The sequence below is a fragment of the Microbacterium sp. PI-1 genome (genome assembly GCF_004337555.1).
GTDB classification, from domain to species: domain Bacteria; phylum Actinomycetota; class Actinomycetes; order Actinomycetales; family Microbacteriaceae; genus Microbacterium; species Microbacterium aurugineum.
In genome coordinates this window covers 55,888-110,433 of sequence record NZ_SJYZ01000008.1, presented here as the reverse complement: position 1 = coordinate 110,433, position 54,546 = coordinate 55,888, and the positions used below count along the sequence as shown (strand labels likewise).

The following is a 54,546-nucleotide window of genomic DNA, read 5'->3' as shown; positions in this document are numbered from 1 at the left end:
GCCGGGCTGCCGCACGGTGCGTACTTCGGCATCGGAGCCCTCGTCGCCGCCGATGTCATGGGTCCGGGAAACCGTGCCAAGGGCGTGGCGTTCATCCTCACCGGCCTCACGGTCGCCAATGTCATCGGGGTGCCGCTGGGGACCTTCCTCGGGCAGGAGTGGGGGTGGCGGGCGGCGTTCGCCGTCGTGGCGCTGGTGTTCGCGCTCGCAACGCTGTGCATCGCCCTGTTCGTCCCCGCGCACCCGGGCGATCCGGGGCGGACGATGCGTCAGGAGCTCCGGGTGTTCCGGCGGGCGCAGGTGTGGTTCACACTCGGCATCGGCGCGATCGGCTTCGGCGGGTTCTTCGCGGTGTACAGCTACATCGCGCCGTTGGTGACGGAAGTGGCGGGGTCACCCGAGTGGGCGGTCCCGATCGTGCTCGTGCTGATGGGGCTCGGCATGACCGCCGGAAACCTCGTGGGCGGCCACCTCGCCGACATCGATCTGCGCCGCACCCTGCTGTGGGGACTCGCGGCGATGGCGATCGTGTTCTCCCTGCTCGCCTTCCTGTCGTTCTGGATCGTGAGCCTCGGGCTGACGGTGCTCGTGGTCGGATTCGTCTCCTCGGTGCTGAGCCCGACCATCCAGACGCGTCTCATGGACGTGGCCGGGGACAACCAGTCGATCGCGGCGGCGATGAACCACTCGGCGCTCAACATCGGGAACAGCCTCGGCGCCTTCCTGGGCGGTGTCGTGATCGCCGTCGGATGGGGCTTCACCGCGCCGGCATGGACCGGAGCAGCGCTCGCCGTCGCCGGGCTCCTGATCGCCGTGCTGTCGTACCGCATCGAAGCGCGTCGCCCCGAGGTCTCTGAGCTCGTCGCGTCGTAGAGTGACGGGATGACTGCGCCCGAGGATTCCCTGCCCGTCGCCGGCACCGTCGTCCTGCTGCGGCCCGCGGAACCCGGGTTCGAGGTGCTGCTGCTGCGTCGACCGGACCGCGGATCCTTCCCAGGCGCCTGGGTGTTCCCGGGCGGCAAGGTCGAGCCGGAGGACCGACGCGACGGCGAAGGAGACGTCGAGGACGCGCGCCGCGCCGCGATCCGGGAGACCTTCGAGGAAGTGGGGCTGGTGGTCGACGATCTCGTCGTCCTCTCCGAGTGGCAGCCGCCGATGGAGGCTCCCACCCGCATCCGCACCTGGTTCTTCCTCGCCGCGGCGTCGGACGCGGTGCCGTCACCTGCTGAGGACGAGGTCGCTGAGTTGGCCTGGGCGCGGCCAACGGAAGCACTGGCGCGCCACGGGGCGGGGGAGTGGATGCTGTACCCACCGACGTGGGTCACGCTGCACCGCCTGTCCGCGTTCGCGGATGCCGCTGCGGCACTGTCGTCCGGCGGTGTAGCGGAACTCTTCCAGACGCGTGTTCTCGACACCGAGACCGGTCGTGACTTCTCCTGGGAGCAAGGGCGCCTCGAGGCCGGCGTGCTGCCGTGGAGGTTCGTCGCAGGCTGAGGCGTTCGGGAGGCTCAGCTGTCGAGGAGCCGGCGGAGGTGGGACCCGACGGCTTCGGTCTCGATCAGGAACCCGTCGTGTCCGAAGTCGCTGGTGAGCACCACGGCCTCGTCGTCGATCACGTGCGGAATGCTGCGGGCGATGCGCTGCTGCCCGTCGACGGGGAACAGCCGGTCGCTGTCGATCCCGAGGACCAGCGTGGTCGCCGTGACCGCCCGCAGAGCTTCTTCGACACCCCCGCGCTCCCGCCCGACGTCATGCGAGTTCATGGCTTCGACGAGGGTGATGTAGCTGTTGGCGTCGAAGCGGCGGGTGAACTTGTTGCCGTGGAAGTCCAGGTACGACTCGACCGCGAAGCGCCCGCCGTGCCCGAGCGGCGATACCTCCGACTGCCAGGACCGCTGGAAGCGTTGGTTGAGCTCGATCGGGCTGCGGTAGTTCAGCAGGGCCATGCGCCGCGCCAGGGCGAGACCGCGGTGGGGGCCGTCGCCGTCGGACAGGTCGTAGTACTCGCCGCCCTGGAACCGCGGATCCATGCGGATGGTCTCCAGCTGCACGGTGTTCAGCGCGATCTGGTCGGCCGTCGTCACCGGCGGAGAGGAGAGGACCGCGAGCCGCTGCACGCGCTCGGGGTGGGTGGCGGCCCACTCCAGGGCATGCATGCCCCCCATCGAGCCGCCGATGACCGCCGCCCACGTGTCGATTCCCAGCGCATCAGCGAGCCGCACCTGCGCCGCCACCTGATCGCGGATCGTCAGGTAGGGGAATCGCGATGCCCACTCGTAGCCGTCCGGGGCGACACTCGCCGGGCCCGTGGAGCCCTGGCAGCCGCCCAGCATGTTCGGCGCGATCACGAACCAGCGATCGGTGTCGAGGGGGGCGCCGGGGCCCGTGATGTCCTCCCACCAGCCCGCGGTCGGATGGCCCGCTCCTGCGGGGCCACGCAGATGGCTGTCGCCCGTGAGTGCATGGAGGACGAGGATCGCGTTGTCGCGGGCGGCGTTCAGCTCGCCCCAGGACTCGTAGGCGATCCGGATACCGGGCAGCTCCGCACCGCTCTCCGTGGCGAAGGCTCCGAAGGCGGCGAAGCGCCTGCCGCCGACCGGGTCACCATCACGCCAGGCTCCGGTCGCCGGGGGGCGGGCGCGGAGGAGACGGACGTCGGCCTCCGTCACGGGTGCCGACGGCACCGTGTCCTCGGAGGTCGTCTGCCAGTCCATCCCTCCATTGTCGCGTGACCCGGCACACTTCGGCGGCAGGTTACGCCCCGATCTCTCGCGCCCCCCACTCTCGGTCGACGCCCCCGCACACCGTCGACGCCCCTCCTGAGAGCCGTGATTCAGGAGGGGCGTCGACGGTAGGACGGGGTGCCGACCGGAACAGCGGGGGTCAGGCGCGGGCGGCCTCCGACACGGCGCGTGCCGCGGCGAGAGCCTGATCCAGGTCGGCCTTGAGGTCCTCGATGTTCTCGATGCCGACCGAGAGGCGCACGAGGCCCGGTGTGACACCGGCCGTGAGCTGCTGCTCGGGGGTGAGCTGTGCATGGGTGGTCGAGGCCGGGTGGATGACGAGCGAGCGGACGTCGCCGATGTTGGCGAGGTGGCTGAACAGAGACAGGCTGTTCACGAACTCGCGCCCGGCCTCCACGCCGCCCTTCAGCTCGAACGACAGCACGGCACCGACACCCTTGGGAGCGTACTCGTTCGCCTTGGCGTACCAGGGCGAGGAGGGCAGCCCCGAGTAGTTGACCGTCGCGACATCGTCACGGCCGTCGAGCCACTCGGCGATCTCCTGGGCGTTCTGCACGTGACGCTCGATGCGCAGCGACAGCGTCTCGACGCCCTGGATGAGGTTCCACGCACTCTGCGGCGCGATCGCGGAGCCGAGGTCGCGCAGCAGCTGCACACGGGCCTTGATGATGTACGCGAGGGGGTCGCCGACGGCGGCGGTGTAGCTGGCGCCGTGGTACGAGGGGTCCGGGACCGTGAGGCCGGGGAACTTGTCGACGTTCTTCGACCACTCGAACGTGCCGCCGTCGATGATGACTCCGCCGATGGTCGTGCCGTGGCCACCGAGGAACTTCGTGACCGAGTGCACGACGATGTCGGCACCGAACTCGAACGGACGGATCAGGTACGGGGTGGCGATGGTGTTGTCGACGATCAGCGGCACGCCGTTCTCGTGCGCCACGTCGGCGACGGTACGGATGTCGAGGATGTTGATCTGCGGGTTGCCGATCGTCTCTGCGAAGAACAGCTTCGTGTTCGGACGGACGGCGCGGCGCCATTCCTCGGGGTCGTCCTGGTTCTCGACGAACGTGACCTCGATGCCGAGCTTCGCGAGGGTGTACTTGAAGAGGTTGTAGGTGCCGCCGTAGATCGAGCTCGAGGCGACGAAGTGGTCTCCGGCCTGCGCGATGTTCAGGATGGCGAAGGTCGAGGCCGCCTGTCCGCTGGCGAGCACGAGCGCGCCGGTGCCGCCTTCGAGTGCGGCGAGCCGCTGCTCCAGCACGTCCTGGGTCGGGTTCTGGATGCGGGTGTAGATGTTGCCGAACTCCGCCAGGGCGAAGAGGTTCGCCGCGTGATCCGCGCTGTCGAAGACATACGAGGTGGTCTGATAGATCGGCGTGGCGCGCGCCTTCGTGACCGGGTCGGGGGCGGCGCCGGAGTGGATCTGCTTGGTCTCGAAGCGCCAGGACTCAGGTGCGGACATGTGATTCCCCCAGGAGTGGTCGGAAGGTCGGATGGCGGATGCCGTTGCTGCGAGAGTACGGAATATCGCTCGGTGTCAACAGTGAGGGAGAAATGTGACGTAACAGAGCGGTGCCCGCCGTCGCGCGAGCGAGGGATCCGCGACAGCCCGTGGGGGACTCCGCAATCCGGGGCGAACATCGTACGGTGGAGGCATGGCCAACAGACGTGCAGTGGTGACAGGGGCGAGTTCGGGGATCGGCGCGGCGACGGTGCGCGCACTCCGGTCGCGGGGATGGGATGTGGTCGGGGTCGCCAGGCGCAAGGACCGTCTGTCCGCGCTCGCCGCGGAGACCGGAGCCTCCGTGATCGCCTGCGATCTGACCGACCCGGCTGCCGTCGACGCGCTCGTCTCCACGCTCGCGGAGTCGGGCCCGGTGCACGCGCTCGTGCAGGTGGCCGGCGGTGCGCGCGGGACTGATCGCATCGAAGACGCCTCGGTCGAGGACTGGCAGTGGATGTTCGATGCGAACGTGCTCGCGACGCAGCGGCTCGTGGCGGGACTGCTCCCGCTGCTGCGCCGAGCTGCCGACGCGGACGGGCACGCGGACACGGTCTTCGTCACCTCCACGGCCGCCCAATCGGCGTATGCGGGGGGAGCCGGGTACAACGCGGCGAAGGCCGCCGAGGGCATGCTGGTCAAGGTGCTCCGCCAGGAGTTGAACGGCGAGCCGATCCGGGTGGTCGAGGTCGCGCCCGGCATGGTGCACACCGAGGAGTTCACGCTGAACCGGCTGGGCGGCGACGCCGTGGCCGCAGAGGCCGTGTACGCCGGCGTCGACGCACCGCTCCTCGCGGAGGATGTCGCGGATGTCATCACCTATGCGCTGGAGGCACCGGGGCATGTGAACCTCGACCTCGTCACGATGCGTCCGGTGGCCCAATCCGCTCAGCACCTGCTCGCCCGCGGACCGCTGCGCGTGCGCTCGATCGACTGACGATGGCGCGGACGCTGGCCGAGCTCGCTGCGGACGGCCTCATCGACGCGGGCTGGGCGGAAGCACTCGCCCCGGTCCAGGAGACGATAACCGGACTCGGGGAGAGGCTCCGGGCGGAACAGGATGCCGGGCACGGGTACCTGCCTGCCGGGGAGGACGTCCTTCGGGCGTTCGAGCGGCCCCTCGCGGACGTGCGCGTGCTGATCACGGGGCAGGACCCGTACCCGACGCCCGGTCATCCCATCGGCCTGTCGTTCGCGGTGGACCGTGAGGTACGGCCGCTGCCGCGCAGCCTCACGAACATCTACAAGGAGCGGGAGAGCGACCTCGGCATACCGCCGGCGCCGCACGGTGATCTCACCGCCTGGAGCGATCAGGGCGTGCTCTTGCTCAACCGCGTTCTGACCGTCCGTCCAGGGGCGGCCGCCTCGCACCGAGGCTGGGGGTGGGAGAAGGTCACCGAACTCGCGATCAGAACCCTCGTCGCCCGGGATCAGCCTCTCGTGGCCGTGCTCTGGGGCAAGGACGCGGCGAATCTGCAGCCGATGCTCGGTGACACGCCGGTGATCGTCTCGGCCCATCCCTCCCCGCTGTCGGCGAGCCGCGGGTTCTTCGGATCCCGGCCGTTCTCGCGTGCGAATGCCCTGCTCGCGGAACAGGGGGCCGAAGCCGTGGACTGGAGGGTGGAAGGCGAAGCCGCTCCGTCTCTAAGCTGAGCGCATGCAGTTCGAACCGGGAGACCGTCGCCGCGTCCTCCCGCGCCACCTTCGCCCGCAGGCCGCGCCCGAGATCTTCGCGTACACGATCCGGCCGGTCCGCCCGGCTGATCTGCCTCACGTGCGAGAGATCTACAACCACTTCGTGAGCAATTCCGCGGTCACACTCGATGAGCGACGCAGCAGCATCCCGTACTGGCGCGAGAAGTACGCGCTGCTCACGCGGTTGGAGCTGCCCTTCCTCGTCGCCGTGTCCCCGGGCGGCGTCGTGATGGGATACGCGCTCGCCCAACCGTGGGCGGGGAAGAACGCCTACAAGTACACCGTCGAAGACTCGATCTACCTGGGCCCGGGGGCCGGCGGGAAGGGGCTCGGAGCCGCACTGCTGCGGGCACTGATCGATGCGTGTGAGCAGATCGGGCTGCGAGAGATGGTCGCCGTCATCAGCGATCGCGGCGCAGAGGCGTCGATACGGCTTCACGAGAAGCTCGGTTTCGTTGAGGCCGGGCGCATGGGGCGCGTCGGGTACAAGTTCGGCCGCGAGCTCGGCACCGTGTACATGCGGCGCGTGCTCAAGCCGACGGGACGGCGGCGCGGAAGCCTCTTCGGGGCACGTCGCTGAGCAGGGCGACCGGCGGAGACGATGTGCGCTCAGACGTTTCCGGAGCGCGGGATCACCGGGATCGCCGCCAGCAGGGACTTCGTGTACTCCTGTGCGGGGTGCAGGAGGACCTCCTCCGTCGATCCCCGTTCGACGATGCGGCCGTCCTTCATCACCGCGACGCTGTCGCACAGGTTCTGCACCACACCGATGTCGTGCGACACCAGAAGGAGCGTGAGGTCCGTCGTCCGGCGAAGCTCCATCAGCAGATCCAGGATCTGCGCGCGCACCGTCACGTCGAGGGCGGAGAGGGGCTCATCACCCACGAGGATGCGAGGTCGATGCACGATCGCCCGGGCGAGCGCGATCCGCTGGCGTTGACCACCGGAGAACTCGTGCGGGTAGCGATCGCCCATCTCGGGCTCCAGGCCGACCTGTGCGAGGACCTCGCGGACCCTCGCTCGGTGATCGCCGTCGATGCCGAGCGCCCAGAGGGGTTCGCGGATGATCTGCCCGGCCGTCATGCGCGGATCGAGCGAGGCGAACGGGTCTTGGAACACCATCCCGGTCTCGCGGCGCAGCCAATGCAGAGACTTCGCGGATGCGGCGGCGTCCACGGGGCGTCCGTCGATGGTGACGATGCCGGATGTCGCTCGATCGAGCCCCAGGAGGAGTCGGACCAGGGTCGACTTCCCCGACCCCGATTCGCCGATGATCCCCACGGATGAGCCCTCGGCGACCTCCAGGTCGGTCGGAAACAGCGCGGTCTGCGTTCGGGGGCGCTCGAACAGGGAGCGCTTCGGGAGGCGGTGATCCCGTCCGAGTCCCCGCGCTTCGATCAGGGTCACGAGACACCGCCGTCCGGGCGCCACAGGGTCGCTGTCGCGTCCCGCAGCAGCCCCTGTGTGATCGGGGAGGAGGGGGCCGAGAGGAGAGTCGACACCGCCCCCGACTCCGCGACGCGCCCGCGCTCGAGCACGACGCCCACGGTCGCGACCTGAGCGAGCACGGCGAGATCGTGGGTGATGAAGACGAGGGACATGCCCTCCTCGGCGACGAGGGCGAGCAGGAGCGACAGGATCTCGGCCTGGATCGTGACGTCGAGTGCGGTCGTCGGTTCGTCGGCGATGAGCAGGCGCGGACGGCAGGCGAGTGCCATGGCGATCGCGACGCGCTGCCGCTGACCACCCGAGAGCTGGTGCGGATACCGGTCGACGATCGACTCCGGATCCGGCAGACGCACGCGCGCGGCCTCGGCGATCGCGCGCTCCCGGCCCTCGCGGCGACCGACTCCCTCGTGGATGCGGATCGATTCCGCGATCTGTCGCCCGACGGTGCGGATGGGGTTCAGCGCCGTGCGGGGCTCTTGGAACACGATGCCGATGTCGTCGCCGCGCAACCGGGCCAGCTCGCGATCGGGCATTCCGATCAGTTCCACGCCGTTCCAGCGGATACTGCCGGACGCGCTCGCACCGTCGGGGAGGAGGCCGAGCACGGCGAGAGCGGTGAGCGACTTGCCGGAACCGGACTCGCCGATCAGACCCAGGCGCGCACCGTCCGGAACCTCGAACGAGATGCCATCGACGACGCGGCGCCCGTCGATCTCGATCACGAGGTCTTCCACGGAGAGACTCATGCGACCACCCCCGGGGTATGGACTTCGGCGGAACGGTGCCGCAGGGTCGGGTCGGTCGCCTCGCGCAGGCCGTCACCGAGGAGGTTCAGCGCGAGCACGGTGATCGTGATCGCGAGACCGGGCCAGATCACCGAGAGCGGATGCACCCCGATGTAGCGCTGGAGGTCGGCGAGCAACAGCCCCCAGCTCGGTTCGACCACGGAGGCACCGAAGCCGAGGTACGACAGCCCTGCCTCGGCGAGGACGGCGACGGCCATCGACCACGAGAGCTGCACGATGAAGACCGGTGCGACGTTCGGCAGCAGGTGGCGGACCAGGCTCTGCGACGGAGTCAGCCCCGCGGCTCGACCGGCCAGCACGAAGTCGCTCTGCTGCACGCGGCGCAGTTCCGGTCGCGTCACGCGGGCGATGTTCACGCCGAACCCGATCCCCACGGCCCAGATCACGACCCAGAGCGAGCCGCCCCAGACCGAGGAGATCATCATGGCGATCAGGAGGACGGGGAAGGCGATCAGGATGTCGACGAGCACCGCGACGGTCTCCCGCATCCATCGAGCGGTGAGGGCACCGAGCGCGGCGAGGGAGACTCCCACGACCGTCGCCACGACGCCGGCGCCGACGCTCACGAACACGGTCGTGCGCGCTCCCGCCATCAGCAGGCTCAGGATGTCGCGGCCGGTGTCATCGGTGCCGAGCAAGTGCGGCCATCCCGGGGGGAGCCACCGCTCTCCGATCTCCGACGCCTGAGGGTCGAACGGGGTCCACCACAGGGCGACGAGCGCCGTACCCGCGACCACGGCCACGACGACGAGCCCGAATCGCCCGGTCGGGGTGCTCCAGAGGCGGGCGAGCCATCGGGGAGTCATGCGGCCTCCCGTTGGCGGGGGTCGATCGCGCGGTGCACGAGGTCGACGAGGAAGCCCACGACCAGCACGAAGCCGGTGAGGACGAGGAGTTCACTCTGCACCTTGATGAGGTCGCGCGTTCCGACATCGGCGACCAGCATCCGTCCGATGCCGGGGAGGGTGAAGAGCTGCTCGATCACGACCGATCCGACGATGATCCCGGCGACCTGGAGCCCGAGGACGGTGACGATCGAGAGCCCGACGGCAGGGATACCGTGTTGGATGAGTGCTCGCGTGCGAGTGAGGCCTTTCGCGGCGGCCGTGCGTACGAAGTCCTGTCCGGCCGCTTGGAGCGTGGCGCTGCGCACGAACCGCATCAGCATCGCGCCCTCCACGATGCCGATCGTCAAGGCGGGGAGCAGCAGCGACTCGATCGCCCGCCACGGTGTCGACCATCCGGTGCGTGGGAAGCCCTGTGGAGGCAGCCAGCCCAGCCAGACCGAGAACACGACGATGAGCATCATGCCGGCCCAGACGACGGGGACGGCGGCCAGCGCCTGGGCGCCGACGCTGAGAGCCGTGCCTCCGCGGCGACCGCGCAGGAGTGCGGCGAGGATGCCGAACGGCACGGCGATCAGCACGGCGATCAGGAGCGACATGATGCCGAGGGGCACGGTGACCTGCGCCTTGAGCAGAAGCTCCTCACCGACAGAGGCCCCGGAGAGCAGGGAGGTCCCCAGGTCGCCGCGGAAGATGCCGCCGATCCACTCGGTGTACTGGGCGACCAACGGGCGGTTCAGGCCGAGGGATTCACGCAGCGCGTCGACTTCGGTGGGTGAGGCCTGGGTGCCGGCGATGAGTTGCGCGACGTCTCCCGGGAACACGCGCAGAGTCAGGAAGATGAGCACGCTCGACACGAGGAGCCCTGCGATGAGCAGGGCTCCTCGTGTGAGTGCGTATCGGATCACGGAGGGGTGGCCGCCCGTTACCCGTCGGTGGAGACGGTGACGCCGGCGAGGTCGATGCGCGAGTTGATCGAGTCCTCCGGGAAGCCTGCGACGATCGGACTCACTGCCGTGATGGTCTCGCCGTTGTACAGCCAGTCTGCGGCGTGGTCCTCCGACACGATGCGCGCGGCCTGCGCGAGCAGCTCGGCGGACTTGTCGGGATCGACCTCGGCGAGGGCTTCGGCGTACAGACGCTGCACCTCGGTGTTGTCGTAGCCGAAGTAGTAGTCCGGGTCGGCGAAGTTGCCGAAGTCGCGCGGCTCGACGTGCAGCACGAAGCTGAGGTCGTAGTCGTGGTTGGTGTACACGTCTTCCAGCCAGGTCGGGAACTCCACCGAGTTCACCTCAAGGGAGACGCCAACCTTCTTGAAGTCGGAGATCAGCACCTTCGGCACCGTGGTCCCGTAGAAGGCGGGGATGGTGAGGGTGAGCTCCAGGTCCTCCTGGCCGGCTTCGGCGAGCAGCGACTTCGCTTTCTCCGGGTCGTAGGAGATCACATCGGACAGATCCTCATAGCCCGGGTCGAGTTCGGGGATGGGACCGTACAGGGTCGTTCCCGCGCCGACGGCTTCGACGAGCGCGTCGTGGTCGATCGCGAGTCGCAGCGCCTCGCGCACCCGGACATCGTCCAGAGGGGCCTTCTGGTTGTTGAACGCCAGCGTCGCCTTGTCGGTCGTCCGGCCCTTCGTGAGAGCGAACTCTCCGGAGTCCTCAAGCTGCGGGGCGAGGTTCGGGTCCACGGCGGTGAGCACGTCGACGTCGCCGGCGAGCGCGGCGTTCACACCGGCGGTGAAGTCGGGGATGTACTGGAACTCGACCTGAGCGACGCCTGCCTTCTCGCCCCAATAGTCGTCATTGCGCGCGAAGGTGATGGTGCTGCCCTTGTTCCACCGGGTCAGGGTGAAGGGACCGGTGCCGTTCTCCGCCGACTTCAGGTCGGTCGTGTCCCCGGTCTTGAAGACCAGCCCGGCGGGGCCCGTCAGGGTGAACAGGAAGTTCTGGTCCGGCTCGGTGAGCACGATCTCCACCGTGGTCGCGTCGGGTGCGGTGATCGAGGAGACCTTCGCGAACTCGGCGTTGCCCTGCACGGTGGCATCGGTGCGCACGGTCTCGTAGGAGGAGACGACGTCCGCAGAGGTGAGCGCCGTGCCGTCGTGGAACTGGATGCCCTCGTTGAGGGTGAAAGTGTACGTGAGGCCGTCGTCGGACACGGTGTAGTCCGAGGCGAGACGCCCCTCGATCTCGTTCTCCTGCGTCCGGCTGACCAGTCCCTCGTAGATGTTGTCGATGAGGATCTGCTCGAGCGCGGCGCCACTGGTGTGGCGGATGTCCAGGTTGGTCGGCTCGAGGACCAGGCCGACGTGCAGGGTCGCGTCGGGGTCGGGCGTGCCGGTGCCCGTGGTGACGGTCGGCTCGGGGGAGCCTGCGCAGGCGCTGAGTATGACGGCGGTCGCCGCGAGCGCGGCGATCAGCGAGAGACGTCGGGTACGTCGGAACATGGGCGTTTCCTCTCGGTGCGGCAATTGCTGTGTGCCGTTTGATCGAGCCTAGAGATGCGTGGGATGGTGCGGGTCGGGTATGGAACGAAGCGTCATATTCCGTGGGAGACGGCGGGGGACGCGATGAGGGCGGCGAGGGCAGTGGGGGCGGTCTCCTGGACGTTGTGTGTCGCGTCCAGCGTGACCAGGCGGGCGGTGGGCACGCGACGGTGCAGCTCGGCGGCGTCCGCTTCGCTGACGAAGCCGCGCTGTGCGCGGACCAGGGTGATCGGCGCGCGGACGGCGGAGAGATCCTCCCACCCGGTCTCGTGCAGCACGGACGGCGCGGCCACCGAGCCCGGATCGTGGGCCGCGAGCGCCTGGGCGGCGAGGTGCGCGAAGTGGTGCTTCCACTCGACGCGGCCGTCCTCGCGTACGCGGGTGTTGAGGAAGACGCCGCGCTCGGTCTCGGCGCGACTGCCCCCGAAACCGAGCGACATCGCCTTGTCGACCAGCTCATCTCGGGAGGCGAAATCGGTCGGACCGGCATAGAACTCGCGCAGTGCGGCCGGACCGGCGGTGACGTCGATGCCCGGGGTGATGTCGACGACGACGAGCTCGGACACGAGATCCGGGCGCGCGGCGGCGAGTGCAGCTCCGGTGAGTCCGCCGAGGGACTGGCCGACGACGATCTGAGGCGGGACCGCCCACGCGTCGAAGGCCGCCGCGATGTCTCGGGCGAGCGTGCGCGGGGTGTAGTCGGCATCGTCACGCCAGGAGGAGTCGCCGTGTCCGGCGAGGTCGATCGCGAGCACGGGCTCCTGAAGCGCCAGAACCGTCGTGTCCCACGTGTGCGCGTTCAGACCGGCACCGTGCAGCAGGGTGACCCGAGGCGCGCCGGTCCCGAACCGCAGCGCGCTGAGTGCGCGCCCATCGTCGAGGGGGAGGGCGACACGCTCCACCGGAGGGAGCGGAACGCCGAGCGCATCGGCCTGTGCGGGAAGATAGCTGAACTCGCTGATGTCGATCGCCACCTCCACATTCTGCTCCCTGCGCCCGGAGACGGAGAAATGCGAGAGCAAAAAGCTAAATCTAACCCAGAGTTCACTTGTAGTTATGGCGCCTCTAGTGCAGACAGGATTAGCAGTCTGCATTTCGACCTCTTGGGGCGAGCGGGGGGCCAGCGGACGCGCGACGAATATCATGGAGTTATGAGTGAGACGCGTGTGCACCTGTCCAAGACCGAGCCTGCCGCGTACCAGGCGCTCGATGCGTTCTCGAAGACGGTGGGCCAGATCTGCGCGGCGAACGGCATCGACGATCGTCTCAAGGAGATCGTGATGATCCATTGCTCCCAGCTCAACGGCTGCGCGTACTGCGTACGGATCCATGTCGACCGTGCGGTCGCGGCCGGCGTCGACACCGATGTGCTCACCCAGATCTCCACGTGGCGCGAGAGCGGTGTTTTCAGCGACCGGGAGCGGGCGGCACTCGAACTCGCCGAGGCCTTCACCTTCATCTCCGAGGACGGCGTCTCGGATGACGTGTACGACCGCGTCGGCAGCGTGTTCACCGAGAAGGAATACGCCGCTCTGAGCTGGGCGTGCGTTTCCATCAACGCGTTCAACCGCATCGTGATCGCCGGTCGCTACCCGGTGCCCCCGCGCGCGTCCCAGGCGCAGGCATGACCGTTCTCCGCGTCGATGGGGTGGCGAACATCCGCGACGTCGGCGGCATCCCGGCAGCAGGCGGTCGCATCCGCGCCGGTGTCCTCCTGCGGGCGGGGCAGCTGTCCGGTGCGACCCCCGCCGGGGCGGCCCTCCTCCGTGAGCGCGTGCAGCGCATCGTCGACCTTCGAGACGGCGAGGAGGTCGCGGCGGAGCCGACGGAGATCGACGGGCCGGAGACCACGCACCTTCCCCTGTTCCTGGGGTCGGTGCGGTCGTTCTTCGAAACCGACATCAGCCTCGAGGGGCTGTACCTGCACCTCCTCGAGGAGAGCGGCGATCGACTGGTGGAGGCCCTCCGCATCATCGCCGCGGGCGAGCGCACCCTCGTGCACTGCACCGTCGGCAAGGATCGCACCGGGGTGACCGTGGCTCTGGCGCTCTCCGCCGTCGGTGCCGAGAGGGAGGCCGTGATCGCCGACTACGCGCTCACCGAATCGCAGCTTCCCGCCCAGCGCACGCGGCGCATCGCCGAGTACCTGCGGTCTCAGCACCCGGACGCCGTGCATGCCGTCGCGCTCGCGACGCAGTCGCCTGCGCCGGTGATGCGACGTCTTCTCGAGCAGGTGGATGAGCGCTGGGGTTCCGTCTCCGGGTACCTGCGCGCCAACGGGATGACCGAGGGGGAGCTCGCGGCGCTGACACAGGCGCTCGTCGAGCCGGGCGAGTAGTGCGTGCGCACGCTTTCTCACAGCAGGAGCAAGGTTAGGCAAGCCTTCACTTGGTGTACGATGAAGTCATCATGAACACCTCGCTCGAGACTCGCAGCACGCGCGCGGAACGTCGCGCCGCACGTCAGCGCGCGCACCACCTGGTCACGGCCGACGAGCAGTCGCTCGCCGAGCTCGAGGTGTTCCTGACCACGCTGCCACTGTGTGCTTCCGGGCGGATCTTCATCGAGGTGCCCGAGGCCGCGGACATCGGCGTGATCGACGCCCCGGGCCGTATGACGGTGACCTGGCTCGCGCGCGAGCAGCGCACCGGTGCGCCCGGCAGCGGTCGCTCCTGCGCGCCGGGACAGGCTCTGGCGCGGGCGACCTGCGCGTGGGCCGATGAGATGATGTGCGACGACGAGATCGAGACGCACGTCACGCTTCTGGGTGGCTACCTGGGGACGGCCGACATCGTCGAGCACCTCACCGGCTCCCTGGCGATCTCCCCGGCACAGATCCGCACGCCCGAGCGTTTCGGCCTGCTGCCCGCGCAGCGCTGAGGCGTAGCTCTCAGCGGGTGCGCCGCACGTAGTTCCCATCTTCGAGCCCCGCTTCGATCTCGAAGCGGTTGCGCAACGGGTCGCGCCCGGCGAACAGGTAGAGCACGGGCATCAGGAAGCCGTAGCGGAGCCACTGGGCCTTGTGCACGGCCTCGTGGCGCAGCACGGCTTCGGTCGGACGCGCGTCACCGGTCAGGAAGCAGCCTCCGACACAGACCCCGCCGCGGCGAAAAGTCCATTTCGGCATGCCCCGGAAGACCCAGAGCCCGGAGCGTCTCTCCACCGGGCCGGTGCTCCACAGCGCGCCCCACATCCAGCCCACGGAGGTGCCCCACGCGTAGCCGAGTCGGCTGATCGGGGAGCGCAGCAGGAAGGAGGGGATCCGTCTGTCGAAGCGGCGCCCGCGCGCGAGCACCTCATCGGCCGTTGCGCGCCACTCCGAGTCCGGCGTCATGCCACCGCTCCGATCAGTCGCAGCAGCGCGCCGAGATCATCGACGGCGTCGGCCGGGGACCGCGGAGCGAAGCCGGCGATGGTGGCTCCGGCGAGCGGGATCTCTCCGCGCAGGGTTCGGACGGCGGTGCTGAGTGCTGCGGGGGAGAGGCCGAACGGCACGGACGACGACACACCCGCGAAGTCCGAGGGATCGAGCACATCGACGTCGATGTGAACCCACACGCGTGAGGCGCCCGTCGAACGCACCGCGTCGAGCAGAGCCTCCGGGCGCTCGAGATCGGCGACCGAGAGATTCGTCAGCGGCGCGAGCGGCGCGATCTCCGCGTCATCGAGCGTACGCATGCCGACGGTCACGACGCGGTCGGCAGGGATTGCGGGGGAGAGCGCCAGTTGCTCCTCGCCCTCGCCGAGCAACGCGCGCAGTGCCATGCCGGAGAAGGCGCCCGAAGGGGACGTCTCGGGGGTGTGCAGATCTGCGTGTGCGTCGCACCACACGACGGCGAGATCCTCGGTGCCGCCCGGGAGTGCATCGAGGGCGGCGACGGTGACGCTGCAGTCGCCGCCGATCACCACGGTGTCGGCGTCGATATGACCGTGCACGAGTTCTCGGGTCCGGAGCAGCGCACTCAGACGGCGGACGCCCGTGCCGAGCGCTTCACCGGCCTCGACCGGCACATCCAGCACCGTTGTGGCCGCGCGGGGCAGATCGCCGGCGATCGCGGACGCGCCGTCGACGAGGAGCATCGCCCGTGGCGCGGGTGAGCCCTGCCACTGCGGGATGACCAGGAATCGCACCATGGGTGCCTCCGAGGGAGAACGCGGATGCCCCGAACACGAGGTCCGGGGCATCCGCTGGTCGTGTCAGGAGCCTTCGAGGGCCTGACGGGGGGCGCTGCCACCGGCCTTGAGCTCGGCGAGACGAGCCTCGACCTCGGTGAGCTCGCCGAGGTCTTCCAGGCTCTCGAACTGCGCGTCGAGGCTGGACGCAGCAAGTTCGATCTTGCCCTGCGCGAGAGCCTCCTGACGGCGGACCTTGTCCTCGAACCGGCCCAGCTCGCTGGTGGGGTCGAGCACGTTGATCGAGCCGACCGCGTCCTGCACCTTGGTCTGCGCCTCGGCGACCTTGGCGCGGGCGAGCAATTCGCTGCGCTTGTTCTTGAGCTCGACGAGCTTGTCCTTCATGCCGTTCAGGCCGCTCTTGAGCTTGTCGACGATCTCGGTCTGCGCGGCGATCTGCGGCTCGGCGCCGGTGGCCTCGCGCTCCGCGCTGATCTGACGCTGGAGCGCGATCTTGGCGAGGTTGTCGAACTTGTCGGCGTCGGTGGCATCACCGCTGGCGCGCATCTCGTCGGCCTTGCGGCTGGCGGCCAGAGCCTTGTTGCCCCATTCGGTGGCTGCCTGGACGTCCTCTTCGTGGTCGCGTTCCAGCAGGCGCAGGTTGCCGATGGTCTCCGCGATCGCGGACTCGGCGTCGGCGATGCTGTTCGTGTAGTCGCGGACGAGCTGATCGATCATCTTCTGCGGGTCTTCCGCAGAGTCCAGCAGAGAGTTGATGTTCGCGCGGACGAGGGTCGAGATACGTCCGAAGATGGACTGCTTGGTCATGCGTGGTTCCTTTCAGAGGGCGTCTTCGAGAGCTTGGCGTAAGAATCTGTGTGGCGGATCAGAAGCGTCTACCTCCGGATCGCCCGCTACGGCCGCCGCCGCGGGAACCCCCGCCGCCGCCGAAGCCGGAGCTGCGGAAACCGCCGCCCCCGGAGGAGCGCCAGCCACTGCGGCTGCCGCGGCTCGTGGATCGGCCGCCCCCGCCGGCGATCAGGCCGCCGATGATGCCGCCGAGGATGTCGCCGCCGATGCCCGAGCCGCCGCCCGCCGATCCGGAGCCTCCGAAGAGGCCACCGAAGCCGCCCTGGTCGGAGGAAGGGGCGTATGCCTGGACATCCGACTGTGCGGCCGCCGTCGCCTCTCGGGCGAGGGAGAGGGCACGATTCGCCTCGGCCAGTGCGGCATCCGGCTCGGTGGCCCGCAGACTCAGAGCGTGCGTCAGGCTCGCCTCCGCGTTCGCGAGCCGTGTGCGGGCGGTGGAGCCCACGGTGCCGCGACGGGTCTCGATGAAATCCCGAGTCGCGCGGATCTCGGAGGTCACCTGTGCGAGGGTCTGCTCGAGCATCTGCTGCACGCGGCGCGCGCGTTCGACGCTTTCCCGCCCTTGAGCGATGGCGCCGTCGATCTGGGCGTTCGCGGCGGTGAGCGCTTCCAGCACTCGCTGCGGGTTGCGGGCGGACCCGGCGAGGTCGACCTGTGCGCGCTGCAACTGCTCTGCGGTCGCCGAGGTCGCGGCGGCGATCGCTCCGTCCGCGTCGGGCAGCTGCCGGGCGGCGACGAGGTCCCCCTGCAGCTCGGCCACCAGAGGACGCGACTTCGTCTCGAGTGCGGACAGTTCGGATCCGAGGGCCGTCACCGCCTGGGTGAGCTGCGCCGCCTGCGCCACGGATTGCTCGGCCGTGCGGATCGCGAAGGCTGCTTCACCGGATCTGTTCGCCGCGATCGCCTGTGCGGCGGCGTCGATCGATCGATCCGCCAGCTCGGCGCGCTCCTGCGCCTGGGCCGGGTTGTCGGCGATCGTGCGGAGCGCTTCCGCGTCGTAGGTCTCTGCCAGCGCCGCGAGCGCGGGTGCGGCGGCAGCGAGTGCGGGGGTCAGAGCCGCGCGTTCGCCGCGGACCCTCTCGAGTTCCTGCGGGGCGTTCTGCTCGAGCTTGCGGAGCGCGTCGAACGCTTCGGTGTTGTCATCGAGCACATCGTCGATCTCCTCGGCGATCCGGATGATGCGGATGTGCCAGGCGCGGCGATCGTGGATCGTGTCCTCGATCTCGTCGTCGAGCTTCTGCTTCAGGTCGAATGCCTCGGCGATCTTGGCCTTGGCGGCGTCGACCACCCGGGTGAACTCCTCCGTGGCGCCCTCACCGAACTGCGCGATCGCGAAGCCGAGCTCTTCTCTGCTCGAGGTGATGGCGTCGTCGGCCTGAACGAGGGCGAGCGCGGCCTGCGTCTCGACCTGCTGATCGGTGAGCGTGGAGAACGGGTCGGCGGGATCGGGAGTCTCCGGCATCGCGCCGCGTTCGCGGATCTCGGCCCTGCGGCGCGCACGGCGCACCAGCGCGACGACGAGCCAGACGAGCAGGGCCACCACGACGACGGCGACGACGATCACGCCGATGCGGAGTGCTCCGGCACCTCCGTCTCCCTGTATCTCATCGGCGGCGAGGGCGATCGCCCCCATCCAGTCGCCGTCGGCGGCGAACGGAACCATCTTGTCTTCGATGCTGTCGAGCTGGCCGAAGCTCAGCGGTCCGTCGGCTGCCGCGGAGATGTAGAGGCTGCGGCCGTCGACGGCGATGGCGAGGAGATACTGCTCGGTGCCGAGGTTGTTGGCCTCGGCGACGGTGTCTGCCCACTGCGCATCGTCTGTGGGGTTGGTGAACTCGTCGACGAGCACGACGAACAGGTCGGCGTTCGAGTTCTCACTCAGTTCCTTGAGCCGGGCCTCGACCGTCGCCTCTTCGTCGGCGCTGAGCACGCCGGCCTGGTCCGTGACGAACCCGGCGTCGAGCGTGATCGGATCGGTGGCGGACGCAGCCGACGGGGCGAGTGCCCCTGCGACGATCGCCAGCACGAGTCCGGTCAGCATGAGCCACCGTTTCGTCATCGTGTTCCCTCCGACCGGCAGCCGAGCCCCATGCGTCGAGTCTATGCACTGACTACGACACGCGACAGCACTGGAGAGCGGTTCGCCGTTCGCCGTCAGCGGAGGCACATACGCTGGAAGGCATGGACGACATGTACGGTTCGGATGTGCTGGCGACCGGCTGGCGCGACCGCGGCGCGAAGCAGGTGCCACAGATCGCGGCGGAGGCCGATCTGGTCGTCGAGGTCGCCGATGACGGATTCTGCGGCGCCGTGACACGCGTGCAGGCGGGAAACGTCGAATTGGAGGACCGACGCGGACGACGCAGGCTCTTCCCGCTCGGCGGAGGATTCCTGATCGACGGTGCCCCCGTGCGGCTCATCAGCCCGTCCGCCCCCGCACAGGGCCGCCGTCGGACCGCGTCCGGCTCCTTCGTCGTCGCCGATCAGCGGGCGCGTGTCGCCTTGCCCAGTCGCATTCTCGTCGAAGGCAAGCATGACGCCGAACTGGTCGAGAAGGTCTGGGGCGCAGACCTGCGCGTCGAAGGTGTCGCCGTCGAGTTCCTCCAGGGAATCGACCTCCTCGACGATCTGCTCGCCGCCGAGCCGCCGACGGCGACGCGACGCTATGGCGTGCTGGTCGACCACCTCGTGCCGGGATCGAAGGAGACCAGGGTCGCCGAGGCGATCGCGCGCGGCCCGCACGGGCGGCACCTCCGGATCGTCGGGCATCCCTTCGTCGATGTCTGGCAGTGCGTGACACCGCGTGCCCTCGGCATCGCGAAGTGGCCCGAGATCCCGCACGGCACCGATTGGAAGACGGGGATCTGCCGTGCTCTCGGCTGGCCGTACGAGGCGCCGGGCGACACCGGACGCGCGTGGCAGTACATCCTCTCCAAGGTCACCACGTATCGGGATCTGGAGCCCGCGCTGCTCGGTCGTGTGGAAGAACTCATCGACTTCGTCACCGCCCCCGCAGAGTGACAGAGGTGCGGTCCGCGTGCGCCGGCGGACCCGGGCACGGCGACTACCCTGGAATCATGCCCGAACCCCGTACCTTCCGAGACGAACCGGTGTCGTTCGTACGCCGCAGCGGTCGGATGTCCGAGGCGCAGGAGCGCGCCTTCACCGAGCTCGGACCGCACTACCTGCTCGACGTCCCGCGCGACGTCGCCTGGACCTCGGTGCACCCGGAGGCGCGCCTCGATCCTGCGGCGGAGTACGGTCGCGAGTCCGACCTGTACGTCGAGATCGGCTCAGGGCAAGGGCACGCGATCGTCGCGGCGGCGTCGTCGCGCCCGCAGGATGACTTCCTCGCCGTCGAGGTGTTCCGCGCGGGGCTCGCCCGGACCATGCTCGATGCCGACCGTGAGGGTGCGCGCAATCTCCGTGTCGTCGAGGCGAACGCGCCCGAGGTGCTGTCGTCGTACCTGCCCGAGGGGGCGGCACGAGAGGTGTGGATCTTCTTCCCTGACCCCTGGCACAAGAAGCGGCACACCAAGCGTCGGCTCGTGCGGCCGGGCTTCGGTGACACCGCGGCGAGAGCGCTGCGTGATGGCGGCCTGCTGCGGCTTGCGACCGACTGGGAGGACTACGCGCTGCAGATGCGCGAGGTGCTCGATGCCGAACCCCTGTTCGAGCGCGCGTTCGACGGCGAGTGGGCCGAGCGTTTCGACGGTCGCGTCATGACCGCCTTCGAGCGTAAAGGCATCGCCAAAGGGCGCGATATCCGCGATCTCGTCTACCGGCGCCGGACCCGGCCATGACCGAGGCGCGGACCGCGGCGGCGACGTGGCCCGGTATCGTTCCCGCGGGGCTCGTCTGCGCCGCAGCTCCTGCCTTCTTCGTGGCGGAGATCCCGTGGCTCGGCTGGGTGCTGCTCGCTCTGGGCCTCGGTGCCGCCTGGGTGATCGAACACCGTCGGCCGTCCGAGAGCCGGATCGTCAGCGGGGGAGAGCAACGCCCCCCGTCGCTCGTCCGCGACCTCTCCCTGATCGCCGTCGGTCTGCTGATCGTCAGCATCATCCCGTTGGCCGCCGAGTTGGACAACCTCGCGATGCTGCGGTTCACGCTGGCTCTCGGCGGCGCGGTGGCCGTGCCCTACGTCATCTCGCGTTTCGTGTACCGCGATCGTGCGATCAGTTTCCCGTGGCGGACCCATCGTCGATGGGGGAGGCTCCAATGGGGATGGCTGGTGGCGGTGCTCGTCCTCGGCTGGCTGATCCTCCCCTTCTACTTCATCACGAGCGGCGTCTACCAGAACTGGCCCGTGGTCGACACTCCCGACCTCATCGCGCGGCTCTTCGTCGGAGTGGGTGCCGTCGGCATCTGGGACGAGCTGTTCTTCATCTGCACGGTGTTCGCTCTGCTCCGTCGCCATTTCCCGAACGTGATCGCGAACCTGCTCCAGGCCGTCGTGTTCGTCTCGTTCCTGTGGGAGCTGGGGTACCGGGAGTGGGGTCCGCTGCTCACGATCCCGTTCGCGCTCCTGCAGGGATACATCTTCCTGCGCACCCATTCGCTCGCGTACGTGGTCACCGTGCATCTGCTGTTCGACGCCGTCGTGTTCGCGGTGCTCGTCCACGCGCACAACCCGGGGCTGCTTCCGATCTTCCTGGTCTGAGCACGCGCGGAGACCTCGCGGGCTTGCCGGGTGAGCTCTCGGACGAGAGAATCAGCCCATGCTCATCGTCGGTCTCGTCCTCGCCGCAGCTGCCGCTGCGTTCCATGTGTTCATCTTCGCGCTCGAGTCGCTGAGGTGGACCGAACCCGAGACCAGGAAGATCTTCGGCGTCGCCAGCGAGGCGGACGCCGTCACGATGAAGCAGCTCGCCTTCAACCAGGGGTTCTACAACCTCTTCCTGGCGCTGACGACGTTGCTCGGCATCGGTCTCGTGATCGTGGGAGCCGAGACGGTCGGTCTGACCCTGGTGTTCGCGGGCACGGCCATGATGCTCGCCGCCGCACTCGTCCTGGTGCTCGCGGACCGCACGAAGGCTCGCGCCGCGACGATGCAGGGGACGCTACCTCTGCTCGCCGTGATCGTGACTGCGATCGGCGTCTCGATCTCCTGACGCGCGCCCGGGGTCGCCCGGGAACGGGGTGACAGACGCTCTCTCACCCGGCACACTCGTGTCATGGCCGACTGGGTGCTGCACGTGGACATGGATCAGTTCATCGCCGCGGTCGAGGTGCTGCGGCGGCCCGAGCTCGCCGGACGCCCGGTGATCGTGGGCGGACGGGGGGATCCCACCGAGCGAGCCGTCGTGTCGACCGCGTCGTATGAGGCACGTGCCTTCGGCATCGGCTCGGGGATGCCGCTGAAGATCGCGGCACGCAAGGCCCCAGAGGACGCCGTGTTCCTCCCGGTCGATCACCAGGCGTACGAGATCGCCTCCGCGGACGTGATGGCTGCGCTTCGTGCGCTGCCGGAGGTCGTGGTGGAGGTCGTCGGATGGGACGAGTGCTTCCTCGGTGTGAGTACGGACGACCCCGAGAGCGTGGCGCGGGCTGCACAGGAGGCTGTGCGTGAGGCGACGGAGCTGCACTGCTCGGTCGGCATCGGCGACAACAAGGTGCGGGCCAAGATCGCGACGGAGTTCGGCAAACCCCGCGGGGTCTTCCGGCTCACCGAAGCGAACTGGTTCGACGTCATGGGCGACAGACCGACGCGTGATCTCTGGGGCGTCGGCTCGAAGGTGCAGAAGCGTCTGGCTGCACGTGGCATCTCGACCGTCCGGGAACTCGCGGACGCCGAGGAGGCGATTCTCGTCGAGGAGTTCGGCCCGCGGATGGGGGTCTGGTATCACGGACTCGGATCCGGTCAGGGGCCTGCCGTCGTCGATGACACGCCGTGGGTCGCTCGCAGCCACAGCCGGGAGACGACCTACCAGCAGAACCTCACGACACCGGACCAGATCGAGCGGGCCGTTCGCGAGCTCGCCGTCCAGGCTTTCGATGACTGCACCGCCGAGGGTAGGCCGGTCGTGCGTGTGCATCTGAAGGTTCGTTACGCGCCCTTCGAGACGAAGACGCTCGGTCGGAAGCTGCCGGGTGCGACCGAGGATCGTGAGGAGTTCGTGGCGGCGGCCCTCGCGCTGGCGGCGACCCTCGACGCCGAGCGCGAGGTCCGTCTTCTCGGTGTGCGCGCGGAGATGACGATGCCCGATGCCGCGGACGACACCGGGCGCACGCCGGTCCGCGGAAGGATCTGACTCCTCCTCCGGGCACGGCGGCTCCGATCGAGGATCTCCGGGTCAGTCGCGGATGACTGCGGCGACCGCGCTCACCTCGATGAGAGCCCCGGGGACACCGAGGCCCGCGACGAGGGCCGCGGTGACCAGGGGCGGGGCGCCGTCTCTGGCGAGCCTCGACGCGACGGCGCCGTAGGCCGCGCGGAGATCCGCATCCTGACGGATCAGCACGGTCCAACTGATGACGTCGGCGAGTCCAGCGCCCGCCGACTCGAGGGCGATGCGGGCGTTCTCGACGGCGCGGAGAGACTGCTCCGCGGCATCCGTGGATACGACCGCGCCGGTCGTATCCACACCGTTCTGGCCACCGACGTAGATCGTGGTCGCACCCGGCGGCACGACGGCGACGTGACTGAAGGCGGGGCTGGCGACGAGCCCTTCGGGCTGCATGAGGGTGATCTCCATGGCCACACTCTGCCGCGGGGAACCGACATCACCGGCCCCGCCCTCGGATCGCGGGATCAGAAGCGCAACAGCACCTTGCCGACGCGCCCCGGGGTGTTGCTCGCCTGTACCGCCGCGCGGATGTCTCCCGCGTCGAAGGTTCCCGCCACGGGAAGCGTCAGGCTGCCGTCGCCGACCCGCTGGATCAGCTCACCGAACAGCTCGCCGCGCACGCTCGGGTCGAGCTGCGGGATCACCTTGCTGCCCCAGAAGCCCTTCACCGTCGCCTGCGTGAAGATCACGTCGGAGGAAGCGATCTCCATGGTCGGAGAGTTCATCGCCCCGAAGGCGACGAGAGTGCCTCCCTCGGCGAGGAGCGAGAGGACGTCTCCCGCGGAGGAACCGCCGACCGAGTCCACGCCGGCGACGATGGGTGCTCCACCGGTGATGTGCGCGACCTGCTCGCGCCAGTCGTCCTGATCGGTGGCGACCACATCGTCGATGCCCTGCGCCCGCAGCTCCTCGACTCCTGCTCCACGGCGGACGAGGCCGAGGACGCGGACGCCTCGTGCGGCTCCGAGCTGCGCGAGCATTCGACCGACGGCGCCGTTCGCCGCGTTCTGCACGATCCACTGGCCCGGCTCCACGTCGAGGAACCGCAGCAGGGCGATCGTGCTGAACGGCATCGAGACGAGCTGCGCGGCGCTCTCGTCCGAGAGCGAATCGGGAACCGCGATCAGGCCGGCCGCGTTCGCGAGGAAGTACTCCGACCAGGCGCCGAATGTGCCGCCAGTGGCGACCCGCTGACCGACGACGAGGTTGTCGACGCCGTCCCCGATCGCGTCGACGACGCCGAGCGCCTCGGTGCCGGACGCCGCGGGGAGCTCGGGCGTGAAGCCGTAGGTGCCGCGGACCGTCCACAGATCGTGGTTGTGGATGGGGGAGAGCACCGTCCGGAGGCGGACCTGGCCCGCGCCCGGTTCCGGGAGCGGGCGGTCTTCGATCCGGAGGACCTGCTCGGGATCACCGAACGTCTGGTGGATGAGTGCGCGCATGGGGTTCCGTTCCTGTGTGAATGAATTCAACGAGGGTCGTCCGTGTCGACGGACGTGGCGAGGCCGGCGGTCACCCGCTGGAGTCGGTCGGTGATGTCCCGCAGCTCGGTGATGAGCGCGCGGCGGTGATCGTCGTCGCGGAGACCGGCGGCTTCGGCGACGGCGGCATGAATGGGCGCCACCTCCGCACGAAGCTCGTTCCCTCTCGCGGTGAGCTGCACCGTCACGACACGCTCATCGGTCCGGCTGCGGGATCGCTCCACGAGACCGGCCTGTTCGAGGCGTCGCACGAGTGGCGAGAGCGTGCCCGAGTCGAGGCGCATCACCTCGCCGAGCGATCCGATGGTCTGCTCGCCGTCGAGCCACAGCGCCGCGAGCACGAGGTACTGCGGGTAGGTGAGTCCCCAGGGCGCGAGCAGTGCCCGATACGCCTGAGTGGTGGCGCGGGCAGCGGAGTACAGCGAGAAGCACACCATTTCATCGGTCATGGCCATAAGGTAATGCTTGCACACAAGTCAGTTGTGCACAACTTAATCTCTCGGACCGCCTCGTGAGCCGTACGCCACCCCACCCGCGGCGGGTGAGGATCCTCGCGTCGACCACGGTCGGTCGCAGTACGCTCGGGCCATCGGACCGCCGGAAGCAGGTGAGCGCAGTGAGAAGACCGTCGTGGTTCTTCAGCACGCTCGACGGCTACCGGCACCGCTGGATCGCGCGCGACGTCATCGCTGGACTGTCGGCGGGGGCTGCCGTGATCCCGCAAGCGATGGCCTACGCGACGATCGCCGATCTCCCGGTCCAAGTGGGTCTGTACACGTGCATCCTGCCGATGCTCGTCTATGCGTTCCTCGGCGGCAGCCGGGCGATGAGCGTCTCGACGACGTCGACGATCGCGACTCTCACCGCGACGACTCTCGTCACCGCGGGCGTGGCCGCCGGCGCCGATGACGCGATCGGCGCCCTCATGACGCTGACGCTTCTTGTCGGAGTGACCCTTCTCCTCGCTCGGTTGTGTCGACTCGGGTCGCTCGTGGAGAACATCAGCGGCGCCACGGTGCTGGGGCTCAAGATCGGCGTCGGCGCAACGGTCGCCGTCGGGCAACTGCCCACGCTGCTGGGCCAGAGCGAGGACTTCTCCGGACATGGCTTCTTCCGGTCGCTCGCGGCTGTCGGGCACGCTCTCGACAGCGTGAACTGGCCGACACTGGCCCTGTCGGTCGGCTCGATCGCCGCGCTGCTCGTCCTGAAGCTCGTCGCCCCGAAGATCCCCGGAACACTCGTCGTCGTGGTCGGCGGCATCCTCCTCGTCGGGCTCGGGGGCATCGATGAGCTCGGCGTCCGCCTGATCGCGCCCGTCCCGAGCGGGCTCCCCGTTCCCGGCATCCCCGACCTCGCACGGATCCCCGTGTTGCTCCCGGGTGCGCTCGCCATCGCGGTCATGGCCTTCCTCGAGTCCGCAGCGGTGGCTCGGAGTCTCCGCGCGGCGACCGATCGTCAGGTCGACAGCGACCAGGAGCTTCTCGCGACCGGGGCGGCGAACACGGTCGGCGCGTTCTTCGGCACCATGCCGGCGGCGGGCGGGTTCTCGCAGAGCGCCGTCAATCGGAGTGCGGGCGCCACGTCGCAGCTGGCGACGGTGGTGACGGTCGTGCTCGCCCTCCTCGTGTCGTTGTTCCTCGGCCCCGTGCTGAGTCTGTTGCCGGAGGCGACCCTGGCGGCGATGGTCTTCGTGGCGGTCGCAGGTCTCATCGACATCCCCGAGCTGCTGCGGTGGGCACGGATCAGTCGGGTGGACTTCTGGGTCGCCCTGTCCGTCGCTGTCCTCGGGCTCACGGCAGGGCTCCTCCCGGCCGTCGCGGTCGGAGTCGTCGTCACCCTGATCCTCGTGCTGCGCGAGTTGAACGTGCCGAAGGTGCGCGTGGTGGGCAGGAACGACGGGGTGCTCGGCGTCGACCTCGAACGGGGGCTCTACACCGCCAACGCGCTGGTCAACGAGCGCCGAGTGCTCGAGCTCGTCGATCGCGAGAGCGAGCCCATCCGCGCGCTCGTGCTCGGGCTGCGACAGCAGGAAGTCATGACGATCACGGTGCTCGACGCCCTCGAAGACCTTGATCGCGAGCTGGCGCAGCGCGGTGTCTCCCTGCACCTGGCTGCGCTTCCGGAACCGGCGACGGCGGTCGCGGAGCACACCCCCTGGTTCCTGCGGCTCTCCGCCGCTGGGAGGGTGCATGTCTCCGTACGAGACGGGATCGCGTCGATCGCCGCGACGCATACGGATGCCGCGCTCGACGCCGTGCCTCCTGCCGAACCCGACGAACCACGCTGACCGTCGGTCTCACGTTCGCCTGGTGCGGGACATCGGTCAGAAACTGCCGATGCCCTTTCCGACCATCGACATCCCGATCACCAGGAGGAGCACCGCCATGATGACCGCGTTCTCGGTGGCGAGCCAGCCGCGCAGGGCGTTCAGAGGCGCTCGAAGCCGGTCTGCCGCGATGAGGTAGCCGATCACCGGGACGAGCACCGTCGAGGCCGCGATGAGCGTGTAGACGACCACCACGAGGACCGTCGAGCCGACGGGAAGAGCCGCAGCGCCGATGTCGGTGCCGGAGCCGGCCGCCATGATGAGATTCTTCGGATTGACCGCAGAAAGCAGGAAGCCGAGTCCGAAGGCGACCGGGAAGGTGATCGTGTCGATCGCCTTCATCCACTTCGGCAGGGCCGCCTCTTCGCCCGCTTTCGGACGTTTGCGCCACTGTCCGAACGCGAGCACGAAGAGGAGCACCCCGAGCAGGAGCTGCACGACGCCGCGGATCGGACGGGAAGCGTCCGGGTCCTCCTCCGGGAGGATGGCGAACAGCAGCGTGAAGACCGTCACCGCCACGACGATGCCGATCACCCACCCGAGCAGGAAGCCCACACTCGTGACGCGGGCCTTCGGCGAGAGCAGCATGAGGATCGCCGCGATGATCGGGATCGGGCTGATCGCCACGCCGAGGGCGAGCGGGAGGATCTCTCCGATGACGGTGCCCATCAGTGACCTGCTTTCCTTGAGGACGTGGGCTCCGCCGACGGCGGGGCCAGGTGGCTGATCGCGGCGCGGTTGGTCGAGAAGACCTCTTCCGTGTCGAGCAACCCGAGGCTGGTGAGACGGTGCAGCGTCTTGGGGCGGACTCGGCTGTACGCGAGCGAGATGGATTGCGACGCGAGCCATTCCTTGAGCGCGGTGAAGGACTCCGCTCCGGTGACGTCCACATCGGTCACGGCCTCCATGTCGACGACGAGGTGGTGGACCGAGTCCGTTCCGGCCGAGCGGATCGCCTCCTTCACCGCGGTGGAGAAGACGGCGCCGTTCGCGAAGAACAGGGGGGCCGCGAGACGGATCACGATCACTCCCGGGGCGGTGACGTTCCCCGCGGGGGCGTCTTCGAGCAGGGACTCGCCGGGGTCGCCGCTGGATTCCAGGACATCGATCGCCGGATGCGAGGCGCGCTTGGCGAGGTTGATGAGCGCGAGCACGAAGGCGACCAGGATGCCCGCGATCGAACCGACGAAGAGCGTGGTGAGGAAGCAGGTCGCCCCGATGAGGAACTCGAACCGATCCTTGCGCCACAGATCGATGAAGTCGCGCACGCCGAGAAGCGGGATGATGGCCACGCCCACGATCGCGCCGATCGCGGGGGAGGGGATGTCGGCCAACAGCGCCGTGCCGAACAGGAGGAGCAGCAGGGTTCCCGCCGCGAGGATCAGAGCGGGGAACTGTGTGCGGGATCCGGCCTGATCCATCGCCGCGGTGCGGGAGGTCGAGGAGCCCACCGCGAAGCTGCCCTGCGCCCCCGCGGCGATGTTGGAGATGCCGAACGCGAACAGGTCACGGTTCGCGCGGAACGGATAGCCGTGTTTCTCGGAATAGGAGCGGGAGACGAGCAGACCCTCCGCCGTCGTCACCAGCGTGAGCGCGATCGCGGAGGGCACCAGCGCGAGCCACAGCGACCAGTCGATCATGGGCCAGGTCAGCACCGGCGGCCCCGCGGGAACCTCACCGAGCACATCCACCCCTCGCTGATCGAGGCCGGTCAGGACGACCACGAGCGTGGTCACGACCAGCACGATCAGCGCCCACGGGACCGCGCGCAGGAAGCGGCGCCCCAGCAGCAGGACGGCCACCGAGCAGACGGAGATCAGGACGGCCCAGCCGTTGAGGGTCGTGAAGCCTCCCACGAGATCGGCGATCTTGCCGGTGAACTCCTTCCCGGAGTCGATCTTGACGCCCAGCATCTTCGCCACCTGGCTCACCATGATGTCGAGCGCGAGGCCGCCCACGAAGCCGACGAGGATCGGCTTCGACAGGAAGTTCGCCAGGAAGCCGAGCTTGAACACGGCCAGAAGCACGAACATCACCCCGCAGATGATCGCCTGCGCGAGCGCCAGGGTGGCGTAGTCGGCGCTGCCCGCGGCGGCCAGACCACCGATCGACGAGGCGACGAGCGCGGCGGCCGCGGCATCCGGAGACGCGACGAGCTGGCGTGAGGAGACGACCAGGGCATACACGATCGTCGGCACCACGAGGGCGTAGAGCCCCGCGGTCGGCGGGAGACCGGCGATCTGTGCGTAGCCGATGTTCAGGGGGATGGCGATCGCGAGCAGCGTCACACCCGCGGTCAGCTCGGTCATGAAGTTCCGCCCGGTGAGCCCCGCGAGTGGTCGTTGCACGTCGCCTCCCTCCGTCGCACCCGGTCGGGCGCGTTCGCGTCCACCATCCCAGTCCGGGAAGACGGTGGCCACCAGGGCCTAACCTCCCTCGGGTGATACTCCGACGGAGTGGATCGGGGCACGGGAGGTCAGACGCTGCGTCGAATCCGTCGCCGCAGACGGCCTCGGGGCTGGGGGTCCGGCTCCGGGTCCGGAATCGTGGGCACGGCCGTGCGATCCCCGGACAGCCAGCGCACCCAGGTGGTCCCCGGATCGCCTTCGAGCACGAGTGCGCGTGCCAGCAGGGTGAGCGGGATCGAGAGGATCGCGCCGAGGGGCCCGATGATGAACGTCCAGAAGATCACCGAGAAGAAGCTGAGCGTGAGGCTGAGGTCGACCGCGTCGCTGACGAACTTCGGCTGCACGAGAACCTGGAGCACCACGTTCACGACGCAGTACACGACGACCACACCGAGGAGGAGCGGCCAGCCGCCGACCGCGTACGCGAGGATCGCCGGGGGGACGAGTCCGAGGACGAATCCGATGTTCGGGATGAAGTTCGTCACGAACGCGAGGATCGCCCAGACGACGGGTGCGGGAACGCCCATCCACCACAGCGCCAGGCCATCGATGATCGCGACGATGGCGCCGAAGGTGGCGTTGACGATGTAGTAGCGACGGATTCCGGAACTGAGGTGGGTGATGCGCGCGATCACCGCACCCTTCGAAGCGCCGAAGAGTTCGGGCGCCTGCCGGTATCGTGCCGCGTCGGCCGCCATGAAGATGATGTAGGCGCAGACGAAGAACAGCGCGGTCGCGACGCTGAGCACGGTGCCGCCGATGCTGCGCACGAGGCCCAGCAGAGTGGTGGGATCCAGCACGGAGGCTGCCGCATCCGAGGCCTGCTCGTCCAGGCCCAGGGCCTGCAGCCAGGCGATGAACTCGTCGGCGGTGTTCGCCAGGCCTCCCTCCGAGACGAGATCGCCGACGAGCCGTGCGAACTGTGTACCGGCGAGCCAGAGCAGGGCGCCCATCGCCAGGAGGATCAGGTAGGCGACGACGATGACGGCGGTCGTGCTCGCCCACCGTGGCCATTCGCGGCGGTCGAGCGGGCGACGGAGGGGTTCGCAGATGATCACGATCACGATCGCGAGAGCCAGCGGTCCGAAGATGTCGCGCACGAAGTACACGCCCGCCAGCGTGACCACGCTCGCCGCGAGTACCAGGAGCACTCGAAGACTGGGGGAGAGCATCCGATCGCCGGAGCCCCCGGGCGGTGATGAGGTGGTCACGCGGCCAGCGTAGCCGTCGCTCGCGGGTGATCGCGCTCGCCTCGCGGATGGCACCGCGGACGGATGCCGGCGCTCAGTACGGCTCGGGCGGGACGAGGGGCGGCGTGCTCTGCTCCGGCGCCACCACGCTGCGCAGGCCGGCCGCTTCCAGTGCCTCGGCGACTGCGCGCACGGTGTCGGAGACGACGGTGGCGCCGTGCAGGGGGTGATGCCAGACCTGGAGTTCCAGCATCCATCGGGTCGGGGAGACTGAGCTGATGCGCACACCCGGGCGCTCGCGCGTGTGCACACCGTCGACGGTGGCCGCCGCGTCGGTGATGATCCCGATCACCTCGTCCAGGTCGAGGTCGTCGGACCGCGCGATCCTGACTTCCAGCGCGCTTCGACGCGCCCCGTGTCGGGAGTTGTTCACGAGCACGCCGGTGAGCAGCGCGGCATTGGGCACGTGCACCGTGCGCCCGTCCACCGTGGTGAGGATCACCGCGCGTCCGTTGAGCTCCTGCACCTTGCCGCGGATCTCCCCGTCCGGGCCGTCGATCGCGATCTCCTCGCCGATCTTCACCGACTGGCGGGACTGGATCAGGACGCCCGCCGCGAAGTTGTCCGCGACACCTCGCAGCACCAGGATCAGGACGACGACCGCGATGGCCGTCATCGCCAGCAGCGGCTGCACATTCGCGCCGAGGAAGGCCAGGCCGACCCCGATGCCGACCAGGAGCAGTGCGTACTGGGTGAATCGCGCGGCGAGCTGCGCCACGGAGTCCGAGATGCCGGGTGTCCGGGTCGTGAGCTTCAGAACGCCTTTGCGCGCGAACCGCGACAGCAGCCACCCGACGAGCACCGACAGCACCGCCAGCCCGATCTGCAGGGCGGAGAGGCCGTCGGGGAACAGGTCCTCCAGAGTCACGATCGCGGCTCCTTCGGGCTCGTCCGGGTCATCCGCCTCATGCGACAAGGATGCGCCGACCCGGTCGCAGCGCGTGCGCCGCGGTCACCCCGCGCGGGTGAGCCCGGCGGTGCGGTGGCGTGTGACCGCCGGGACACTGGGCCCATGTCCACGACTCCGCCGACGCCGGATCTGCTGACGGCCGCACGCTCGCGCGGAGCGACGAGAGAGCGTGCGCGGGAGGCCATCGGGCTCCAGATCTCGATCTTCGCCTTCATCCTCGCGGCACTCGTCGCCCTCCCCGTCTTCGGTCTGCGCTCAGCGCCGATCTCCGGCCCCGACTCGCTCGGCCAGTTCGTCGCACTGATGTCGGCAGTCACGGCGATCGTCGTCTTCGTGCTGGGGCGGATCATTGCCGCCGATCCCGCGCGGGAGAAGCGGCTCGGCGTGCTCGACATCATCGACATCGCGGCTTTCGCGTTCGCCCATGCCATGATCGCGCTGCTCGGATGGACGCTCGCGGCGACGATCATGGAGCAGGGGCTCCTCGGAGCCGTGGTGTATCCGATACCCGTGCTGATGCTGGCCGGAGCCGCCGCGGCGCTCACCGCGTACGTGACCTACTACTCCGCGACCCACCTCGATCTGCAGCTGTTGGCGACGGTGCTCGCCGTGTTCCTCGTGCTCGGAGTCCTCGCGAGCATGCTCACCGCGAGCGATCCGCAGTGGTGGAAGGAGAATCTGAGTGCCCTCGGTATGACCGACGATCTTTCGGCGCGCGCCTTCAATCTGACGTTGATCGTCGCCGGCATCCTCGTGACGACGCTGGCCCGCTACGCCACGCGGGGCATCCCAACCACGCATCCACGCGGAGTGGTCGCCGTGCGGACGTGCCTCGTCATCGTGGGAATCTTTCTCGGCCTCGTCGGCGTGTTCCCCGTCGATCAGCACTTCGCGCTGCACACGGGCGTGGCCTCGGGCATGGTCGTCGCGTACGCCGTGCTCGTGGTCGCCATCCGGCGATGGATCCCCGGTGTCTCCCGCACGTTCGTCATCCTCGGCTACGTGTTCATCCTGCTGATCCTGCTGCTCTCGGTGTTCTTCGCCGTCGGCTATTACACGCTCACCGCGGTCGAGCTGGTGGCGGGGACGGTCGTCTTCAGCTGGATCATCCTCTTCATCCGCACGGCCGATGCGCTCAAGCGCGACGCGGAGCGAGAGGCTTCGGACGGCGGAACTCGACGAAAGTCACCTTGAAGGGCTAACCGATACGCCAGTACCTTGGTGCCATGTCGCCCCCCGTACGCTCGACGACGCCGGGACCGACGGTGCGATTCCGACCGCCGGCACCGCAACCAGGCGCCATCCGTCGCGAACGCGTGAGCGACGCGCTTGAGGCGGCAGCGGCGGCGGACTCGCTGGTCGTGGTCAGTGCCCCCAGCGGATTCGGCAAGACCACCGCCGTCGCTGACTGGGCTTCCGGGCTCGAGCAGGTCGCCTGGTTGGGCCTCAGCTCGTTCGACTGCGATCCGTCGCGGCTGACGCAGGGAGTCGTGCACGCCCTGCTGGTCGGGGCCGAGAGAGTAGGGCGGTCGCTGGCCATCTCTCGGGACCTGGACGACCCGAGTCACGCCTACCAGGAGATCTGCAGCGCCTTCGAGGGCGTCGATGACCGCGTGCACCTGATCATCGACGACGCGCAGCGCGCCGGGGAGGACTGGCGTCGGGGTCTCCTCGGCATGCTCGCGGAGCAGGGTCCGGACAACCTGCGGATCGTCCTCGTCGGCACGACGCTGCTCGAGGTCACGCTCTCCCGGCATCGGATCACGCATCCGGACGCCTTCGTGGGCGCGGAGACCCTCAGCTTCACGGCGCCGGAGGTGGAGCGTCTGCAGGCGTCGGCGGCGAACGGTCTCGCCGCCGACACGATCTTCGAGGAGACCAGGGGCTGGCCGATCGCCGTCCGCCTGATGATGATCGGTGGGGCTCGACCGGACTCCGTGGCGCAGAGCGCTTCGGGCTTTCTCGGCGCCTACGTCCGCGAACATGTGCTCGGCGCATTGCCACCGGGCGTGGCCGACTTCGTGCTCGACGCGAGTGTCTGCGGCGAGCTCACCCCGGAGCTGGCCGCTGCGGTCACGGAGCGTCCCGACGCGGCCGAACTCCTCGAGACGTGCGTACGGCTCGGTCTCTTCCTCGACCGGTTCGACGGTTCGCACGGGGTCGTGTACCGCTGGCACGCCTCGTTCGCACGACAGTGCGCGGAGATCGTGCGGCTCGATGCCGTACGCGCCGCCGCCTGCCATCGTCGTGCGGCGAGCGCGCTCGAGGGGACTGATCCCATCGCGTCGATCGCGCATTCGCTCCGCGCAGGGGAGTCCGTGACCGCGAGAGACACGTTGCTGCGCCATTGGCTCGGTCTCGTCGTGGGGACGAGTGCCGCCGAGGTCGAGCGCACGGCGGTGGAGATGCTGCATCGAACCCCCGACGACGCGCAGGTCCTCCTCGTCCGCGCCTGCGCGAGTGACGTGTTGGGCGACCATCGTGTGGCGCGCGAGCTGTTCCGCCGCGCCGAGGCGACGGTGGCCCGGACGTGCGAGGGAGCGGAACCCCCGGTCCTGCTCATCGCCCGGCTGTTCATCGCGGATGAACGCACCGAGGTCGCTGAGGCGAGCGCCAGAGTGCGCCGGATGCTCCTCGAGGGGGATTCGACCGAACTCGGGGATCGCGCGGCGCTCAACTATCTCCTCGGCTGGACCGAGATTCGTCATCGCGGCAACCCGATGATTCCGTTGGAGTACTTCTCGGTCGCCGCCAGGGAGGCGCAGACCTCCGGGGACCGCGAACTGGCGAAGCGCTCGCTCGGGCATCTCGCCTTCGGTCAGACGTGGGCCGGCCGTCTCACCGACGCACGGGTGTCCCTCGCCGCCGCGTACGACGTCGAGGACGCCACCCTTCCCTGGAGCACGTACGCCGGAGGGAGCGCAGCGACGGCCTCGGGCTATGTCGCGTACTGGTCGGGCGAGTTCGCCGAGGCGATCCGGGAGTTCGGCACGGTGATCGCCAACGGGGGTTCCGACCGATCCTTCACGAGCGTCGCGCGCATGATGACCGCCTACGCGGCGGCGGAGACGGGCGACGTCGCTGCGTGCCGTCGCGCGGCGATCGGCATCCAGGACATTCCCCTCGAGGTGATCCACGGCATCTCCTGGCCGGCATTCCGGGAGTCGTCGGTCGCTCTGCTCGAGGAGACGGTCGGGCGTCAGGATCGGGCGATGCGGATCGCCAGGAAGTACATCCAGTGCCCGGATCTCCCCGTCGTCAACGTCGCGCTCGCGGGGTCCTGCGTCGGGCCGGCGAATACTCCGCGGCGCTGGAGATGCTGCGCTCGCTCCGTCAGTTCAGCGAGATCTCCTACGTGAAGTCGGCGACACTGATCACGGCTGCAGTGCTGCGCCGGCAGGGTGGTCATCACGACGAGGCGCACGATCTGTGCGAGGCGGCGGTCGCCGTCGCTTCCGGCGAGAACATCCGGCTTCCCTTCGGGCCTCGCGAGACGGCGGTGCGCAAGCTGCTGGGCGAACACGTCCACTTCGGCACGCAGTTCGAGGATTTCATCGGACGCTGCCTCGCGAACGATGCCGCCGGTTCGCTGGTGGAGACGCTCTCGGAGCGGGAGCGGGATGTCTTCCAACAGCTGCAGACCGCGCGGACGCTGCACGAGATCGCTCGAGAGCTGGCGGTGTCGATCAACACGGTAAAGACGCACCAGAGGGCGATCTATCGCAAGCTCGGGGTGTCCTCGCGGCGTGAGGCCGTGCGCACCACGGTCTGAGCCCCCCGCACCCGGCGACGCGGGACGCTCAGTGGTGCTGCAGGGCCGTGGCGAGAACCGTGTTCGCGATCGCGGCCGGAATCGGTTGCATCGCCAGGATGCTGTCCCCTCGTCGATCGACGTCGCGGGAGAAGCGCTCGCTCCACGTCGGCTCGATGAGCATCAGCGCCGCGACGGTGCCGACGGGAAGGCGCGAGGCGAAGTGCCGCGCATCGTCGTCGCCGATCAGGCCGGGGGTGTCGAGTCCGAGGCCGGCGAGCGCGAACTCGTCGGTGTCGATCTCGATCAGCCGCCAATCGTCTCCATGCAGTCGATGGAGGATGAGGAAGTCCAGAAGGCGGATGGCTCCGCTCTCCACCTGTCGAAGCAGAGCCTCCAGGATGTTCGGGCTGAGGCGGCCGTCCTCGAGGCGCACGACGACGAACTCGACGTCACCGAGCGCCTCCAGGGTCACACCGACCGCCTCAGGCACGATTTCAGCTCAGCGCGCGTGCCTTGATGGCAGCGAACTCGTCGGGGGTGATGGTGCCGGCGGCGAGGAGCTTCGACGCTTTGTCGATCTCATCGCTGGGACTGGAACCGGCGACGCTGCGGATGTAGGAGTCGGCAGCCTGCTGCTGCTCCTTGTACGCCGAAGCGCTGCGTTCGCCCATGCCCCTGCCGCGCGCGATCAGGTAGACGAGGGCGGTCAGGAAGGGGACGAAGATGAGGAAGATGATCCAGACGGCCTTCCACCAGCCGTTCAGGGCGTGGTCCCGGAACAGGTCCGCCACGATGTTGAAGAGCACCATCAGGTAGGAGATGAACACGAAGACCCAGAAGAACCACCAGATGATGTCCCAGAAGCTTGTCCAAATCGACACTTCGGACCCCTTTCGTTGAGTTACTGCGTACCGCGATAGTGACAGCGCGACCGGGAGGGCGGGGAGCTCGCTCACCCCTAGCGGGCGACCCTCGCACGGTCACCAGGAACGGGTGAGGCGGTGGGCGCTCCGTCGGAACCTCGCGCGTAACGTGCACCGTGTGGACGAGACGGAGCCGGTGACGCAGACGGAGCGGGAGAGCGGTCGACCCCTGTCCCGCCTCCAGCTCATGCTTCCGGCGAAGCCGTTGCTGTCGGGGTTCACCGTCGCCGTGGGGGTCCTGCTCGCGATCGCCCTGGCAGCGACGATCGCCGGCATCTCCACCGTTCTCATCTCGATCTTCTTGGGGATGTTCCTCGCGCTTGGACTGGATCCGGCCGTTCGCGCTCTCGAACGCCGGAGGATGAGCCGCGCGGCCGGTGTCGCGGTGGTCGCCGCCGTGTTCCTGGCCGTCGTCGCCGTGATCCTCCTCGTCCTCGTTCCGATGACGATCCGACAGGTCTCCGCCGCGATCGAGGCGGCACCCGAAACCATCGCGGCGATGCAGCAGAGCGAGTGGTACCTGGCACTGGAGGCGAACCTCGGTGTCGACCTCTCGGCCGTCGTCGCCGAGGGCATCCACTCGCTCACCACGCTGTCCTCCTTCCTCGCGATCTCCGGAGGGGTGCTCAAAGCGGGTTTCGGCGTGATCGGAGCGGTGTCGAGCTTCATCATGGTGGTCGTCCTCACGCTGTACTTCGTGTCCTCGTTGCAGAGCATCAAGGGCGCGGTCATCTCCCTGGTCCCGCTGTACCGGCGGGCTCGATTCGCCGACGTGCTGGAGGAGATCACGCAGTCGGTCGGGGGAGTGGTCGCCGGCGGCGTGACGCTCTCGATCATCAACGCGCTGGTCGTGCTCGTGATCCAGTTCGCGGTCGGCTCGTCCATCCCCGCGGTGATGGCGATCGTCGCGTTCTTCGTCACGCTGGTCCCGATGATCGGGTCTCTGGTCTTCCTGGTCATCGGCAGCGTCGCGACGCTGTTCGTCAGCCCGCTGGCCGCGCTGATCTTCGCGATCGCGTACCTCGTCTACATCCAGGTGGAGGCGTACGTCGTCACCCCCCGTGTCATGGGCAAGGCGGCCGCGGTGCCCGGGGTGCTCGTGATCATCGGCGCGATGATCGGCGCCACCCTCCTCGGACTGCTCGGCGCGCTCGTGGCGATCCCGCTGACCGCGTCGATCCTGATCATCGTCCGCAAGGTGTGGATCCCGCGCCAGAACAGTCAGACCGAGCCGCCGGACGGCTGAGCGCTCACCCGGTTGGGGTGAGAATGCGGACCTCCGCCTCGACAGCGATGCGAGCATGAGCGCACGGTCCGGTTCGTCACCGTGAGAAAGGACAATCCATGAATGACTTCCGATTCGGCCCCGCCGAGTTCTACCTCGTCGGGTTCGAGGGAGAGCGTCCCGACCCGGCGACGTTCCGAGCACTGACCGACCTCATCGACAGCGGCGTCGTCCGGTTGCTCGACTTCGTCGTGTTGTCGAAGTCGGCGAGCGGTGAGGTCGAGATCGTCGAGCTCGACGACGATGACGGCGATCTCGGGCTGGACGACTTCCAGCCGATCGCCGCAGGCCTTGCCGGTGAGGAAGACGTGGAGGCGCTCGCTGCAGCCCTCGATCCGGGACAGTCCGCCGCCGTCGTCGTCCTGGAACTCACGTTCGCCCGCGCTCTCGCGCAGAGCCTCGCGGCCGCAGGCGGGCAGGTGCTCCGGAGCGAGCGCGTCCCCGCTCCCGTCGTGAACGCCATGATGGACATCCTCGACCAGGAAGGTTAGTGACATGCCAATGAGAAGATTCGGCCGCCCCGGACTGATCGGGCTGGCAGCAAGGACAGCCGTCGTGGCAGGAACGGCGTCGGCCGTGGGCGGTGCCATGTCTCGGAACCAGCAGCAGCGGGCTCAGGGACAGTACGAGCAGCAGCAGTACGAGGCCGCCCAGCAGCAGGCGCAGATCGATGCGGCCGCGCAGAACGCCGCCGCACAGTACGCCGCTGCACCTGCAGCAGCGGCACCCCCGGCGGCAGCGGCGCCCGACGACATGGTCGCGAAGCTGCAGCAGCTGGCGGCGCTCAAGGACTCGGGCGTCCTCTCGCAGGAGGAGTTCGTCGCGGCGAAGCAGAAGCTGCTGAGCTGACGATCGGGGCGTGCGCCGGACCCGGCGCACGAGGGGGCGACACGGAGGAGGACGCCGCATGAGCGAACTGGAGGATCTGCGTGCCCGCGTTCTCCTGCTCGAGCAGGAGAACGAGGCGCTCAAGAAATCGCCGGCGGAGAAGGAGCGCAGGCGCCCGGTGGCGAGGAGCATCGTCGCGGGGATCGTGCTCGCCGTCGCCGTGTTGATGGCACCGATCGCGGCGATGGGCACGTGGGCGCGCCTCCAGCTCGTCGATGCCGACAGGTTCGTGGCGACGTTCGCGCCTCTGGCCGAGGATCCCGACGTTCAGGATTTCGTCGCCGACCAGGTCAGTGCCGCCATCCACGAGCAGGTCGACCTCGACGCGGTCGTGGGCGAGGTCTTCGACGGCTTGCGGGAGCTGGATCTTCCCCCTCGCGCGTCCTCCGCCCTCAGCCTCCTGGAGGCGCCGGCGGCCAGCGGGCTCACCTCCCTCGTCGACAACGTGATCCATGACGTGGTCGCCTCCGACCAGTTCGCCGACATCTGGGCGCAGTCGCTGCGTTTCAGCCATGAGCGTGCTGTAGCGATCATGCAGAACAGTCCGGACACCGCGCTTCAGCTCGCAGACGACGGCGTGCTGTCGATCGATCTCGGTCTCGTGGTCGAGCGCGTCAAGGCGGTGCTGACGGAACGCGGCGTCGGATTCGCGGACCTGATCCCGCAGATCGATCGCTCGATCCCCATCGCGCAGGCCGATGCTCTGGTGCTGGTGCGGACGGTCTACCAGATCGCGGTCGCCGCGGGCTTCTGGCTGCCGTGGGTCGTGCTCGGCCTGGTGGTCGGGGGGATCCTGATCGCTCGGAACCGCCCGCGCGCGTTGTTCTGGACCAGCGCGGCGCTCGCCGTGGCGTTCCTGCTCCTGTCCGCAGGGATGGGGATCGGCCGAGTGTTCTTCATCGGGGCGGTCAGTCCGTCGATCATGACGGCTGCCGCGGCCGAGTCCCTCTTCGATCAGGTGACGTCCTTGCTCAGTTCGACGATCGCTGCGCTGGCCTTGGTCGGCGTCCTGGTAGCCGTGTGGGCCTGGATCGCCGGGTCGAGCCGCAGTGCCGTCGCGCTTCGGGGCGCATCGGCGAGCGGGTTCGCTGCGGTACGGAACACCTGGGAACGGCGAGGCGTGTCCACGGGACGCTTCGGCCTTGCGATCGACCGATTCCACGGGCCGATCGTCATCGCCGGCATGGCCCTCGCGCTGCTCATCCTCATCATGACGCGACCGGTCTCGTTCGGTTCGGTGGTCGGAGTATCGGTCGGTCTCGTGGTCTTCCTCATCCTGGTCGAGCTCGTGCGCCGTCCCTCCACCGCGACGGACGTTCTCGGGGAAGAGGGCATCGACGAGGAAGCGGCCGCACCGGAAGCGACCGTCTCGACGACCCCCTGAACAACCCCACCGAGCGTTCGGCCCGCAGGCTCAGGATGCCTGCGGGTCGCGCGTCGACGAGGGGAACACGGTCTCCCAGTCGTCCTTCACGCTGACCACGGTGTAGCCCTTGTCCGCAGCGTCTGCGAGCACCTTCTCGGCACCGGCGTCGTAGGGCGTGTCGCCGCGTTCCGGGTCGTCGTGGTGGACCAGGAGCGCGAATCCGGGCCGTGGTCCGCGGCGCGCGAAGTCCATCATCGCGGCGTCGCCGTTGGAGTTGCCGCCGACGAACAGGGGTCGTCGACCGATACGGGTCCAGATCCGGATGGGCTTCTCCGGGCCGTCGTCGAAGAAGGCCAGGGACGGCGAGTAACGAACGGTCGCGTCCGTGTCGTCCCAGGCGAGGCCGAACGCCGACCCGACGACGCGTTCCGGCGGGATGCCGTAGTTCGCCTGGGTCATCGGGCGCATGAAATCGCGCTCACCCCCCGACACGATGTAGCACGTGAAGCCGTGCAGCTCGAGGTAGCGGAGCAGTTCGACCATCGGCTGATAGACCGTCTCGGCGTAGGGACGCTTGAGCGTCGGATGCTGCGCGACCTCGTAGAACTCGGCGACCGAGCGGGCATAGTCCTCGACGCTCATCCCATCGGTGAGGCCGACGAGAGCCTGGATGATGACCTTCAGGTCGGAGTCGTCTCCGCCGTAGTGCTTGTCGATCGCCGTGCCCAGCCAACCGAAGTCGCCGCTCACCGCAGCCAGGTACGGCTGCTTCTCGGCCAGCGCGGGATCGCACTCCGCGGCGGCGCGCCACTGTTCCACCACGTAGTGCAGTTGTGTGATCATCGGCTTCTCGGACCACAGGGTGCCGTCGTTGTCGAACACGGCGACCCGTTCCTCGACCGGCACCGCCCCCGGGCCGTCGGTGACGGAGGCGACGAACTCCTCGATCTCGCGCCGTGTGCGGGTGTCGCGCCACGACGGCAGGGCGGCGTTCTCGGTCATCTCGGATCCTCACGTCTCGATCGATCGGCGGTTCGACGGCTCCATGCTGGCATCCCACGAAAGCGTGGAGAGGCCGCCGGTCACCCCTCTCGGGTGAGACTCGGCGGTGCAGCGGGCGCGGGCGGCTGCTCGTCCCGTGTCAGCGCGGTGTGATGTCGCCGAGCTTCCAGCTCCGGTCGAAGTACGGCTCGGTGGGGCCGTAGAAGCGGAAGTACGAGAACCAATGCCGCCCGGGAACGGTCTGCACCCAGTTCGTCGGTCCCTCCGCGGGCTCCTCCGGACCGAAGTACAGGTCGACCGACCCGTCGTCGTTGAGCGTGAGGTCGGTGTCCCGGGAACCACGGTCACCACGCTGCTGAGGGTTGTCGATCAGACAGCGCGTCGTGACGTCGTACACGGTGGCCGACCAGAAGAGCTTGGCAGGAACATCCGCGGGGACATGCAGTGTGTAGTCGCGGCCTCCATCGAGCCACTCGCCCGCGCCGTCGACGTAGGAACCGAGGTACGCCTGACCGACCCCCGGCGTGGTGCTCTTCATCGCCTGAGAGAAGGACACGGCCTCGTAGAACCAGGACGCCCGCTCGAACAGCTCGTCGTATCCGTCGCCGCGCTGCGCGGGGTTGTCGAGCACGATGGCCAGTTCCCACGCCCGGTCCGGCCAGTACCTGACGTCGTCGAAGCGCTTCGCGAAGGTGTTCGCTTGCGCCATGAGCTCCCCGGTCGCCGCGCCCTGCTCGAGGATGCGCGTGAGCCGTTCGTCGGGCGCGAACGGCTTTCCCTTCTCGATTCCCAACTGCTTGAGCATGGCGAGGTAGAAACGGTCCCGCTCGTCGACGACCTCGCTCTGGTAGATCGCGTGGAGGCGCTTCCAGTACTCGAGGCCGCGGGGCTGGTCGCCGGTCCAGGCGCGGCCGTCGGGGGATACGATCCGCGTCGGCGCGGGGTTCGCACGGTCGGCGTACGGATAGATGCGCACCGCGTTCACGAGTGCATCGGCTCGCGCCGGATCGGGATCGAGGGTGCGGAACCCGAACATGATGTTCACGCCGGAGGAGTGGAGGACGCGGTATCCCGCATCGAGGTCGTCCGGCTCGGCGACAGCGGGTGCGAGGATGACGTACTTCCCGCCCTCGCCCCGGTCCGGGCCCATCTCGCCCATTGCTCCGACCTCGCGCTGCCAGAAATCGGAGACGCCCCCGGCCGTCGGGCCGGCGGGAAGTTCGATGACGAGGGTCCCTGTCTCTGCGAGGTCGAAGAAGTTGAGGATATAGGGGGTCGTCGCGTTGGCGGTGATCAGCCCGAGACGGTCCCGGTAGCTCAGGTAGCGCACGAGATCGCTGCTCGTCGCGCCGAAGACGTCGTAGTGCTGCGTCTTCCACTGCGCATACGAGACCAGGGGTAGAGCCCAGAGGTAGGTCTGGCATGCCAGCTGGTAGTCCAGCTCGTCGAAGACCAGCGGAAGGGACGAGCGCGCGGGGATGTCGATGTCGATCTCGACGTCGGCGAGGCGTCCGGGGATCGGTGATGTCATGCGATGGTCCTCTCGGCCGTGAGCTGCGTCATCGGCGACGGCGGCTCCCACGATGACGCCAGACTATCCACGTTGTCCCCGCACGCGAGCGTTTTCGTCAGAAGTTCACCCGGAGGACTCGCGTGCGCCCTCGCGTAGCGGCCGCACCGTCGTGGGCGGAAGGGATGAGGTCGGACCGCTGAGCGCGCGGAGCGCGTACAGGATGGTCGCGAGGTCGACGAGTTCCTGGACGAGAGCCCCGGCCACCGCCGGAATCACGCCCGTCATCGCGACGACCATGAGCCCGACGCTCAGCCCGATACCGATCCAGATCGCCGTGAGCGCGACGCGCAGGGTGTGGCGGCCGATGGAGAGCGCGTCCACGACCTTCGCCAGGGAATCGACGAGGATCACGACATCGGCGGCGTCGCCGGCGGCCGTCGCTCCTTTCGCTCCCATGGCGATGCCGATGTCGGCGGCGGCGAGCACGGGCGCGTCGTTGACCCCGTCGCCGACCATCATCACCGGCCGCGGGTGGAGTTCGGCGGCCAGACGCACCTTCTCCGGAGGAAGCAGCTCCGCGTGGACCTCGGATATCCCCACCTGATGGGCGACGGATTCCGCCGTCGGACCCACGTCCCCGGTGAGCATCACGATCCGTTCGACGCTGTTCCCGCGCAGCCAGGAGACGACCGATCCCGCCTCCGGTCGCGGATGGTCGGCGAGCACGAGGACGCCGGCGAAGCGACCGTCGACGCACACATACGCGGCGGCCTGGCTCACGTCGAGCGTCGCGCGCACCGTATCGGGCGCGTGGGAGGAGACGTAGGCCGGTTTGCCGACCACCACCACCCGCCCGCCGATGCGGGCGACCACACCGTTCGTCGCCTCCTCGCGCGCTTCCTCGGCGGAATGGAGGGGGAGACCGCGCTGCTCGGCCGCCCGTCGGATGCCCTCGGCGAGGACATGCGTCGAGTACTGCTCCGCCGAGGCGGCGAGCTGCAGGAGTTCGTCCGCATCGAAGCCGTTCGTCGGGCGCACGTCGACGAGCTCCGGTCTGCCCTGCGTGAGCGTGCCCGTCTTGTCGAAAGCGGCCGACCGCACGCGCGCGATCTGTTCGAGGACGGCGCCGCCCTTCATGATGACTCCGGCCTTCGCTGCGCGCGACAGTCCGCCGAGGAAGGCGACGGGAGCCGCGATCAGGAGGGGGCACGGCGTGGCGAGCACGAGCACCTCGGCGAACCGTGCCGATTCGCCGGAGATCGCCCACGCGGCGCCCGCGAGCACGAGCGACACCGCCGTGAACGGGATCGCGAAGCGGTCGGCCAGTCGCACGACCGGAGCATGGGACGCCTCCGCTTCGTGCACGAGTGCCACGATCTGCTGGTATTGGCTGTCCGCACTCGTGCGAACGGCTTGAATGCGCACAGCGCGGGTTCCGTTGATCGCCCCGGAGAGCACCTCTCCGCCAGCCTCGCGGGTCACAGGCATGCTCTCGCCGGTCAGCGAGGACTCATCGAAGGTTCCCGTCGCGGTCAGGAGGGTGCCGTCGACCGGGACGATCTCGGACGGTCGCACCAGGAGGACGTCGTCGACGGAGACCTGATCCACGGGAACATCCCGGACATCATCCGATTCCGTGGTCTCCGGATGCACGAGCACGTGGGCGATGCGCGGGGAGCGATCCAGCAGCGCGGACAGGTCGCGTTTCGCGCGGCGTCCGGCGAAGTCCTCGAGAGCCTCTCCTCCCGAGAGCATCAGCACGATGATGAGGGAGGCGATGTACTCGCCGACCGCGAGCGTGGCGACCATCGCGACCACCGCCAGGATGTCGAGCCCGACGTGACCGCGGAGCACGTCGCGCACCATCCCGACCAGGGTCCAGGCGACGAACACCGCCACGTAGCCCGTCGCGATCCATCGGCCGAGGTCGGCCGTTCCGCTCGCGTGGAGGACCAGCACGCCGACGAACACGAGGACGGTGATCGTGATGGCCGGATAGCGCCACAGCAGGGGGAGAAACCTCATGCCTCAGCTTCCCGCGAATCGCTGCGCGGTGCCAGCAGCACACGGGGGTGCGTTCGTGATCGAGGTGGAAGGTCCCGACCTCGTTTGCTTCCTGTTCGAAATCAGGCGCTACATTCCATGCAGGCGCAGTCCGACGCGCGCCGGTGAGGAAGCCATGGTCATCTCGCGCCCTGATCTGAGCGTGCTCGCTCGGGTACGCGCTTCGTCGTCCCTGCTCGGCCCCAGTGAGTCACGGGTGGCAGCGCTGATAATCGAGCGTCCGACCGAGGTCGTCGTGTGGTCGACGGCGGAACTCGCGGAGGCGGCGGGAACGTCGACGGCGACGGTGATCCGCGCCTGCCAGAGCCTGGGTTTCCGCGGGTTCCAGCATCTCCGGCTCGAACTCGCCCGCTCGACCCCCTTGCGGCCCCGCGAAGAGGAAGCCGGCTCCGACACCTTCGACGATGCGGTCGAGGCCGTACGTCTGGCTCAGGAGTGCGTGAACCCGGCGCTCCTCCGCGAGGCCGCGATGGCGTTGCGTCATGCGCGCCGCGTGGTGCTCGTCAGCAACGGGTTCTCCGGACCACCGCTGCAGGACTTCGCGATGCGGCTCAGCATCCTGGGGCGCCCGGTGGAGGCGCCCGTCGATCCGCTCGCGCAGCAGTTCGCCGTCAACACCCTGGGTGAAGACGATCTGTGCTTCGGGCTGAGCTATTCCGGTGCGAACGTGCAGACGCTCCGTGCGTGCGCGGCCGCTGCGGACCGCGGAGCACGCGTCGCGGTCGTCACCAGCTTCGCTCGCTCGCCGATCGGACGCACTGCCGACATCGTCATCGCGACAGGGCCGGCAGCCGTGACGCACGATGTCGACCCGTTTCTCGCCCGAATCGGGCACACCGTGGTGCTTCACGCGCTGCACTCGGCTCTCGCGTCCGATGTGACTCCGTCGGATGCAGCGGGTATGCGTCACGTCGTCGCGGAAGCGATCACCGAGGAGTAGCGAACCCGACCGTTCACCTCCTGGTCAGCAGTGCGTCATCGCCGGGCCAGCAGACGGTGGGGCGCCCCGACTGTAATGGCGTTTCGTGTGGTTCGAAATACATGTAACGGCGGGGTGGGCTCATGCGGGCGATTGAGGTGGACGGTCTGTTCAACGTCCGGGCGAACGCGACGGGTTCGCCCTGGCTACTCCGCTCCGGTGCGCCGGAGTCGCTGAGCGATGCGGGAGAGTTAGCTCTGAGCGCGCTGCGGGTGAGCGTCATCGTCGACCTGCGCGAGCCTGCGGAGACCGGAGCCGTCTCCCACCGCATCCGTGTCGCGTCGGTCCCCGTCTACGGGGCTGAGCCGCCAGCCACCGGCTCCCTCGAAGCGATCTACGAGGGGTTGCTCCGAACCAGGGGGCGTGCGCTGACCGCGGCGGTCGGAGCGATCGCGGATGCCGAGGGAGCGGCCCTCGTGCACTGCACGGCAGGGAAAGACCGTACCGGGCTCGTCGTCGCGCTGGCACGACTCGCTGCGGGGGTCAGCGAAGAGGATGTGATCGCGGACTACGTGCGATCCGGTCCGGAGGTTCGTCCGGTGCGGGAGGAGCATGCCGAGCGCATCGCGGTTTCCGTCGACGCCCGGGAGCGAGCCGAGGTTCTGCGACTGCACCTGGAGAGCCCGCCGGAGGCCATCGCCCACGCGTTGGCCGTCATCCGAGAACAGGGTGGGGCCGAGGCGTATCTCCGCGAACACGGTCTCGCCCCGGACCGCCTCGCAGCGCTGCGTCGCAAGGAAGGGGCCTCCGCATGAGTCGCGAGACCGGGCGGCTCACGGTGCTGCACCTCAGCGATGTCCACGCCACGAGCAGCGGTCTTCTCTACGACACCGTCGACGGATTCGCTCGGTTGCGCGCCGTCGGTGCCTATCTGCGAGACGCCCGCATCACGCCGGAGGCAATCGTCGTCACCGGTGACCTGGTGCAGCGGGGGAACGCCGCCGCCTACCCGGCGCTGCGCGACGCATTCGACGAGCTCTCGGAGACTGCGGGCGTACCGGTGCTCACGGCACTCGGCAATCACGACGAGCCCGATGCCGCGCGTGTGCTGCGCGGCCATGAGCGGACCCACCACCGGGTGTACCTCATCGACGAGCTCCGCTTCGTCATCCTGGATTCGTCTCGCGGTGAGCTCGGTATCGACCAGCGTGCGTGGCTCCGAGACGTGTTGCGCACGCCGCACGGCAGCGGCACGGTCGTGGCGCTTCATCACGCGCCACTGGGTTCTCCGTTGCCGACGCTGGCGAAGGCGGGCCTGCGGGACGGGGACGACTTCCTCGACGACATGACCGGCTCCGACGTGCGGGCGGTTCTCGCCGGGCACTTCCATCACCCGCTGTCCGCGACCCTGCGCGGCATCCCCGTCTTCGTCGGTCCCTCGCTGGCCTATCACCAGGTGATGGATGCCGGTCCGAACCGCGTGAGCGGACACGACCTCGCGATGTTCTCTCTCGTGCACCTCCTGCCGCGCGGGGTCGCCGTCACCAACGTCGGGCTCGATTCGCCCGCGCCGATCTTCTCCTCCGTCATCTCCACCTGAACCCTGATTGGACACCATGTCATTCCTTCGCAAGACCGCTCCCGTCGCCCTGTTCGGCGTCGCCGCCTTCGCCCTCGCCGGCTGCGCCCCGACGCCGGCATCCACCGCGACATCCGAGGAGTCCGCCGCGGCCCTGGAGCCGACCACCATCACGCTCTACACCTCCGAACCCCAGGAGAAGGCCGACGAGCTCGTCGCCGCCTTCAATGAGATCCACCCCGAGATCACCGTCGAGGTCTTCCGCGCCGGCACCGGCGACCTGACCACTCGTGTCGCAACAGAGCAGGCGTCGGGCGGCATCCAGGCCGATGTGTTCCTCGCCGCCGATGCCGGCACGTTCGAGGGGTACGCGGCGGACGACCTCCTGCTGAAGTACACACCGGCTGACGTGGATGCACTGAATCCCGATGTCGTCGATCCCGAGAGCTTCTACACCGGCACGAGGATCATCCCCACCGTCATCGCCTACAACACCGGCATCGTCACCGAGGCCCCCGAGTCGTGGAAGGACCTCACCGACGCCGAGTACGCCGACAAGATCGTGATGCCGAATCCCGATGTGTCCGGAGCCGCGGCCTACAACGCCGCCGTGTGGCTGGACGACGACCAGCTGGGGGAGAAGTGGATGACGGCTCTGGCCGAGAACCGCCCGGTCATCGCCGACAGCAACGGTCCGGTGTCTCAGGCCGTCGCCACCGGCGCGCAGCCCGTCGGCATCGTCGTCGACTACCTGGTCCGCGAGCTCGCCGCACAGGGGTCGCCGATCGCCGTGTCCTACCCGAGCGAGGGTGTGCCGTACGTGTCCCAGCCCGTCGGGATCTTCGCGGACACCGACGCGGAGGCAGCGTCGAAGGCGTTCGTCGACTTCCTGGTGAGTGCCGCCGGCCAGGAGCTCGCAGTCGAGCAGTCGTACCTGCCGGTGCGCTCCGACGTCGGCACGCCGGACGGTGCACCGTCGATGGACGACATCGAGATCCTCTCCCCGGACCTCGAGACGATCCGCAGCACGCAGGACGCCGCGGTCGAGACCTTCCGCTCGCTGTTCCTCTAGATGGCCGACATCTCCACTCCTGTCGCGGGTCCGGCATCGCGCCGGACCCGCGCTGACGGGTCCCGAAGGTTCGACGGGGTCAGTCTCCTCACGGTCGCCCTGTGGGCGGCCTGCGGAGCGTTCATCCTGCTCCCCATCGGCGCGATCCTGGTGCTGGCAGGCGGAGGACAGCAGGCACAGGTCCTTCTTCAGGGCGACGTCCTGGAAGCCGGTGCGAACAGCCTGCTCTCCGCCGGGGTCTCTGCGGTGCTGGCGGTCGTCGTCGGCACCGCCTTCGCGGTGCTCCTGGAACGCACCGATCTGCCGGGGCGCTCAGCCCTTCGTCTCCTCGCGCTGAGCCCGTTGCTCATGCCTCCGTTCGTCGGCGCCATCGCCTGGCTCGGTGTTGCCGGCCCCACCAGCCCGCTGAACCTGTGGTGGCGCGACATGTTCGGCGGGCCGCTCTGGTCGATCTACGGTGCGGACGGCGTCATCGTGCTGCTCACGATCCACAGCTACCCGATCGCCATGCTCATCGTCTCTGCGGCATTGCGCCGCATCCCCACCGATCTCGAACAGGCCGCGCGGGTCGGAGGCGCCGGGCCGGTGGGCGCTCTCACCTCCGTCACGATCCCGCTGCTGAGGCCGGCACTCCTGTCGTCGTTCGTGCTGATCGCGGTCGGGAACCTCGCCGACTTCGGCATCCCGTCGATCATCGGGTTGCCCGAGCGCTTCACGACCCTTGCGACCCTCGTCTACCGCTACCTGCAGTCGGGCACGGTCGATGACCCGCTGGCCGTGGTCGCGACGATAGGCATCGTCCTGCTGGTGCTGGCGGTCCTCGCGCTGGTCGCCGATGCCATGATCGGACGACGCGGATGGGAACTGGATTCCTCGAGCGCCGTCATCGAACGCGTCTCGCTCGGTCGCGCTCGGGCCGGGCTCGGAGTGGCGATGTGGCTCGTGGTGCTGACCATCACGGTCCTGCCCCTCATCGCCCTGCTGACGCAGACGTTGCTGCGCGCGCCCGGCGTGCCCCTCACCTGGGACAACCTCACACTGGACCACCTCATCCGTGCACTCACCACGAGGAACGCGCTGGAGGGGGCGACGAACTCGGTGATGCTCGCTGTCCTGGCGGCGGTGATCTGCGGCGTCGTGGGTCTGGCCATCGGATTGCTCGTGTCGCGGGTTCCGAGTCGTGCCACCCGGGCGCTCGGGGCCGTCGCGATGGTGCCGCAGGCAGTGCCCGGCATCGTCATCGCCGTGGCCTGGCTCGTGCTCGCACCTGCGCTGGGGCTGTTCAACACACCGTGGCTGATCCTCGCGGCATACGTCACCTCGTTCACAGCGCTCGTGGTGCAGGCTGTCGCGGCTCCGCTCGCATCGACACCGACCAGTGCGGAAGAGGCGGCGCGGATCGGCGGTGCGACACGGGTGCGCGCCCTGATCGACATCTCCTGCCGCATGGCGGCGCCCGCCGCTCTCTCCGGCGCCGTGATCGTTGCCGTGACCGCTGTGCGTGAGCTCACACTCTCGGTGCTTCTCCTCTCTCCCGGGTCGCAGACCCTCGGGGTCGCGATCTTCAGCTTTCAACAGGCGGGCGCGTTCAGCACCGCCGCCGCATGGTCGCTCATCGTGGCCGTGCTCGGACTCGCCGTCATCGGGCTTGCGATCCCGAAGACGAAGTAACAGAAAGGACGCCCATGGCCTCCGTCACGCTCGATCACGTCTCTCTGCGATACCGCTCCGGTGCCGTCGGACTCGCCGACATCGACCTGCAGATCGCAGACGGGGAGTTCCTCGCCCTCGTCGGCCCGTCCGGATCCGGGAAGACGACGCTGCTGCGCAGTATCGCAGGGTTCTTGACGCCCACGGCCGGTCGGGTCCTGATCGACGACCGCGTCATCGCCGGCCCGGGCGTCGCCGTGCCACCGGAGCAGCGGCGGCTCGGGATGGTGTTCCAGCAGCACGCCGTCTGGCCGCACTGGGACGTCGGTCGCAACGTCGAGTATCCGTTGCGGCGCGCCAAGGTCCCGCGCGCCGAACGACGGACCCGCGTCGGCGAGGCATTGGACCTCGTGGGACTCGCGGGCTACGAGCGCCGTGACCCTGCAACTCTGTCCGGTGGCCAGAGACAGCGTGTCGCCCTGGCCCGTGCTCTGGTCGCTCGCCCCCGCGTGCTTCTCCTGGACGAAGCGCTCTCCGCCCTCGACGAACCGCTCCGTGATCGGCTTCGTCTCGAGCTGCGCACCCTCACGCGGGAGATGGGGTTGACCGTCGTCCATGTGACCCACGACCGTTCGGAGGCTCTCGCGCTCGCCGACCGCGTCGCCGTGCTCGACGGGGGACGCATCCAACAGGTCGACACCCCGACGAACCTGCTCGCTCGCCCGGACAGCCCGTTCGTCGCGAAGTTCCTCTCCGACGCCACGCTCGTGGAGGGACATGTCGTCGACGGCGTCTTCTCTGCCGCCGATCATCCGCTGAGCGTCCCCTGCCCCGGACGGGCGAGCGTTGCGCGGGCTACCGCTGCGGTCCTTCCCGGCTCCATCACCCTCACACCGGGCGGCGATGCCGTCATCCGCTCCTCGCTCTTCGCCCCCGACGGCAGCGACGTCGTCGTGGACTGGCAGGGCACACATCTCCGTGCGCGGACGAGCGGAAGCCGTCATCTGGTCGGGGATGCCGTCTCCGTCCACATCGAAGAGGCGGTGGTCTATCCACAGGCCGGGGGACACGCTGCCGCGCGCGAGGCGGTGATGTCGGCATGACGCTCGCGCTGGTCAGGCACGGACGGACCGCGTGGAATCACGAACGCAGAATGCAGGGGCAGTCCGACATCGCCCTCGATCGGGTCGGTGAGGCCCAGGCCGATGCTGCGGGTCGTCTGCTGGCGAGGGCAGTCTGGTCGCAGATCGTCACGTCTCCGCTGCGACGTGCGGCGCAGTCGGCCGAGATCATCCGTGGTCACATCCCCCGTGCGGACTACCGCGTGCATGAGGACCTCGTCGAGCGGCACTACGGTGAGGCCGACGGTCTGCCGATCGCCGAGGTCTGGGAGCGGTGGCCGGACCAGGAGTATCCGGGTGCCGAATCCGTCGCGGCCACTGCCGACCGCGCTGCCGGTGCCCTGAGAGAGCTCCTTCGGGAGGGAGTGAACACCGTGGTCGTGGCGCACGGCACGCTCTTGCGGCTCGGCATCGAGACGGTGACGGAGCAGCCGTGCTCGCGGCTGTCGAACGGCGATGTCATCCTGCTCGACGGAGACCAAGCTGCCGGGTACACCGCGCGGCGCGTGACGGAATGACCACGCCGGAGACGCTGCCATCGTCGGCTCCTGGTCGCGCCCGAACCTCGCGAATCTCATATCGGGGTGGCTGGAACACGGAAGGCCGCTCCGAAGAGCGGCCTTCTGATGGTGTTGTGCCCCCGACAGGAGTCGAACCTGCGACCTACGGTACCGGAAACCGGCGCTCTATCCACTGAGCTACGGAGGCGTACCGATCGACAATATCACTCGTCGGGGGTCGTCTCCGACCCGCCCGCCTCGGTGACCGGCGCGGCGCGCATCTCGTCGAGGGCGGCGGCGACCTTTTCGGCCAGGTAGCGGTGTCCTTCGGTCGAAGGGTGCTTGCGTCCCAGATCGACGTCGATCACATCGAGATAGTTCTGTGCGGTGATCCAGCCCTGGGCGATGGGGGAGATGTACCACCAGCCCCGTGCCGCGGCGAGCTCACCCAGATCCGTGTCGATGCGAGCGGTCGTCGTGCCCACGGGGAGCTCGTGCGGTGCCGGGCCGAGCACGACGATCGCCGCCTCCGGATACTTCGCAGCCATCGCGTCCCAGGCTGCGGCGACGGCCTCGCGGTAGCCTGCGACGCCCTGCTTCCGGTCGTTGATGGATCCCTGCATGATCACGAGGTCGGGGGAGAGGGCGGGGTCGAGTGCGGCGATGCGCTCGCCGAAGGTCGGGCCGTCGAGACCCGGCTTGAGATATCCGCTCCCTCGGACGCCGTTGACGATCGTCTGGCCGTCGATCAGGCTCGCGAGGACGTAGGCGTAGCCGAGCGCCGGTACCGTCGCCGCAGAGCCGTAGGTCCAGGAGTCGCCGAAGACCAGAACGGTCGGGTGCTCGGGCAGGGTGAGCGGAGCAGGGGCGAGCGCCTCGGACGCGGCGTCTGCACCCTCGATCGCGGCGCCCATCGGTGCCGCCGCGGGAAGGGGGATCCACGGTCGCCATACTCCGAGAACACCCGCAGTCACGGCGAGGAGGAGGGCGATGGCCACTCCTGCGCGGTGCAGTCGACGGCGCGGGACGGTGGCCTTCATGGGACGAGAGTAGATCACCGTGAGCGGATTGCGAATTCCGCACGTCCCGTGCCGTCGGATGCCGACGTGGCGCCCCGTAAACTGAGAAGGCTATGAACCCCGAATCGCTCGCCGCCGCCGTCCTTGCCGTCCTCGCACCCCTCGCCGAGGAACGACGTCCCGGTGAGCCTCTGGAACTCACCGCCGCCGACATCGTGCTGGAGCGTCCGCGCAACCGCGACCACGGCGACTGGGCGACGAACATCGCCATGCGCCTCGCCAAGCCCTTCGGCACGAACCCGCGGGAGCTCGCCCAGCAGATCGCCGACGGTCTCGGTGGGGTCGAGGGGATCGCGAGCGCCGAGGTCGCCGGTCCGGGCTTCATCAACATCCGGCTCGATGCGGCCGCCGCCGGCGCCCTGGCGAAGGTCATCGTCGACGCGGGCTCCGCCTACGGCACGAACACGTCGCAGGAAGGCGTCAGCGTCAACGTGGAGTTCGTCTCTGCGAACCCGACGGGGCCGTTGCACATCGCACACACGCGGTGGGCCGCTCTCGGCGACTCGATCGTCCGCCTCCTCCTCGCGAGCGGCGCGAACGCCGTCCGGGAGTACTACATCAACGATGCCGGCGCGCAGATGGAGCGCTTCGCCCTTTCGGTTCTCGCTGCGGCGAAGGGCGAGCCCACCCCCGAGGGCGGCTATCCGGGGGAGTACATCACGACGCTCGCCGGTCGTGTTCTCGAATCGCGCCCGGATCTGCTCCAGCTGCCCGACGACGAGCAGTCGGAGGTGGCGCTCGAGCTCGCCTATGAATTCCAGCTCGCCGAGATCCGGTCCTCCCTCGGCCGCTTCAACGTGCCCTTCGACGTGTGGTTCTCCGAGCGCACGCTGCACGCGAAGGACGCGTCGGGGTCGAGCCTGATCGATCAGGCCGTCGACCGTCTGCGCGAGCAGGGCCACGTCTTCGACGAGGACGGTGCGGTCTGGGTGCGCACCACCGACTTCGGCGACGACAAGGACCGTGTCATCCGCCGTTCGAACGGCGAGTACACCTACTTCGCCGCCGATGCCGCGTACTACCTGAACAAGGGAGACCGCGGGTTCCAGAACAAGATCTACCTGCTCGGCGCCGACCACCACGGCTACGTGCACAGGCTCAAGGCCATCGCGGGTGCGGCGGGTGAGGATCCGGAGAAGAACGTCGAGGTGCTGATCGGACAGATGGTGTCGATCAACGGTGCCCGCCTCAGCAAGCGCGCCGGCAACATCATCGAGATGGACGACCTGCTCGACTGGCTCGGCACCGACGCGCTCCGTTACTCCTTGGAGCGCTCGCCTGCGGACTCCCCGCTCGATCTCGATCCCGAGCTGCTGCAGAAGCGCACCAACGACAACCCGGTGTTCTACGTGCAGTATGCCCACGCCCGGACGCACAACGTCGCCCGAAACGCCGCCGACTCCGGCGTCGACCGCTCCGAGTTCGCCCCGGAGACCCTCACGCACGAATCCGAGGCCGCCCTTCTCGGGGCTCTGCAGGAGTTCCCGCGCATCGTCGCGTTCGCCGCCCAGGTGCGTGAGCCCCACCGTGTCGCGCGGTACCTCGAGGAGCTCGCGGGGCTGTACCACCGCTGGTACGACAACTGCCGCGTCATCCCTCAGGGCGATGACCCGATCGAGACGGTCCACCGCACCCGCCTGTGGCTGAACGATGCCGCCGGTCAGGTGTTCCGCAACGGCCTCGACCTCCTCGGGGTCAGCGCCCCCGAGCGCATGTGATGGTCGCGTCATGAGCGACGACAACCACACCCTCCCGTATCCGGAGGCCGGTGCTGAGCATCCGACGCTCGTGATCCCCGGTTCTTCGCCTGAGCAGTCACCCGAGGGCGCGACCCGGAGACGTCGCTGGCCCTGGGTGCTGCTGGTCGTGGTGATCGTTCTGGCAGCGCTCGTCGTCGCCGCCGAGTTCGTGGCGCGCGCCGTGCTGCCGGGCATCGTGCGGTCGATCGTCGTGGAGCAGCTCGATCTGCCCGCCGATCAGCAGCTCGATGTCGAGACGCAGGGCCTGGTGCTTCCGCAACTCATCGGCGGAAACCTGGAGTCCCTGCGTCTGTCGACCGATTCGGTCACCCTCGAAGGCATCACGGGTGCGGCGGAGGTCATGGCGACCGACGTCCCGCTGCGCGGCGGTGAGCTCGGCGGCGCCTCCGGGACGATCCGCGTCGATCAGGGGCAGTTCACCTCCCTGCTCGCCGGCACAGACCTTCCCATCGAATCCGTCGAGCTCGAGGCTCCGAACGCCACCGTGAGCGGATCGATCACCGTGTTCGGCGCGTCCGTGCCGCTCTCCTTGACCGTCACCCCCGGAGTCGTCGACGGCGACCTCGAACTCACACCCGTGGCCGCCAGCATCGGCGGGCTCGACATCGACCTCGATCAGGTCGGTTCGACGCTCGGCTCGCTCGGTCAGGAGGTCACGAAACCGCAGCGGGTGTGCATCGCCGATCAACTCCCCGCCGGACTCACCCTCACCGGGCTCGAGATCGTCGATGGCGCGGCGGTGATCGACGTCGACGTCGACGGAGCGATCGTCACGGACACGTCGTTGCAGGACAAGGGCGTCTGCCCGAGCTGAGGGAGCGTCGCTAGGGGCGTTCAGCGGTGTCGGCGAGCCAGTCCTCGATCCGCTGTGCCAGCCAGGCCGGACGTTGCAGCGGTATGC

At 68.8% G+C, this 54,546-nt stretch carries 56 protein-coding genes and 1 tRNA gene (2 of these 57 cut by a window edge); 30 read left to right on the top strand and 27 right to left on the bottom strand.

What is annotated here, in order from left to right; translation table 11 throughout:
- Together E0W80_RS09130 and E0W80_RS09125 are read left to right on the top strand one after the other, a co-directional pair.
- A protein-coding gene (locus tag E0W80_RS09130) for an MFS transporter (protein ID WP_346559377.1) crosses the window boundary here: on the top strand, positions 1-873 show its 3' portion. The gene continues 156 nt to the left of window position 1, outside the view; the window shows 873 of its 1,029 coding nt (coding positions 157-1,029); the start codon falls outside the window, past its left edge; the stop codon is at positions 871-873.
- A gap of 9 nt (positions 874-882) precedes the next feature.
- Complete coding sequence (locus E0W80_RS09125) at positions 883-1,494, top strand: NUDIX domain-containing protein (protein WP_131492194.1); 612 nt, start codon at positions 883-885, stop codon at positions 1,492-1,494.
- A 14-nt stretch (positions 1,495-1,508) separates the two neighbouring features.
- Here E0W80_RS09125 and E0W80_RS09120 read toward each other — a convergent pair whose 3' ends face one another.
- Positions 1,509-2,714 (bottom strand): homoserine O-acetyltransferase, encoded by a 1,206-nt coding sequence (locus E0W80_RS09120; RefSeq protein ID WP_131492193.1) that lies wholly within the window; start codon positions 2,712-2,714, stop codon positions 1,509-1,511.
- Between the two features lie 169 nt (positions 2,715-2,883).
- Positions 2,884-4,206 carry a bifunctional o-acetylhomoserine/o-acetylserine sulfhydrylase gene (locus E0W80_RS09115; protein ID WP_131492192.1) on the bottom strand — a complete coding sequence of 441 codons (1,323 nt, stop codon included), beginning with the start codon at positions 4,204-4,206 and terminating at the stop codon, positions 2,884-2,886.
- Between the two features lie 193 nt (positions 4,207-4,399).
- On the opposite strand from E0W80_RS09115, the gene E0W80_RS09110 reads away from it, so the two are divergent.
- From E0W80_RS09110 to E0W80_RS09100, 3 genes are read left to right on the top strand one after another with little or no spacing between them, the layout of a single operon-like run.
- On the top strand, positions 4,400-5,182 hold the full coding sequence (locus E0W80_RS09110) for an SDR family oxidoreductase (RefSeq protein WP_194239207.1): 783 nt from the start codon (positions 4,400-4,402) through the stop codon (positions 5,180-5,182).
- Between the two features lie 2 nt (positions 5,183-5,184).
- Positions 5,185-5,898, top strand: coding sequence for a uracil-DNA glycosylase (locus tag E0W80_RS09105; RefSeq protein ID WP_131492191.1), 714 nt, complete (start codon positions 5,185-5,187; stop codon positions 5,896-5,898).
- A 4-nt stretch (positions 5,899-5,902) separates the two neighbouring features.
- Complete coding sequence (locus tag E0W80_RS09100) at positions 5,903-6,520, top strand: GNAT family N-acetyltransferase (protein ID WP_131492190.1); 618 nt, start codon at positions 5,903-5,905, stop codon at positions 6,518-6,520.
- Between the two features lie 29 nt (positions 6,521-6,549).
- On the opposite strand, the gene E0W80_RS09095 is transcribed toward E0W80_RS09100, so the two are convergent.
- The 6 genes from E0W80_RS09095 to E0W80_RS09070 form a co-directional block, all read right to left on the bottom strand.
- Complete coding sequence (locus tag E0W80_RS09095) at positions 6,550-7,347, bottom strand: ABC transporter ATP-binding protein (RefSeq protein WP_131492189.1); 798 nt, start codon at positions 7,345-7,347, stop codon at positions 6,550-6,552.
- Entirely contained in the window at positions 7,344-8,135 is a 792-nt protein-coding gene (locus E0W80_RS09090; RefSeq protein ID WP_131492188.1) for an ABC transporter ATP-binding protein, read from the bottom strand. Before E0W80_RS09090 ends, E0W80_RS09095 begins: the two co-directional genes overlap by 4 nt.
- The gene (locus tag E0W80_RS09085; RefSeq protein ID WP_131492187.1) at positions 8,132-9,001 is read right to left on the bottom strand and encodes an ABC transporter permease; all 870 of its coding nucleotides are present in this window, start codon (positions 8,999-9,001) and stop codon (positions 8,132-8,134) included. Before E0W80_RS09085 ends, E0W80_RS09090 begins: the two co-directional genes overlap by 4 nt.
- On the bottom strand, positions 8,998-9,948 hold the full coding sequence (locus E0W80_RS09080) for an ABC transporter permease (RefSeq protein ID WP_131492186.1): 951 nt from the start codon (positions 9,946-9,948) through the stop codon (positions 8,998-9,000). Before E0W80_RS09080 ends, E0W80_RS09085 begins: the two co-directional genes overlap by 4 nt.
- Before the next feature lie 17 nt (positions 9,949-9,965).
- On the bottom strand, positions 9,966-11,486 hold the full coding sequence (locus E0W80_RS09075; protein WP_047524083.1) for an ABC transporter substrate-binding protein: 1,521 nt from the start codon (positions 11,484-11,486) through the stop codon (positions 9,966-9,968).
- Between the two features lie 92 nt (positions 11,487-11,578).
- Complete coding sequence (locus E0W80_RS09070; RefSeq protein ID WP_240740500.1) at positions 11,579-12,505, bottom strand: alpha/beta hydrolase; 927 nt, start codon at positions 12,503-12,505, stop codon at positions 11,579-11,581.
- A 171-nt stretch (positions 12,506-12,676) separates the two neighbouring features.
- Between E0W80_RS09070 and E0W80_RS09065 the strand changes: the two genes are divergently transcribed.
- From E0W80_RS09065 to E0W80_RS09055, 3 genes are all read left to right on the top strand, one after another.
- A complete protein-coding gene (locus tag E0W80_RS09065; RefSeq protein WP_047524084.1) occupies positions 12,677-13,153 on the top strand; it encodes a carboxymuconolactone decarboxylase family protein in 477 nt (158 codons plus the stop codon).
- Positions 13,150-13,863 (top strand): tyrosine-protein phosphatase, encoded by a 714-nt coding sequence (locus tag E0W80_RS09060; RefSeq protein ID WP_131492184.1) that lies wholly within the window; start codon positions 13,150-13,152, stop codon positions 13,861-13,863. Before E0W80_RS09065 ends, E0W80_RS09060 begins: the two co-directional genes overlap by 4 nt.
- 71 nt (positions 13,864-13,934) lie before the next feature.
- A complete protein-coding gene (locus tag E0W80_RS09055) occupies positions 13,935-14,405 on the top strand; it encodes an SIP domain-containing protein (protein WP_081997082.1) in 471 nt (156 codons plus the stop codon).
- A gap of 10 nt (positions 14,406-14,415) precedes the next feature.
- Here E0W80_RS09055 and E0W80_RS09050 read toward each other — a convergent pair whose 3' ends face one another.
- The 4 genes from E0W80_RS09050 to E0W80_RS09035 form a co-directional block, all read right to left on the bottom strand.
- Positions 14,416-14,859: a hypothetical protein gene (locus tag E0W80_RS09050; RefSeq protein WP_047524086.1), complete on the bottom strand. Its 444-nt coding sequence runs from the start codon at positions 14,857-14,859 to the stop codon at positions 14,416-14,418.
- A complete protein-coding gene (locus E0W80_RS09045; RefSeq protein ID WP_131492183.1) occupies positions 14,856-15,659 on the bottom strand; it encodes an arginase family protein in 804 nt (267 codons plus the stop codon). The genes E0W80_RS09050 and E0W80_RS09045 overlap by 4 nt, the downstream gene beginning before the upstream one ends.
- 63 nt (positions 15,660-15,722) lie before the next feature.
- Positions 15,723-16,466 carry a PspA/IM30 family protein gene (locus E0W80_RS09040; RefSeq protein ID WP_131492182.1) on the bottom strand — a complete coding sequence of 248 codons (744 nt, stop codon included), beginning with the start codon at positions 16,464-16,466 and terminating at the stop codon, positions 15,723-15,725.
- Between the two features lie 58 nt (positions 16,467-16,524).
- A complete protein-coding gene (locus E0W80_RS09035; protein WP_131492181.1) occupies positions 16,525-18,567 on the bottom strand; it encodes a TPM domain-containing protein in 2,043 nt (680 codons plus the stop codon).
- A gap of 122 nt (positions 18,568-18,689) precedes the next feature.
- On the opposite strand from E0W80_RS09035, the gene E0W80_RS09030 reads away from it, so the two are divergent.
- From E0W80_RS09030 to E0W80_RS09010, 5 genes are all read left to right on the top strand, one after another.
- Positions 18,690-19,529 (top strand): DUF3097 domain-containing protein, encoded by an 840-nt coding sequence (locus E0W80_RS09030; protein WP_131492180.1) that lies wholly within the window; start codon positions 18,690-18,692, stop codon positions 19,527-19,529.
- Positions 19,530-19,585: 56 nt separating this feature from the next.
- Complete coding sequence (gene trmB / locus E0W80_RS09025; protein WP_131492179.1) at positions 19,586-20,311, top strand: tRNA (guanosine(46)-N7)-methyltransferase TrmB; 726 nt, start codon at positions 19,586-19,588, stop codon at positions 20,309-20,311.
- On the top strand, positions 20,308-21,168 hold the full coding sequence (locus E0W80_RS09020) for a CPBP family intramembrane glutamic endopeptidase (RefSeq protein ID WP_131492178.1): 861 nt from the start codon (positions 20,308-20,310) through the stop codon (positions 21,166-21,168). Before trmB ends, E0W80_RS09020 begins: the two co-directional genes overlap by 4 nt.
- 58 nt (positions 21,169-21,226) lie before the next feature.
- On the top strand, positions 21,227-21,619 hold the full coding sequence (locus tag E0W80_RS09015; protein ID WP_131492177.1) for a DUF1304 domain-containing protein: 393 nt from the start codon (positions 21,227-21,229) through the stop codon (positions 21,617-21,619).
- Positions 21,620-21,682: 63 nt separating this feature from the next.
- Positions 21,683-22,759 (top strand): DNA polymerase IV, encoded by a 1,077-nt coding sequence (locus E0W80_RS09010; protein WP_205802327.1) that lies wholly within the window; start codon positions 21,683-21,685, stop codon positions 22,757-22,759.
- 42 nt (positions 22,760-22,801) lie between these two features.
- Here E0W80_RS09010 and E0W80_RS09005 read toward each other — a convergent pair whose 3' ends face one another.
- Genes E0W80_RS09005 through E0W80_RS08995 form a run of 3 tightly spaced genes read right to left on the bottom strand, consistent with a single transcriptional unit; the run spans position 22,802 to position 24,731 of the window.
- A complete protein-coding gene (locus E0W80_RS09005) occupies positions 22,802-23,203 on the bottom strand; it encodes a RidA family protein (protein WP_131492176.1) in 402 nt (133 codons plus the stop codon).
- Positions 23,204-23,259: 56 nt separating this feature from the next.
- A complete protein-coding gene (locus tag E0W80_RS09000; RefSeq protein ID WP_131492175.1) occupies positions 23,260-24,237 on the bottom strand; it encodes a zinc-binding dehydrogenase in 978 nt (325 codons plus the stop codon).
- A gap of 26 nt (positions 24,238-24,263) precedes the next feature.
- Positions 24,264-24,731, bottom strand: a complete 468-nt coding sequence (locus E0W80_RS08995) for a MarR family transcriptional regulator (RefSeq protein ID WP_194239209.1) — start codon at positions 24,729-24,731, stop codon at positions 24,264-24,266.
- Positions 24,732-24,892: 161 nt separating this feature from the next.
- Between E0W80_RS08995 and E0W80_RS08990 the strand changes: the two genes are divergently transcribed.
- Positions 24,893-26,563: a SulP family inorganic anion transporter gene (locus E0W80_RS08990; RefSeq protein WP_240740496.1), complete on the top strand. Its 1,671-nt coding sequence runs from the start codon at positions 24,893-24,895 to the stop codon at positions 26,561-26,563.
- A gap of 36 nt (positions 26,564-26,599) precedes the next feature.
- On the opposite strand, the gene E0W80_RS08985 is transcribed toward E0W80_RS08990, so the two are convergent.
- The 4 genes from E0W80_RS08985 to E0W80_RS08970 form a co-directional block, all read right to left on the bottom strand.
- Positions 26,600-27,271, bottom strand: coding sequence for a GAP family protein (locus E0W80_RS08985; protein WP_131492173.1), 672 nt, complete (start codon positions 27,269-27,271; stop codon positions 26,600-26,602).
- Positions 27,271-29,022, bottom strand: a complete 1,752-nt coding sequence (locus tag E0W80_RS08980; protein WP_240740495.1) for a SulP family inorganic anion transporter — start codon at positions 29,020-29,022, stop codon at positions 27,271-27,273. The genes E0W80_RS08985 and E0W80_RS08980 overlap by 1 nt, the downstream gene beginning before the upstream one ends.
- Before the next feature lie 56 nt (positions 29,023-29,078).
- Positions 29,079-30,221, bottom strand: a complete 1,143-nt coding sequence (locus E0W80_RS08975) for an AI-2E family transporter (protein ID WP_227991590.1) — start codon at positions 30,219-30,221, stop codon at positions 29,079-29,081.
- A gap of 73 nt (positions 30,222-30,294) precedes the next feature.
- Complete coding sequence (locus tag E0W80_RS08970; RefSeq protein ID WP_165875428.1) at positions 30,295-31,128, bottom strand: mechanosensitive ion channel domain-containing protein; 834 nt, start codon at positions 31,126-31,128, stop codon at positions 30,295-30,297.
- A gap of 144 nt (positions 31,129-31,272) precedes the next feature.
- On the opposite strand from E0W80_RS08970, the gene E0W80_RS08965 reads away from it, so the two are divergent.
- The 3 genes from E0W80_RS08965 to E0W80_RS19360 all read left to right on the top strand — a co-directional run bounded on the left by E0W80_RS08965 (position 31,273) and on the right by E0W80_RS19360 (position 34,942).
- Positions 31,273-32,364 carry a DUF998 domain-containing protein gene (locus tag E0W80_RS08965; RefSeq protein WP_165875427.1) on the top strand — a complete coding sequence of 364 codons (1,092 nt, stop codon included), beginning with the start codon at positions 31,273-31,275 and terminating at the stop codon, positions 32,362-32,364.
- Between the two features lie 122 nt (positions 32,365-32,486).
- Positions 32,487-34,529, top strand: a complete 2,043-nt coding sequence (locus tag E0W80_RS08960) for an AAA family ATPase (RefSeq protein WP_240740494.1) — start codon at positions 32,487-32,489, stop codon at positions 34,527-34,529.
- Positions 34,487-34,942, top strand: a complete 456-nt coding sequence (locus E0W80_RS19360) for a helix-turn-helix transcriptional regulator (RefSeq protein ID WP_240740493.1) — start codon at positions 34,487-34,489, stop codon at positions 34,940-34,942. The genes E0W80_RS08960 and E0W80_RS19360 overlap by 43 nt, the downstream gene beginning before the upstream one ends.
- A 28-nt stretch (positions 34,943-34,970) precedes the next feature.
- On the opposite strand, the gene E0W80_RS08955 is transcribed toward E0W80_RS19360, so the two are convergent.
- Together E0W80_RS08955 and E0W80_RS08950 are read right to left on the bottom strand one after the other, a co-directional pair.
- Positions 34,971-35,414 (bottom strand): DUF6325 family protein, encoded by a 444-nt coding sequence (locus E0W80_RS08955; RefSeq protein ID WP_131492170.1) that lies wholly within the window; start codon positions 35,412-35,414, stop codon positions 34,971-34,973.
- A gap of 4 nt (positions 35,415-35,418) precedes the next feature.
- Positions 35,419-35,805 carry an SHOCT domain-containing protein gene (locus E0W80_RS08950; protein ID WP_047520406.1) on the bottom strand — a complete coding sequence of 129 codons (387 nt, stop codon included), beginning with the start codon at positions 35,803-35,805 and terminating at the stop codon, positions 35,419-35,421.
- 160 nt (positions 35,806-35,965) lie between these two features.
- On the opposite strand from E0W80_RS08950, the gene E0W80_RS08945 reads away from it, so the two are divergent.
- From E0W80_RS08945 to E0W80_RS08930, 4 genes are all read left to right on the top strand, one after another.
- A complete protein-coding gene (locus E0W80_RS08945) occupies positions 35,966-37,093 on the top strand; it encodes an AI-2E family transporter (protein ID WP_131492169.1) in 1,128 nt (375 codons plus the stop codon).
- 98 nt (positions 37,094-37,191) lie between these two features.
- Positions 37,192-37,623 carry a DUF6325 family protein gene (locus tag E0W80_RS08940; RefSeq protein WP_131492168.1) on the top strand — a complete coding sequence of 144 codons (432 nt, stop codon included), beginning with the start codon at positions 37,192-37,194 and terminating at the stop codon, positions 37,621-37,623.
- A gap of 4 nt (positions 37,624-37,627) precedes the next feature.
- Entirely contained in the window at positions 37,628-37,981 is a 354-nt protein-coding gene (locus tag E0W80_RS08935) for an SHOCT domain-containing protein (RefSeq protein ID WP_131492167.1), read from the top strand.
- Positions 37,982-38,039: 58 nt separating this feature from the next.
- Positions 38,040-39,404 carry a hypothetical protein gene (locus tag E0W80_RS08930; protein ID WP_240740492.1) on the top strand — a complete coding sequence of 455 codons (1,365 nt, stop codon included), beginning with the start codon at positions 38,040-38,042 and terminating at the stop codon, positions 39,402-39,404.
- Positions 39,405-39,434: 30 nt separating this feature from the next.
- Here E0W80_RS08930 and E0W80_RS08925 read toward each other — a convergent pair whose 3' ends face one another.
- The 3 genes from E0W80_RS08925 to E0W80_RS08915 all read right to left on the bottom strand — a co-directional run bounded on the left by E0W80_RS08925 (position 39,435) and on the right by E0W80_RS08915 (position 43,926).
- Complete coding sequence (locus E0W80_RS08925) at positions 39,435-40,388, bottom strand: HAD family hydrolase (protein ID WP_131492166.1); 954 nt, start codon at positions 40,386-40,388, stop codon at positions 39,435-39,437.
- A 139-nt stretch (positions 40,389-40,527) separates the two neighbouring features.
- Positions 40,528-41,919, bottom strand: a complete 1,392-nt coding sequence (locus E0W80_RS08920) for a DUF1254 domain-containing protein (RefSeq protein WP_131492165.1) — start codon at positions 41,917-41,919, stop codon at positions 40,528-40,530.
- A gap of 105 nt (positions 41,920-42,024) precedes the next feature.
- The gene (locus tag E0W80_RS08915) at positions 42,025-43,926 is read right to left on the bottom strand and encodes a heavy metal translocating P-type ATPase (RefSeq protein ID WP_131492164.1); all 1,902 of its coding nucleotides are present in this window, start codon (positions 43,924-43,926) and stop codon (positions 42,025-42,027) included.
- A 154-nt stretch (positions 43,927-44,080) separates the two neighbouring features.
- Here E0W80_RS08915 and E0W80_RS08910 point away from each other — a divergent pair, with 154 nt between their 5' ends.
- The 7 genes from E0W80_RS08910 to E0W80_RS08880 all read left to right on the top strand — a co-directional run bounded on the left by E0W80_RS08910 (position 44,081) and on the right by E0W80_RS08880 (position 50,824).
- Positions 44,081-44,905 (top strand): MurR/RpiR family transcriptional regulator, encoded by an 825-nt coding sequence (locus E0W80_RS08910; protein ID WP_131492163.1) that lies wholly within the window; start codon positions 44,081-44,083, stop codon positions 44,903-44,905.
- 122 nt (positions 44,906-45,027) lie between these two features.
- Complete coding sequence (locus E0W80_RS08905) at positions 45,028-45,699, top strand: tyrosine-protein phosphatase (protein WP_131492162.1); 672 nt, start codon at positions 45,028-45,030, stop codon at positions 45,697-45,699.
- A complete protein-coding gene (locus tag E0W80_RS08900; RefSeq protein ID WP_131492161.1) occupies positions 45,696-46,484 on the top strand; it encodes a metallophosphoesterase in 789 nt (262 codons plus the stop codon). The genes E0W80_RS08905 and E0W80_RS08900 overlap by 4 nt, the downstream gene beginning before the upstream one ends.
- Before the next feature lie 16 nt (positions 46,485-46,500).
- Positions 46,501-47,535 carry an ABC transporter substrate-binding protein gene (locus tag E0W80_RS08895; protein ID WP_131492160.1) on the top strand — a complete coding sequence of 345 codons (1,035 nt, stop codon included), beginning with the start codon at positions 46,501-46,503 and terminating at the stop codon, positions 47,533-47,535.
- Positions 47,536-49,206, top strand: a complete 1,671-nt coding sequence (locus tag E0W80_RS08890) for an iron ABC transporter permease (RefSeq protein ID WP_205802326.1) — start codon at positions 47,536-47,538, stop codon at positions 49,204-49,206. It begins immediately after the preceding gene.
- 14 nt (positions 49,207-49,220) lie between these two features.
- Positions 49,221-50,288 carry an ABC transporter ATP-binding protein gene (locus E0W80_RS08885; RefSeq protein WP_131492159.1) on the top strand — a complete coding sequence of 356 codons (1,068 nt, stop codon included), beginning with the start codon at positions 49,221-49,223 and terminating at the stop codon, positions 50,286-50,288.
- A complete protein-coding gene (locus tag E0W80_RS08880) occupies positions 50,285-50,824 on the top strand; it encodes a histidine phosphatase family protein (RefSeq protein WP_131492158.1) in 540 nt (179 codons plus the stop codon). Before E0W80_RS08885 ends, E0W80_RS08880 begins: the two co-directional genes overlap by 4 nt.
- 117 nt (positions 50,825-50,941) lie before the next feature.
- Here E0W80_RS08880 and E0W80_RS08875 read toward each other — a convergent pair.
- Positions 50,942-51,014, bottom strand: a tRNA-Arg gene (locus E0W80_RS08875).
- Positions 51,015-51,030: 16 nt separating this feature from the next.
- Positions 51,031-51,846: an SGNH/GDSL hydrolase family protein gene (locus tag E0W80_RS08870; protein WP_240740490.1), complete on the bottom strand. Its 816-nt coding sequence runs from the start codon at positions 51,844-51,846 to the stop codon at positions 51,031-51,033.
- Positions 51,847-51,938: 92 nt separating this feature from the next.
- On the opposite strand from E0W80_RS08870, the gene argS reads away from it, so the two are divergent.
- Both argS and E0W80_RS08860 read left to right on the top strand, forming a co-directional pair.
- Positions 51,939-53,603 carry an arginine--tRNA ligase gene (argS, locus tag E0W80_RS08865; protein ID WP_131492157.1) on the top strand — a complete coding sequence of 555 codons (1,665 nt, stop codon included), beginning with the start codon at positions 51,939-51,941 and terminating at the stop codon, positions 53,601-53,603.
- 10 nt (positions 53,604-53,613) lie between these two features.
- A complete protein-coding gene (locus E0W80_RS08860) occupies positions 53,614-54,459 on the top strand; it encodes a DUF2993 domain-containing protein (RefSeq protein ID WP_131492156.1) in 846 nt (281 codons plus the stop codon).
- A 10-nt stretch (positions 54,460-54,469) separates the two neighbouring features.
- Here the strand turns inward: E0W80_RS08860 and E0W80_RS08855 are convergent, their stop codons facing one another.
- Positions 54,470-54,546: the end of an alpha/beta hydrolase gene (locus E0W80_RS08855; protein WP_240740489.1), read on the bottom strand. Its footprint extends 676 nt past the window's final position; 77 of the gene's 753 nt are visible here — the last part of the coding sequence; the start codon falls outside the window, past its right edge; it ends in the stop codon at positions 54,470-54,472.

What these genes read in the sequence shown, in the direction of transcription:
- E0W80_RS09125 (WP_131492194.1), top strand. Translation starts at nt 883, where the DNA reads ATGACTGCGCCCGAGGATTCCCTGCCCGTCGCCGGCACCGTCGTCCTG.
- E0W80_RS09120 (WP_131492193.1), bottom strand. Translation starts at nt 2,714, where the DNA reads ATGGACTGGCAGACGACCTCCGAGGACACGGTGCCGTCGGCACCCGTG.
- E0W80_RS09115 (WP_131492192.1), bottom strand. Translation starts at nt 4,206, where the DNA reads ATGTCCGCACCTGAGTCCTGGCGCTTCGAGACCAAGCAGATCCACTCC.
- E0W80_RS09110 (WP_194239207.1), top strand. Translation starts at nt 4,400, where the DNA reads ATGGCCAACAGACGTGCAGTGGTGACAGGGGCGAGTTCGGGGATCGGC.
- E0W80_RS09105 (WP_131492191.1), top strand. Translation starts at nt 5,185, where the DNA reads ATGGCGCGGACGCTGGCCGAGCTCGCTGCGGACGGCCTCATCGACGCG.
- E0W80_RS09100 (WP_131492190.1), top strand. Translation starts at nt 5,903, where the DNA reads ATGCAGTTCGAACCGGGAGACCGTCGCCGCGTCCTCCCGCGCCACCTT.
- E0W80_RS09090 (WP_131492188.1), bottom strand. Translation starts at nt 8,135, where the DNA reads ATGAGTCTCTCCGTGGAAGACCTCGTGATCGAGATCGACGGGCGCCGC.
- E0W80_RS09085 (WP_131492187.1), bottom strand. Translation starts at nt 9,001, where the DNA reads ATGACTCCCCGATGGCTCGCCCGCCTCTGGAGCACCCCGACCGGGCGA.
- E0W80_RS09075 (WP_047524083.1), bottom strand. Translation starts at nt 11,486, where the DNA reads ATGTTCCGACGTACCCGACGTCTCTCGCTGATCGCCGCGCTCGCGGCG.
- E0W80_RS09065 (WP_047524084.1), top strand. Translation starts at nt 12,677, where the DNA reads ATGAGTGAGACGCGTGTGCACCTGTCCAAGACCGAGCCTGCCGCGTAC.
- E0W80_RS09060 (WP_131492184.1), top strand. Translation starts at nt 13,150, where the DNA reads ATGACCGTTCTCCGCGTCGATGGGGTGGCGAACATCCGCGACGTCGGC.
- E0W80_RS09055 (WP_081997082.1), top strand. Translation starts at nt 13,935, where the DNA reads ATGAACACCTCGCTCGAGACTCGCAGCACGCGCGCGGAACGTCGCGCC.
- E0W80_RS09050 (WP_047524086.1), bottom strand. Translation starts at nt 14,859, where the DNA reads ATGACGCCGGACTCGGAGTGGCGCGCAACGGCCGATGAGGTGCTCGCG.
- E0W80_RS09045 (WP_131492183.1), bottom strand. Translation starts at nt 15,659, where the DNA reads ATGGTGCGATTCCTGGTCATCCCGCAGTGGCAGGGCTCACCCGCGCCA.
- E0W80_RS09040 (WP_131492182.1), bottom strand. Translation starts at nt 16,466, where the DNA reads ATGACCAAGCAGTCCATCTTCGGACGTATCTCGACCCTCGTCCGCGCG.
- E0W80_RS09035 (WP_131492181.1), bottom strand. Translation starts at nt 18,567, where the DNA reads ATGACGAAACGGTGGCTCATGCTGACCGGACTCGTGCTGGCGATCGTC.
- E0W80_RS09030 (WP_131492180.1), top strand. Translation starts at nt 18,690, where the DNA reads ATGGACGACATGTACGGTTCGGATGTGCTGGCGACCGGCTGGCGCGAC.
- trmB (WP_131492179.1), top strand. Translation starts at nt 19,586, where the DNA reads ATGCCCGAACCCCGTACCTTCCGAGACGAACCGGTGTCGTTCGTACGC.
- E0W80_RS09020 (WP_131492178.1), top strand. Translation starts at nt 20,308, where the DNA reads ATGACCGAGGCGCGGACCGCGGCGGCGACGTGGCCCGGTATCGTTCCC.
- E0W80_RS09015 (WP_131492177.1), top strand. Translation starts at nt 21,227, where the DNA reads ATGCTCATCGTCGGTCTCGTCCTCGCCGCAGCTGCCGCTGCGTTCCAT.
- E0W80_RS09010 (WP_205802327.1), top strand. Translation starts at nt 21,683, where the DNA reads ATGGCCGACTGGGTGCTGCACGTGGACATGGATCAGTTCATCGCCGCG.
- E0W80_RS09005 (WP_131492176.1), bottom strand. Translation starts at nt 23,203, where the DNA reads ATGGAGATCACCCTCATGCAGCCCGAAGGGCTCGTCGCCAGCCCCGCC.
- E0W80_RS09000 (WP_131492175.1), bottom strand. Translation starts at nt 24,237, where the DNA reads ATGCGCGCACTCATCCACCAGACGTTCGGTGATCCCGAGCAGGTCCTC.
- E0W80_RS08995 (WP_194239209.1), bottom strand. Translation starts at nt 24,731, where the DNA reads ATGGCCATGACCGATGAAATGGTGTGCTTCTCGCTGTACTCCGCTGCC.
- E0W80_RS08985 (WP_131492173.1), bottom strand. Translation starts at nt 27,271, where the DNA reads ATGGGCACCGTCATCGGAGAGATCCTCCCGCTCGCCCTCGGCGTGGCG.
- E0W80_RS08965 (WP_165875427.1), top strand. Translation starts at nt 31,273, where the DNA reads ATGTCCACGACTCCGCCGACGCCGGATCTGCTGACGGCCGCACGCTCG.
- E0W80_RS19360 (WP_240740493.1), top strand. Translation starts at nt 34,487, where the DNA reads ATGCTGCGCTCGCTCCGTCAGTTCAGCGAGATCTCCTACGTGAAGTCG.
- E0W80_RS08940 (WP_131492168.1), top strand. Translation starts at nt 37,192, where the DNA reads ATGAATGACTTCCGATTCGGCCCCGCCGAGTTCTACCTCGTCGGGTTC.
- E0W80_RS08935 (WP_131492167.1), top strand. Translation starts at nt 37,628, where the DNA reads ATGCCAATGAGAAGATTCGGCCGCCCCGGACTGATCGGGCTGGCAGCA.
- E0W80_RS08930 (WP_240740492.1), top strand. Translation starts at nt 38,040, where the DNA reads ATGAGCGAACTGGAGGATCTGCGTGCCCGCGTTCTCCTGCTCGAGCAG.
- E0W80_RS08925 (WP_131492166.1), bottom strand. Translation starts at nt 40,388, where the DNA reads ATGACCGAGAACGCCGCCCTGCCGTCGTGGCGCGACACCCGCACACGG.
- E0W80_RS08920 (WP_131492165.1), bottom strand. Translation starts at nt 41,919, where the DNA reads ATGACATCACCGATCCCCGGACGCCTCGCCGACGTCGAGATCGACATC.
- E0W80_RS08915 (WP_131492164.1), bottom strand. Translation starts at nt 43,926, where the DNA reads ATGAGGTTTCTCCCCCTGCTGTGGCGCTATCCGGCCATCACGATCACC.
- E0W80_RS08910 (WP_131492163.1), top strand. Translation starts at nt 44,081, where the DNA reads ATGGTCATCTCGCGCCCTGATCTGAGCGTGCTCGCTCGGGTACGCGCT.
- E0W80_RS08905 (WP_131492162.1), top strand. Translation starts at nt 45,028, where the DNA reads ATGCGGGCGATTGAGGTGGACGGTCTGTTCAACGTCCGGGCGAACGCG.
- E0W80_RS08900 (WP_131492161.1), top strand. Translation starts at nt 45,696, where the DNA reads ATGAGTCGCGAGACCGGGCGGCTCACGGTGCTGCACCTCAGCGATGTC.
- E0W80_RS08895 (WP_131492160.1), top strand. Translation starts at nt 46,501, where the DNA reads ATGTCATTCCTTCGCAAGACCGCTCCCGTCGCCCTGTTCGGCGTCGCC.
- E0W80_RS08890 (WP_205802326.1), top strand. Translation starts at nt 47,536, where the DNA reads ATGGCCGACATCTCCACTCCTGTCGCGGGTCCGGCATCGCGCCGGACC.
- E0W80_RS08885 (WP_131492159.1), top strand. Translation starts at nt 49,221, where the DNA reads ATGGCCTCCGTCACGCTCGATCACGTCTCTCTGCGATACCGCTCCGGT.
- E0W80_RS08880 (WP_131492158.1), top strand. Translation starts at nt 50,285, where the DNA reads ATGACGCTCGCGCTGGTCAGGCACGGACGGACCGCGTGGAATCACGAA.
- E0W80_RS08870 (WP_240740490.1), bottom strand. Translation starts at nt 51,846, where the DNA reads ATGAAGGCCACCGTCCCGCGCCGTCGACTGCACCGCGCAGGAGTGGCC.
- argS (WP_131492157.1), top strand. Translation starts at nt 51,939, where the DNA reads ATGAACCCCGAATCGCTCGCCGCCGCCGTCCTTGCCGTCCTCGCACCC.
- E0W80_RS08860 (WP_131492156.1), top strand. Translation starts at nt 53,614, where the DNA reads ATGAGCGACGACAACCACACCCTCCCGTATCCGGAGGCCGGTGCTGAG.